The sequence below is a fragment of the Bradyrhizobium sp. A11 genome (assembly GCF_042077125.1).
Taxonomy (GTDB): Bacteria; Pseudomonadota; Alphaproteobacteria; order Rhizobiales; family Xanthobacteraceae; genus Bradyrhizobium; species Bradyrhizobium japonicum_B.
This window is the reverse complement of record NZ_CP149509.1, coordinates 4,596,505-4,654,175: the sequence shown is the minus strand read 5'-3', so window position 1 is coordinate 4,654,175 and position 57,671 is coordinate 4,596,505. Positions and strand designations below refer to the sequence as shown.

Below are 57,671 nucleotides of genomic sequence, written 5' to 3'. Positions count from 1 at the left end.
CGCCGCCCGGGTACGCGTACCTTTGGGAAACCACCTCGCCGTTGATGATCGTCACACCGCCGAGCACCCGAAACCAGGGAGCCAATTCACCGAACGTGTAGAGTTCGATGCCACGGTTGCGCTGTTCGCCGACGAGGCTTCGTGCAGGCAGCCGCCCCGCCACAGGAACCGACGATGCGTTCGGGGCCGTGATATCGAAGTAGGAAGTGGTGAATGTAATGCGACCCACATCGATCTTGGCGCCGGCTTCCAGTTGTTTGGTTTGAGCGGGCGGCAGAATTTCGCCGACGTTCGAGTATGTTGTCGCTCCAGAGACTATTTCCGGCAGCTTAAGGCCTTCGATGTAGTTCGCGTAGAGCGAAACATTCTCGACGGGCTTCACGATGATTGCGTAGCCGGGGCTCCATACCGAGCCTTCGATATGCGAGGCGGTCGGCGGCGTCAGAAAAGTCTGGCTGTCCGCACCGACCGATTGCCGCCGCGCGCCCACGATGAGCTGCAGGCGGTCGCCGAACATCGACATCGTGTCGGCAATGCCGACGCTTCTCATATTTGTCTGGGTTTTCAGATTCTGCACGATGGTGGTGAAGTTCGGCAGCGGGCTCGGAATGGGGTTGTACAGATTCGAATTGATGATACCGCCGGACCTGCCGAAGGACGTGTAGTCCCGGTCGAACGTCGAATAGTTCATCGTGAAGAGATGCTTGACAGGGCCGGAGTTGCCGGTCGCGCGAAAGCCGATGTCGCTCGCGTAGTTCTCGAAGATGTCATACCCCTTCAGAGCGGGATTTGACCAATTTCCAAGGCCACCAAGGTTGGTGATGCGCGGCGATACGTACTGAAAATCGACGTCGCTCCGGTGATAGCCGCCGGCAGCGTAAACGGTGAGCCAGTCGGTCATGTCGACCTCGACCCGTGCCATCGTGAACGAATCCTTCGTCTTCCAGCTCGCCCAGTCCGGCATGTAGTTGGTGCCGGGCCGAGGCGGAGGCGGCACGGGAATGGTGAACGGGAAGGGCGGGCTTGACGTAAACGTCAGGAAGCGCTGCGGCGGCGTGAGATTTTCGGCCTGGTAACCGAGATCAACGGAGACTCGTGCACGCTCGCCGCGATAGTCCATATTGAGGACCGCGTTTCCAAGCTCGTCGGTCTGACGGTCGATCGCGGTGTTTCCGCCTCGCCCGCCGCCGTTGAAGCGAATGCCGAACTCCTTGTGCTCGCCGTAGCGACGCGCCACGTCGATGAAAGCACCGAACTGTGATTTGGAAATGTACACGCCGGTAAGTTGGGTGATGTCGAAGTCGGGAGCTTGCTTCGTTACCAAGTTTACGCTGCCGCCGATTGCGCCCGCCGGCGGCATGCCACCGAGCATGACGCCGGGCCCTTTAAGAAGCTCGACGCGCTCGAGATAATTGGCCGACGTCGAATACGCAGGCGCCATGCCGTAGAGGCCGTTCATCGCATAGTCGCCGGCGTCGTAATAGAAGCCTCTTATGTAGAGGCCGTCGACGCCGTTGCCGGAAGGTGTCTTGCTGCGGACCGACGGATCGTTGGCAAGCACATCGGCAACGGTGCGCGCCTGCTGATCCTGCATCAGTTTGGCGGTATAGCTGACCTGGTTGAACGGCGTATTCATCACGCCGCGATTGCCGAGAAAGCCGAGCTGCGAGCCAGTGGCGACCTGACCGCCAGCATAAGGAGCCGGCGGAGCACCCAGTGCGCCGGTGGCCGGCGCGACATAAGGCACCGGCTCGACCTGACGAAGTGCAGCCGGAGGGATGCGGCGCTGTGGAGTCGTAGCTGCTCCTTGAGTCCGTTGAGCCTGGCGCGCGCGAGGAGCCGCAGGCTTCGGCGCCTCGACTTGGACCGGCGGAAGGACCGATTGCGCAAGAACCGTCGTTGCACATCCTATGGATTGGGCCGCGAGAGCGAGATGGCTTACGGCGCCCAACAAAGCCGCTCGACGCAAGAGTCCGCACCAATGTACACGCGACATCCCAAACACCCCCAAGCACCGCTGATCCCAGAGCCGATCTGGCCTTACCATGCTGGATATCGTCGGGCATCGGGACGGCGGTTAGAACCACTCAAAACAAACGACTCTGTCAAAGTCTGTTGCGTGATTGCGACTATCGAAGTTGGTCCGAGCGATCTCGCGCGGTAAGGACCCAGCGATGGAAGAACTTGGGAAAGGTCTTTCGCGAAATCTCGATCGTGCGAGTCCGTGACCGCTCACGCTTACGAGGAACGGTCTTCGCCAGCACATTGCTGTTCCAGGTCGAGGCCGGGTATAGCGATCAACAAGCGGAACAATTCTGTTGTGGTCGCAGAACCTGACATCCGCGAGTTATGAGTACACGCCGCGTCCCCGCGCAGCATGCGGACGGCGGATGGCAGCGTTCGCCCTAGCCGTGACCACTTCGACTGCGGGGCGTCATGACGCACAAGCGCTTGCCATCCGGTCGGCGCGGAGCATCGAACCGGACGACGACAAAGCCAGGTTCAGTGCGCTTGATCGTTCGAACCTGCGCTCGCGAGCTGCTTGATCCGCGGCGACAGCACGGAAAGCTGTACGGGCGAGGCCGGCATGCCGGCGACGATCATCGCAGGCGCCGCCGACTGCTCCTCCACGCCGGCGCCGCCGAGCACCCGAACCTGCGTCGGCGTGATCGGATACGACGTCACTTCGTAGGAGGGAAGCTCACCGGCCAACGCGGCCGAGCTCGCAATCACGGCGCCGGCGATGGCAATCATCGAGAGAAAACGCATTGGAAAAGCTCCGTTGAAGATGTCAATCGGAGGTTTGGTCGTGGCGATGCAGGAACAGGTTCGCTCGCGTGCGAACAATCGTGTGGCCGCGAGCGCATCTATTTGATTGCGTGATGCGACAGGATGAAACGGCGACGAAATCTACCGTGTCAATGCTTCCGGACGGTTTCGCGGCATCGAGCGACGCAGCTCGCAGCTAGCCGGTCTGCAGCTCCAGGTGCGGAGATCGGGTCGACCCTGCGGTCACGGGAAAGCGCAGGCTCATGGTCGTGCCGCGGCCGGGTGCGGAGGAGATGACCAGCTCGCCGCCATGGGCGGCCATGATCTCGCGGACGATCGACAGGCCGAGGCCTGCGCCGTCGCCGGCGTTGTTGCCGGTCTGAAACGGCTCGGTCAGCCCTTGCTCGACGCCGTGCGGCAGGCCCGCGCCGTCATCGTGAATCGAGATGCCATCGCGGCTGAGAGTGGCGGTGATGCGTCGCGCGCCACGGGCGTGGATGAGGGCATTGCCGACGAGATTGGCGAGCGCGCTGCGCACCGCCGCGTCCACGCCCTGCACCATGACCGGATCGTGCCCGGCCTGCTCCAGCGCGAGCTCGATGCCGGCGTCGAGCGCCGAGGGGCCGAAATCGGCCAGCACGTCCCGGGCTATTTCGCCGACATCGATCGGTCGCGCCTCGATCGCATGGTTTTGCAGCCGCGCCAGATCGAGCATGGCGGAGACCAGCGACGTCAGGCGGCGGATGTCGCGGATCAGCTCGGCTTTCAGGGCCGGCTCGGATACGTCCTCGACCTTGGCCCGCAGCAGCGTCAGCGGCGTGCGGAGCTGATGGGCGGCATTGCCGAGAAAGCGGCGCTGCATCCTGATATAGGCGTCGATCTCGCCGAAGGCGCGGTTCAGCGCCTCGACCAGCGGCTTCAGCTCGCGGGGCACCTCGTGCAGGGAGATCAGGCCCTGCGGTGCCGCAGGATCGATCGCGAGCGCGCGAAGCGCCACCCTTTCGATGCCGCGCGAGACGAAGCGTGCGGCCAGCGCCGCGCCGACGGCGACGGTCGCGGCAAAGGCCAGCGCCAGCAGCGAGATCGAAAAGATGCTGCGGATGAGAAAGTTTCTTGCCATCCGGCCGAAACGGACCTGAGGCTCGCCGATCATCATCGCGAGCTGCAACGAGCCTCTTTGCACGACGGCGAGGCAGAAGGTGCTCTTCTGGTCGAGCGTGTTGAAGACCGAGGAGCCAACGGGCCCGTGATAGGGAAACGCGAAGGGGAGGGCCGGCCGGCGTTCGCTGCCGTACTCGGCGATCATGTCGCCTGCGGACACGACGTACCAGAGATTCGGACTGTCCGCCTTCAGCTCCTGGAGGGCGGGGGTCGAGCGCACCGAGAGGCTCTGCCCGTCGATATCGGTGGCGTGGTCGAGGACCGCAGCCACGACCCGGCAAGCCCTGAACTCGCGCTCCTCCGTCGGATAGCGCCAGATGAACAGGCCTAGCATGATCAGGAAAATCGTCGTGGCGGCGACGCCGAGCGAGATGGCGAAAGTCCGGGCGATCGACGTCATCGCGGCGTCGCCAGGCGCAGGATGTAACCGATGCCGCGCATGCTTCGGATTTCGACATCGCCGCCGAGCTCGGCCAGCCTCTTCCTCAGGCGCGAGACCTGCGCTTCGAGCGTATTGGACTCGATCTCGTCGTCGAAGCCGTAGATCTCCTCGATCAGGGCAGTGCGGGTGACGACGCGGTCGCGGCGCATCAGCAGCGCGCAGAGGATCAGCGCTTCGCGCCGCCGCAGCAGGATCCTGGTGTCGGCGACGACGGCCTCGTTGCTGCCGAGATGCAGCTCGACATTGCCGAGCGACAGCACCGACGGCGCAAGCAGCCGGGGACGCCGCAGCACCGCCCGCACCCGCGCAAGCAACTCCTGCGGCTCGAACGGTTTGCCGAGATAGTCGTCGGCACCGCCGTTGAGGCCGTCGACGACGTCCTCCTTGGCGTCCTTGGACGTCAGCATGATGATCGCGGGACGCTCCGGCGACTGGCTCAGCGCCGTCACCACCTGGAGCGCGTCCCCGTCGGGCAGCATGCGGTCGACGATCGCGAGATCATATTTGAAGTTGTTCAGTGCCTGACGGGCATCGGTAATCGAGCCGACGATGTCGACGATTCCGTGCAATTGTCCGAGCAGGCGGCTGACATAGGCGCCGATCTGCGGTTCGTCTTCGATCACGAGGGAGCGCACGCGGGTTGTCCTTGAACTCTGCTGGGTGACACAACCCCGAGCGTGACTCTCCTGGCCGAAGTCTGGCGTTTCGGCTCGTCGCAGGGTTCCCATTAAGGCAGCCAGCTTGTCGAATAAAAGGCAGAGCGCAGGGAGCTGACACATCCCGTCGCTCAAAGTTCGGCCGCATGCGGGCGTCCCGGCAATGTTCGGGCAATGTTGGTTTGCGGCGCGCGACCCGCACACACAGGCTGCGGATTGGCCAGCGGGCTCCCGCCTTGCAATCTTGGGGCAATTTTGCCGGACCACATGCTGGGGCTCCGAACCACAACAGTCGACCAGGCCATAAGGCCGGTCCGGGGCCCCGTAATGACTTATCCTGACGAAGCCGCTCTCCGCCTCACGGTGACTGCGCGGCTGACGACCGCCGTGCTTGCCGCGCTCGGCACGACCCTGACGATCCCTCAATCCGCATCGGCGCAGACCGCGGCAAAGACCGCGTTCACGCTGCCGGCTCCTCCATTTGATCTGCCGATGCTGCCCTCGCCGACTGGAAACTGGACCGTCATGGTCGGCATCGGCGGACAGTACATGCCTGATTTCGTCGGATCGAAGAACGGCAAGTTCATGCCGATCCCGATCTTCTCGATTCGCCGCGCCGGATCGATCGATCAGTTTCGGGGGCCGCGCGACAGCGCCAGCATCGCGCTGCTCGACGTCGGCAATTTTCGCGCGGGACCTGCGTTCAAATACGTCGCCGCGCGTAAAGCCGACAAATATGCCGAGCTGACCGGCCTCGGCGACGTCAAGGCTGCCTATGAGCTTGGCGGCTTCGTCGAATATTACCCGGTCGACTGGCTACGCTTGCGCGGCGAATTGCGCCACGGCATCGGCGGCCACACCGGCGCGGTCGCCGACGTCTCCGCCGACGTCATCGTGCCGCTGATTCAAAGGCTGACGATCTCGGCCGGCCCGCGCTTCACCTGGAAGAGCAGCAAGGCGACCGCGCCTTACTTTGGCGTCGATGCGGCGCAGGCCCTGGCATCGGGATTGCCGATGTACGATGCGAAGAGCGGCGCGCACTCGGTCGGCTTCGGCAGCCAGATCTCCTATCGCATCAATCCGCAGTGGGAGGTTCACGCCTATGTCGAATACGAGAAGCTGCTCGGCGATGCCGCGGACAGCCCGCTGGTGAAGCTGCGTGGGTCGTCGAACCAGACGACGGTCGGGCTCGGCGCGTCCTATTCGTTCGATTTCAGGATTCGGTAGCCCGCCATGCGCCGCATCGCATTTCTATGGATCGGCCTCGCGGCCGCTTGCGTCGCGCTCGGCGCCGCCGCGGCATTCGAGACCCGCGCCAGCCGTATTCAGGCGATCAAGACGGTCGGCATCGTCTCCGCCATCGGCGAGGAGATGAGCCTGACGCAAGCCGGTCTGACCCGGCCGGACGCCACCGCGCAAAGCCTGTCGATCAGCGCCTGGACGCTGGACGAGTTGATCGTCCAGCAGGCAACCAGGCTGCTGGACGGACGCTTTCGCGTGCAGCCGGTGAGCTACAGGCGCGCCGCTTTCGCCGCGATCAGGGATTCGGCGGTGGCGCCGGTCAATCTCCTGCGCAGCGATCCGTTCAAGGAGCTGGTTCGCAGCGACGTCACCCCCCAAGGGTTGGACGCGTACATCGTCATCACCCGGGCGCGATCGAAACTTGGAAACGGCCGCAGCGTCGAGGGCGTCGGCCTTGCCCAATACCGGACGCTGCTTGCGGATTACGGCCTGATCCACGCGCTGTACGAAGTCCGCGTCATCGACGGCAAGTCGTTCAACGTGATCGAGAAGCGGGCGGCCGGGCCGCTCGACAATACCGGCACCGTGCAGCTGGCCGGGCCGAGCGGGCCGGTCGACGAGGCGCTGGGCGCTTCTGCGTCGAGCGAACGCTTGCGTGCGGCAGTCGTCGACCTCATTGCGCGCAGCCTGCCGGTCACCTTCGGTGACATGCACTTGATCGGGGGGCCGTGAGGGCGGCTCGTGGGCGTTCAGGTCACCGGCGCCGGATTGAACAGCGTGAGATCGTTGTGGATGCCCCAGCGGTCCGACCATGGCTGGGTGCGGCCGGAGGCGACGTCGAGGATCAGTCGGAACAGGTCCCAGCCGCACTCCTCGATGGTCTTCGCGCCGGTGGCAATGCTGCCGGCGTCGAAGTCGATCAGGTCCTTCCAGCGCCGCGCGAGCTCGCTGCGGGTGGCGACCTTGATCACGGGCGCAGCCGCAAGGCCGTAAGGCGTGCCGCGACCTGTGGTGAACACCTGCAAGGTCATGCCGGAGGCGAGCTGCAGCGTGCCGCAGATGAAGTCCGAAGCCGGCGTTGCCGCAAACAGCATGCCCTTCTGCGTCGCCTTCTCGCCGGGCGAGAGCACGCCGGTGATCGCGGATGATCCGGACTTCACGATCGAGCCGAGCGACTTCTCGACGATGTTGGCGAGGCCGCCCTTCTTGTTGCCGGGCGTGGTGTTGGCGCTGCGGTCGGCGCCGCCGCGGGCGAGATAGGAATCGTACCAGGCCATCTCGCGCACCAGCGCGCGGCCGACGTCCTCGTTGATGGCGCGCCGGGTGAGCAGCTGGATGGCGTCGCGCACTTCGGTGACTTCCGAGAACATCACGGTGGCGCCGGCGCGTACCAGCAGGTCGGCGGCGAAGCCGACGGCGGGATTCGCAGTGACGCCGGAGAAGGCGTCGCTGCCGCCGCATTGCAGCCCGATGACGAGATCGGAGGCCGGGCAGGTCTCGCGCTTGCGGGCGTTGAGCACCTTCAGCCGCGCCTCGGCCTGGGTCATGATGGCGTCGACGATCGCACCAAAGCCGTCAAAGGCTTCGTCCTGCATCCGCACGATGGCATCGCTGACGCCCTCTGGCACCAACCGCTCGGGCGCAAGCTTCTCGCAGCCGAGGCCGACGACGAGGATCTCGCCGCCGAAATTCGGGTTGAGCGCGAGGTTCTGCAAGGTGCGGATCGGCACCACCGCGTCGGGCGCATTGATGGCGACGCCGCAGCCATAGGCATGGGTGAGCGGCACGACGTCATCGACACCAGGATATTTCGGCAGCAGCTCGGCGCGGATGCGCTTGACTGCATATTCCATCGTGCCCTTGACGCATTGCACGGAGGAGGAGATGCCGAGGATGTTCTTGGTGCCGACCGAGCCGTCCGGATTGCGATAGCCTTCGAAGGTGAAGCCTTCGAGCGGCGGCAGCGGCGCGGGGACGGCGGTGGAGATCTCGAGCTTGTCGAGGTCTGGGGCCTCCGGCATGCGGATGCGCGCCTCGTCCACCCATTCGCCGGCGAGGATCGGCGACATCGCGTAGCCGATGATCTCGCCATAGCGGATGATCGGCTGGTCTTGCGCGATGTCGACCAGCGCTGTCTTGTGCCCCTGTGGCACGAAGGCGCGCAGCGTTAGTCCGCTGGCGAAGCGGGAGCCGGCGGGAAGCCCGAAATCATTGACCACGATCGCGACATTGTCGCGCTCGTTGAGCTTGATGTAGCGGGGCTGCTCTTTCGCTGCGACGTCCTGGTCCATGGGGGGACTCCGGGATTTGTAGAAACCGTAGGGTGGGCAAAGGCGCAACGCGCCGTGCCCACCATTCTTCACGTCATGCGCAGGTGGTGGGCACGCTACGCTTTGCCCACCCTACGATGTCTCAGCCCGGGAACGTGTAGGCCGTCTTCACCGTGGTGTAGAACTCGCGCGCATAGGAGCCCTGTTCGCGGGCGCCGTAGCTCGAGCCCTTCCGGCCGCCGAACGGCACGTGATAGTCGACGCCGGCGGTCGGCAGATTGACCATCACCATGCCGGCCTCGCTGTTGCGCTTGTAGTGCGAGGCGTATTTCAGGCTGGTGGTGCAGATGCCGGAGGCGAGGCCGAACTCGGTGTCGTTGGAGATCGCCAGCGCCTCGTCGTAGTTCTTGGCGCGGATGACGGCGGCGACGGGGCCGAAGATCTCCTCGCGCGCGATGCGCATGTTGTTGTTGGCTTCGGTGAACAGCGCCGGCTGCAGGTAATGGCCGGGGGTCTCGCGCTTGAGCAGCTCGCCGCCGAAGGCGAGCTTGGCGCCCTCGTCCTGGCCGATCTTGATGTAGCGCAGGTCCTGGTCGAGCTGGCTTTGGTCGACCACCGGGCCGATATGCACGCCGGCCTTGAGCGCGTCGTCGACCGACAGGCTGTTCAGGCGCTCGGCCATCGCCGCGACAAAGCGGTCATGGATGCCTTCGGTGACGATCAGGCGGGAGGAGGCGGTGCAGCGCTGGCCGGTCGAGAAATAGGAGCCGTTGACGGCGACCTCGACGGCGGTTTTGAGGTCGGCGTCGTCGAGCACGACCAGCGGATTCTTGCCGCCCATCTCGAGCTGGAATTTCTTCATCGGGGTCGAAAGCACGCAGGCCTGCGCGATCTTGCGTCCCGTCTGCACCGAGCCGGTGAAGGAGATCGCGGCGACGTCCGGATGCTCGAGCAGGGTCTGGCCGACCACCGAGCCGGAGCCGACCACGAGGTTGAAGACGCCGGCCGGAATGCCGGACTTGGCAATAATCTCGGAGAGCGCATGCGCGCAGCCCGGCACCAGCTCGGCCGGCTTGAACACCACGGTGTTGCCGTAGCAGAGCGCCGGGGCGATCTTCCAGGCGGGAATCGCGATCGGGAAGTTCCAGGGCGTGATCATGCCGACGACGCCGACCGGCTCGCGCGTGAGCTCGACGTCGAGGCCGGGACGCACGGAAGCGCCCTTTTCGCCGATCAGGCGCAGCGCTTCACCGGCGAAGAACGCGAAGATCTGGCCGGCACGGGCGACCTCGCCGATACCTTCCGGCAGTGTCTTGCCTTCCTCGCGCGCGAGCAGGCGGCCGAGCTCTTCCTTGCGGGCGAGGATTTCGAGAGAAATCTTGTTGAGCGCGTCGAAGCGCGCCTGCGGGGTCGATTGCGACCAGGCGGGGAAGGCGGCCTTGGCGGCGGCGATCGCCTTCTCGGTCTGCGCCTTGTCGGCCTTGGCGTATTCGCCGACGACGTCGTTGGTGTTGGAGGGGTTGATGTTCCGGGTGACGCCGGAGCCGTCGACCCATTCGCCGCCGATGAAGTTCTTCAGGATCGCAGTCATCGTTTCCTCCAGAGTTTCTTACCGTACAAGGCAGGGACGCTTGTCGTCGAAGGTCCCGCCGGGGATCAGGTCCTGCATGGCAATAGCGTCATCCCGGGTGCCAAGTCCATGCTGCTTGTAGAGCTCATGCGCGGCATCGATGGCGGCCCTGTCGATTTCGATACCCAGGCCCGGCCCGGTCCGGGACCGCAATCTTGCCGCCCCTGATCTGGAGCGGCGCTCGGAGGGCCCAAGACCGGATCACCTGCATTGATGTGACGGCCGGCGCACTGGAGAGACACCCCTCAGGGCCATCGCTCCTTGCTGTGGCCGGCCTATTCTGCCGCCTGTTGTGTCGATCGGATGGCGGGCAGGTTCTTCACCAGCGCGGTCAGCTCCGCGAGCTCCTGCTCGGTGAGATCGGTGAGCGGCGGGCGGACCGGGCCGGAATCGCGGCCGATCACCTTCATGCCGGCCTTGATGATCGAGACCGCATAGCCCTTCCTGTGGTTGCGGATCGCGATCAGCGGCAGGATGAAGTTCTTCAGGCCGGCCTGGATCGTAGCGTGGTCGCGCTTGCGCACGGCCGCGTAGAAATGGGTGGCGAATTCCGGCACGAAGTTGAATACGGCGGAGGAATAGGTCGTCACGCCCATGTCGAGATAGGGGAGCGCGAAGGTCTCGGCGGTCGGCAGGCCGCCGACATAGGTGAGGCGGTCGCCGAGTTTGGTGTAGACGCGGGTCATCAGCTCGATGTCGCCGATGCCGTCCTTGTAGCCGACGAGGTTCGGGCAGCGCTCGGCAAGGCGGGCCAGCGTGTCGGGCTGGAGGATCGCGTTGTCGCGGTTGTAGACGATGACGCCGATTTTCACGGCGGCGCACACCGCCTCGACATGGGCGGCCAGGCCGTCCTGTTCGGAGTGAGTGAGATAGGGCGGCAGCAGGAGCAGGCCGTCGGCGCCGGCCTTTTCGGCGCCGACGGCGATCTCGCGGGCGATCGCGGTGCCGTAGCCGGTGCCGGCAAGCACCGGCACGCGGCCCTTGGTCTCTTCGACGGCGACCTTCACGACTTCAGGAACCTCGGTCGGCGTCAGCGAGAAGAACTCGCCGGTGCCGCCGGCGGCGAACAGGCCGGCGACCTCGTAGCCGCACAGCCAGTCCATGTTGGCGCGGTAGGTCGCTTCGTCGAAGCAGTAATCCGCCTTGAACGGCGTGACGGGAAATGACAGGAGGCCGGATCCGATCTTCTGGGCCATCTCCTGCGGGGTCATCTTGCTCACGGGCACTGTTCCCTTCGTGCGTGTTGCGGAGAACGGGGCCTTGAAGGCCTACGCGTCCATGCGCCGTGGTTTAAGAGACCGGTCGATACGGGTCCAAGCCAAAGCCTATATCGACTGATGCGGATTGAGCATCAATCCTCCGCCACCTCCGCGGAGGACAGTTCGCCGGCGATCTTGACCAGCGCCGGGAGCAGCGGATTCTCGTCGTCGCGGCGCCAGACCATGAACAGCTCGACCGGCACGCGGCCCTTCAGCTTCAGCGGCCGCAGCCGCACGTCGGAGATCTTCAGGCCCGCAGCCGCGGCCGGCACGATGGCGAGGCCGAGGCCGGCGCGGACCATGGCCAGGATCGAGTGGATCTGGCTGAGATGCTGGACATAGCGCGGCAGCACGTCGGCGCGGGTGAATTGCGCCACCAGCAGATCGTGGAAGTAGCGGCTCTCATAGGGCGAATACATCACGAAGGGCTGATCGTCGAAATCCTTGATGGTGATGGTCTCGGCATTCGCCAGCGGATGCTTCTTCGGGATCGCGGCGAGCAGGGGCTCGGCGACGACGCGGCGGCTGGCAAGCTCGGGCCGCGCGATCGGAGGCCGCAGCAGGCCGGCGTCGATCTGGCCTGAGGTCAGCGCCTCGAACTGATCGCCCGACACCATCTCCTTCAGGGAGAAATCCACCTCGGGCAGCCTGGCGCGGCAGGCGGCGATGAGCTCGGGCAGGAAGCCATAGGCCGCGGCCGCGGTGAAGCCGATCTTCAACGAGCCGATCTTGCCGAGCGCGATGCGGCGGGCGACTTGCGAGGCGCTTTCCGCAAGCTTGAGGATGCGCCGCGCCTCGGGCAGGAAGCTGCGCCCGGCAGGGGTGAGGCGGACCGAGCGGCTGGTGCGCTCCAGCAGCGGCGCATCGATGATGTGCTCGAGCACCTGGATCTGCCTGGACAATGGCGGCTGCGTCATGTTCAGCCGCGCGGCGGCGCGGCCAAAATGCAATTCCTCCGCCACCGTGACGAAACAGCGGAGCTGGTTGAGGTCGAACATCGATACATGCCTTAGATGGATAAGGCGCTTCCCCGGCACTTCTAGCATCGATCACCTCCAATACAAAGACGGCGGCCGTGAAGCCGCCGTTGAGTTGCCTGGTCGAGCTCCCCATGGGAGCCCTCAGGAGGAACGTTCACGACTCGTAGAGGCGCCTGCCGCGGCGTGTCCAAGTTCAAGCGGGTATCGATCGATGCCGTTTTTGGATCGATGGAACGCAGACGAGGGGGAATGATGATGGTGGGTGTGGGAAGTGCATGCCACCAACTCGTCATCGCGAGCGCAGCGAAGCGATCCAGGAATGCGTCTGCGCAAACAGTCTGGATTGCTTCATCGCAAGGGCTCCTCGCAATGATGCGAGGAGACAGTTCGCCTTCGCTTCTATTGCTGCGCGCCTGGCAACAATTGCGGCAGCAGCCCCCGCGTCACGTTCGGCGGCACGGCGTCGAGCCCGAGCACGGCACTCGCGGCCGGCAGGGCGGCGTCCGCCATCGCGGCGTGGCCCTCGGCGCTCGGATGCACGGCGCCGCCATAGACGGCGGAGAGCACGCCCCAGGTCGCGTCGTGGATGTCGGTCGGCTGGCTCGCCGCCGGCAGCCCTTGCGGATAGGTCATCGCGGAAAAATAGCTGTCATTGGCGTCGCGGATCCAGCGCGCGCGGGGCCAATAGGCGCGATATTCCGAGGCGCCCCGGCCGCACAGCATCGGCTGGCTCGCTGCGCTCACGATATCGGGATTGAAGCTCTGGCCATTCTCGGCAAAGCACGTGCGGTCGAATTCCGGATCGTTGCCGGAATGGGCGCAGAAGCCGTGATCGGCGAACGCGGCCTGATGCGCATCGACGAAGGTCATGCGCTCGGCTTCGGGATCGCGGCACAGCGCGCCGCGGGTGCAGGTGGCGAGCCCCTTCAGCTGCGGCAGGAATTCGGTGTCGACGAAAGTCGAGACGCGGGCGAGCCGCTGGGGGTCGGCGTTGAAGGAGGGATGGATGTCGAAGCCGGCACGGCCGCCGCGGCAGGGCACGCCGCCGTCAACGAGCGCGGGATTGGCGTAGGAGACATAGACCACGCGCGAGAGGTCGCCGCCGACCAGCGGCTTCAGCGCCTCGCGCAGCTTGACGAAGTTTTGGGGCAGCTCGCGCGCCAGCGCATCGCGGGACTCGTCGACGCTTGCCATCACGCCGGAGCGGCGGAACAGCGCCCGCTCGGTCGCGGTGTCGACGATGACGTCGGCGACGAGGCCCGAGAAATAGACGTCATTGGCGCCGACCGACAGCAGCACGAGATCGAGCGTGCGGTCGGGCTGGCGCTTCTTCGCCGCGGTGAGCGCCTCGCGCAGCTCGGCGACCTGCGCGTTCACGCTGGTGTTGCAGACGCCGGTCTTGCCGGGCGGGCATTCGCGGGCGCGCTGCGAGCCGAGCAGGCCGTCGCCGATGCTGGCGCCGGTGCAGGCGAGCGGCAGGTAGGTCACCGCGATGTGGGTGTAGCGCACCGCGAGCGCCAGGGCCGTGCGCGTCTGGTAGCTGTACAGCGAGCGGTGGCACGGTGCGTTGAACCAGAGCGCGCTGTAGCGTTGCCAGTTGGCGAGCGTATCCGGGGCCTCGCAAGCGCGGCCGCCCTTGAAGCCGTGGCGGCTCGGCCGGTAGTACTGCCCGCCGGCGGTGCCGAGATAGGAGCGGAAGCAGAAACCTTCGTCGGACAGCGCCAGTGCCCTGTCCGGATTGCCCTCGCCCGAGGCGATGCTGTCCCCGAGGCCGGCGACGAAGATGTCGCGGACCTGGATCTCGGTCTGGACCCGCTGGGTCGGATCGGCGCCGGCGGAGACGTCGACGGTCGCGACCGTCTGCTTGCCGTAGCGGACACGCAGGTTGATCGGCTCGGCGCAGTCGAAGGTCGATTGCTGCGGGCCGTCACCGTCGTCGAACGACCAGGCGCAGGTGGCGCCGACCGGTACCGCGCCCACGAGACGCACGGTGACGGGATGGTCGATCGGGGTGAGGTAGTTTTCCTTGGTGTTGTCGCGGGTGCAGGGCTGGTTGACGCGGCCCTGAAGGTCGATGCAGAGGCGGTTGACCATGTTGCGCGCCCAGCCGCGGCCTTCGCTCTGGAGCTCCAGCGATTGTTCTGCGGCGAGGATGCTGCGGTTACGCGCATTCTCGACATGGAGCAGGAAGTCGCGCTCCTCGCGGAACAGCCGGAAGCGGTTACGCACCTCCCAACTGATCTGCAAGGGGCCGGCGTCCTGCGCGGCGGCGCGCTCGGCCGGCAAAACGGACAAAAGTCCGGCCAGCAGCAGGGTGCCGGCGCAGAGGGTACGAAGCAATACAGGGATCATGGCCCGCGTCTTCAACGGCAAAGTTGAGGCGGAAATAAGAGAGCATTGCGCTGCCGCCCGCAACCCTCCGGTCCGGGCAGGCTGCTTTCAGCGCTTGTTGGCCTGCCGCAGCAACCGCTCGCGCTGCATCGGCGTCACCTCTTTGGGCAGATTGGCCTGCGCACAGGCCTCCGCCAGCCGCCGCCGCTCCTGCCAGGGCTCGACCACGTTCATCCAGAGCTCGCGCGTGCCCATGATGGAGATGGCGAGGCCGAACGGGATCACGAAATAGAGGATACGAAATACCAGCAGCGTCGCCAGCAGCTCCTCGCGGCCGAACTGCGGCAGCGCCACCAGCATGGCGGCGTCGAACACGCCGATCGAGCCGGGCGCATGGCTGGCAAAGCCGATCAGGGTGGCCAGGATGAACACCACGGCCAGCGACATGAAGTCGATCGGCGGATTGGCTGGCATCAAGAGGTACATCGCCATGGCGCAGAAGCCGAGATCGACCACGCCGATGAGGATCTGCACCAGCGTCAGCGGCGCCGAGGGCAGCACGACCTTCCAGCCCTTCTGGCCGAGCTCGCGCCGCTTCTCGCCCATGACGAGCCAGGCGAGATAAGCCCCGATCGAGGCAAGGCCGCCGAGCGCGATCAGCCGGTTGATAGATGGAGGAAGCTGATCCATCGAGGAGGCCGCGTCCGGATGGACGGCCAAGCCGATCGAGAGCACGAAGATGTTACCGAGCCAGAAGGTCAGGCCCGACAGGAAGCAGATCTTGGCGACGTCGATCGCGTTCAGCCCGTAGTCCGAATAGATCCGGAAGCGGATCGCGCCGCCGGTGAAGACGGTGGCGCCGATGTTGTGGCCGATCGAATAGGACGTGAAGCTGGAGAGCGCCGCGATGCGATAGGGCACGTGCTTCTTGCCGATCGTTCGCAGTGCGAAATAATCATAGAAGGTCAGCGTGCAGAACGCGAAGAACACGCACACCGCCGCCAGCCCGATGCTGCCGCGGGGAATTTCGGTCAACGCGGTCAGGATGACCCCGGTATCGATGCCCTTGAGGGTCCGCACCAGCGTGGTGATCGCGAAGGCGATGATGAAGATGCTCGCGGCAACCCCAAGCCGTCGCCAGCCGATCCATCTCTTGAAGCCGCGTTTCAGCGCGGGCAGCAGTCCGTGCATTCATCCTCCCGGCGGGGGGCAAGACCGACCGGGCCAGGCATTGGCCAGTTCGGGTGCGATCATCACCAAAGGCAGGCAGCGATCGCTAGGCGTGATCCAGCTCATTTAAGGCAAAAACTGCAGCTTGTGCAGCCCTTGACAACAATAGGTTCTGCGCCGGACCGGCAACTTTGTCATACGCGGTTCACATCGGAAGGCGCGTTAAGCATATGAGTCGTGAAAGCCGGCCGGCGCGTGCGTTCATATCGGCCTATGATTTCAGATCCCGGCGCCGCCTGCATTGTTCCAACGCAATGCCATGCGAGTGTTTTTTGGAACGTCGATGTCGCGCGTTCGTTGGGTCTGAACAGCAACCGAAACATGGCGCAATGAGCGGCTTTTCGTGCAAGCCGCTGCCTGCGTGTTCCAGCAAACCGAAAAAGGACCGAACGATGGGACTGTTCACAAAAGACATCAAAACCATGAACGACCTGTTCGTGCATCAGCTTCAGGACATCTATTACGCCGAGCAGCAGCTGACCAAGGCGCTGCCGAAGATGGCCAGCAAGGCCACCGATCCGCAGCTGAAACAGGGCTTTTTGACGCACCTCGAAGAGACCAAGCAGCACGTGGCGCGGCTCGAGGAAGTGTTCAAGATGCATGGCGTCCCCGTCAAGGCGGTCGACTGTCCGGCGATCGACGGCATCATCGAGGAAGCCGATGAGACCGCCGGCGAAGTTGCCGACAAGGCCGTGCTCGACGCCGCGCTGATCAACGCGGCCCAGGCTGCCGAACATTACGAGATCGTGCGCTACGGCAGCCTGATCGCCTGGGCCAAGCAGCTCGGCCGCAACGATTGCGCCGCCGTGCTCGCCAAGACGCTCGAGGAGGAAAAGGCGACCGATCAGAAGCTGACCACGCTGGCCGAGAGCAAGGTGAACCTGCGCGCGGCGAGCTGAGCCGAGCCCACATTCGACGAACGCTGCGCGGCCTCCGCGCGGCGTTCTTTTTTGCGGCCCGTGTCGGCTTCAGCCGCGGCGCAGCGCGAAATGGGCGCCGCAGAACGCCATGACGGCGCCGAGGCAGAGCGCGGCGAGCCCGGCCAGCACGCCCGAGACGGTCGGGATCGGGCTCGGCGCGGAGGCTGCCTGACCCGCCCCCGCGAGCAGGAGCACGCCGACCGCGATCAGGAACTGGCGCATCCGCTGCGGGATCTGGCCGGACGCCGCGCTCTGCATCAGCGTCGCGGTGAAATAGCCGCCGGAAAAGCCGACCGTGGCGATCAGCCACCACGCGATCGCCGCGCCCGCGGGGATGAACTCGGCCGAGTCGGAGCGCCAGAGCCCGCCGAGGTCGAGCCCGTAGCGCGCGCCCAGCATGTGCACCGCGAGCGCCAGCAGCACGCCGGAGATCATTGCGGCGCCGAGAATCAGACGGCGCGGAAAAAAGGTCGTCTCAACCATGCCCCGCTTGTAGGATGTGCGAGGGCGACCGCGCAAGCGGATCGCGGGCGCGATGGCGCGGACGGGATCGATTGTCGGGATGCAGGGTTCGGAAGCCGAGGCCGCGTCAGTCACGAGCTATGCCTACAAGGCGTCGCTGATCGGCTCGGCGCATCGCTTCGCGCTGACGGAGCAGGGGCTGTCCTGGCACATCGGCGGCCGCTCGGGCCTGTGGCCGTATGACGAGATCAGCGCGATCCGGCTGTCGTTTCGCCCGGTCTCGATGCAGCAGCACCGCTTTCGCGCCGATATCACCCACGGCAGCGGCCGCCGCATCGCGATCCTGTCGACGAGCTGGCAGACCGCCGCGCTGATGGCGCCGCAAGACAACGGCTTTCGCGCCTTCATCGTCGAATTGCATGCGCGGATGGCGCAAGCCGGCAGCCGCGCGGTGCTGACGTCGGGGCTCGGCCGCATTGCCTATGCGATGGTGCTGGCGTTCCTGGCGATGCTCACGGTCGCGATGGCGGGCCTGTTGATCCGCGCGCTCGTGATCGGCGAGTTCGCCGGCGCGCTGTTCGTCCTCGGCTTTGCCGCGCTGTTCGCCTGGCAGGTCGGCGGCTTCGTGCGGCGCAACCAGCCGCGTAGCTATGGCTTCGATCAATTGCCCCGGTCCGTGCTGCCATAGACCGATTTCTACTCCGTCGAGTCCAAATCCTCTTCCTTGGTGCCGAGCAGCGACACGATCGTGCGCAGGCCGGAATCGAGCTGCTCCAAGCTGGGCGGGGCGAGGGCGAGGCGCACCGCGTTCGGCGCGTGGCCGTGGGCGATCGCGAATGTGGAGGATGGCGTCAGGGCGATGCCGCGCCGGGCCGCCGCGGCGACGAAGGTCTGCGAGCGCCAGTGCGGCGGCAGCGTCAGCCACAGATGATAGGAGCGCGGGTCGGCGGCGAGCTGGTAGCCGGCGAGCAACCGTGCCGCGGTCTGCTGACGGCGCGAGGCATCGATGCGTTTCAGCCGCGTGAGCTCGGCGACGGTGCCGTCGGCCATCAGCCGCTGCCCGGCCGCAAGCGCATGGCCGGAGGCGATCCAGCCGCCGGTGCGGACGGCGCTCATCACGCTCTCGCGCAAGCGCGGCGGCGCCACGAGGATGCCGAGCGCGAGGCCGGGCGCGACCTTCTTGGACAGGCTGTCGATCACGATGCAGCGGTCCGGCCCGAGCGCGGCCAGCGGCGTGTCGTCGGCGAGGAAGCCGTAGACCGCGTCCTCGATGATGGTGAGGTCGAGCTTTTCGGCGACACGCATGATGTCGGCGCGTCGCGTCGCGTTCATGGTGACGCCGAGCGGGTTCTGGATGATGGGCTGCAGATACAGTGCGGACAGATGCGCCTCGCGATGCGCCTTCTGGATCGCATCGGGCCGTGCGCCGAGCTCGTCCATCGGGATCGGGACCAGCGTGATGCCGAGCCGCGCTGCGATGCTCTTGACGTAAGGGTAGGTCAGCGCCTCGACGCCGCAGCGGCCGCCGGTGGGGACCAGCGCGGCGAGCGCGGCCGCGAGCGATTGCTTGCCGTTGGCGGTGAAGACGATCTGCTCGGCCTGCGGCGCGAAATCCTTGCGCGCGAGATAGGCGGCGGCGGCATTGCGGGCGCTCCTCGTGCCGGTGCTGGTCGAGACGCGCAGCGCCGATTCGAGCGCATCGACGCGCTCGAGGCCGGCGAGGCTCTTGGCGATCATCGCCCATTGCTGCGGCAGCAGCGGGTAATTGACCTCGAAATTGATCCGCGCTTCGGCCGGCTCGCTCGGCATCTCGACCTTGCGCCTGATGTCGCCGGAGATGAAGGTGCCGCGGCCGACCTCGCCGACCACGAGGCCGCGGCGAAGCAATTCCGTATAAACCCGGCTTGCAGTCGAGACCGCGATGCCGCGGTCATAGGCGAAATTGCGCTGCGGCGGCAGCCGGTCGCCGGGCCTTAACGTGCCGTTAGAGATATCCGAGGCAATGGCATCGGCAAGCTTCACGTACTCGAACTTGGACATTATTGCACCGAGAGCAATGTTTTCCTTGCTCCGAGCAGTGTACTGAAGCATTTAAGTTCCATCAAGGTCCGCGATTGAGCCGAGGAGAGCGAGAGCAATCCGACGGCAAATGAGGTGCAGGCGCTCACAAGCGTCCGCGCCAACGGCATTGGCTTCGCCGCGCGGAACACCAGGCCGGAGAAAGAAGAATGACCACGATCTCGCAAACTGCCGGGCGGAGCTTCCGCCCATCCTCCTCGAGCGGATTTTTTGCAACGCTCGCCCACGCCGCTTATGCGCTGTTCGACCGCCTGGAGCACCGCTCCGCCGTCAAGACGCTGAACGAGCTCGACGACCGCGCCCTGCGCGACATTGGAATCACGCGCAGCCAGATCGAGGACGCGGTCTACGGACAGGTCAGGACCGAGCTGACGCGGTATCTGTGAGACACGTTCGACGCTCGAGCCTTGCGTGTCCCGGACGCGCTGCAGCGCTCTTGCGCTGCTGCGCAGAGCCGGGACCCAGCGAGCCGCGTGCTCGCTGCAACATGGGCCCCGGCTCTGCAGCGCATCACCTCGTGCTGCGCAGCGTCCGGGGCACGAGAGCGTCGGTGAATGATTGACATGGGATCGCATCCTCGCGGCGCATGTTGCCCGAGCTTTGCCTGGTCGCCTCGCCCTCTGAATTGAAAGAGGGCGCAGGGAAGGCCGGGAGCCGGTGGCTCCCATGGACCGCCATGCCAAGGGCAGACTGCGTGTGCTGCTGCATAGCGGAGAACAGGGCAACCGGAGACATCCCGGCCTTCCCTGCGCAATGGTTGGAACGGCTTATGTCGTGCTCTCCCCGGGGAGCGTTGCACTATTGCCCCCGTCGTCTTGCGGACGATCGATGCGCGGGCCCGGTCGGGCCGCCGCATCACCGCAACACTTGGCGCACAGACCCCGGGCGCCAGGACCACACGATTTTGCCGTACGCCGATCGCACCGGTCGTGTGCGCGACGGCCTTGCTCACGGTTGCCCGCCCTGCAAGACCCTTCGCGCCGATGCCATCGGCGTCCACCGCCGCCCGGCCCGCGTTCGTGACGATCGCGATACGCCCCTCTTCCTTGGGCCGGGTTGCGCGACACATACGTCATTTCCGAAATTCGGTAAAGTGGAATATTTTCGGTAGCGCGGATTGACCGATGGGTTGGGTGTTTTGCCCGCCCGGTAACGCAAGGGATTGTGGTCTCGGTGCCGAATGGAGTGTTGCTCCTTCGGCGCCGCCGGAAAGCAAAAACGCCGCCCGCTTGAAATGAAGCGCAGGCGGCGGCTGATCAGCCCCGGGAGGGTGAGAGTAAAATCCCGATACCAGTTGGTCTCTACGGGGCGGAGGTCGGTTCAGCCCGTTTGGCGATGAAGCCCTAGAGCGGCGCCAATAGGCCTGGCGAGGTCAGCCACTTGTTGACCTCTCCGGCAACATCGATCTGCCGGGCTTTTCGCAAAAGCTCCGCGCGACGGATGCCGGCGGGCATCCCTTTGGCCTGCTGGCGAAGGTTGACCGCCTCTTGCGCCAGGCGATATTCGAATGTCGATGATGGTTCTGGGGATCGTCGAGCCAAGGTTCATGCTCCGCTGCGGGGTAAGCGGGAGCGCAACTCGCGTTCACACCACCGATAGATGCTACGGGCCGCTCGGCGGTGGCGAGACAATGCGACTTTATCTGCTGGATAGCGAGCGCTTTATTTCGTTTCCGCGCGGGAACTATCCGTGAAACTCAGCAGCCGCGGCAAATATTCTTCAGCTTCGCGGCGGTTCGGGCTTCTTCCGCAAGAAATGGATCCTTGTAGTCTGACGATGAGCCGATGCGGGCTTCGGCGGGCCTTGGCATCTTGGGCGGAAATGCCGCATCGTAACAGGAGAGGCGCGCGCTGGTGCTTTCGATCGCACGGCAGTTTGGCTCCGCCGCAAAGGCTGCGGTCGTGGATGTGGCCAGTGCCGCTGCCAGCAAGAGCGCTCTGGTCCATGTGCTCGTGATCCAAGTGCTCGTTCGAGCCGCCGTCATGCTGAGCACTCCGTATTCACTTGGTTCTGCTCGCCCAGGTCGGCCGCTCGCCGGTCCAGGCCGGCAGAGCATCCCATTCGGACCAGCGCATCCTGCGCTCCTCGTCGCCGACCCTCACGAAGACGAAGGGAGCATCGTCCCGACCTGTCTTCGAACCCGTGAAAACCGCGGGAACACCGTAGGCATCTCTGATGATTGCTGTGTTTGCCATTTCCGCCTCTTGTCTCGGCTCACGTGTCTGCTCGAGTCTCGGCTCAAGCGCCGCGTTGCGTTCTGACGCGGTTCAATCGAACGGACCTGCGCTATAGAACGGCCACGATTGCGATCAGCAGCACGAGGAAAATAGGCACCAGCAAAGGTGGCACGAGCCACTCACGTATGTCGAATTTGACCAAATCGGACATCTGACCGCCTTCTTTCGGGTGGAGGCGGGAGCGCGATGCTCTCAGTCACCGATAACAGCCAGGAAGCGCGCGGTGATGCCACCTTGTAGCACCCACCTTGCCAATTAGCGAGATCAATCTCGTCTGTCTTGCGCGCAATTGACCCGGACGAACGGTTCACACCACTTCATCGGTCCACACCTTGAAGCTGATGAGCTCGCCTGGTCCGAAAATATGCACAATCGGAACATCCGCCGCATCGCGGCCTTGGGCGATCAGGACACGGCCGATGCGCGGCGTGTTGTTGCGTGCATCGAAGGTGTACCAGCGACCTCCGAGATAGGCCTCGAACCAGCCTGCAAAGTCGCCGGGGGCGTGCGGCGGTGGAATGCCGATGTCGCCGAGATAGCCGGTGCAGTAGCGCGCTGGAATGTTCATGCAGCGGCAGAACGCGACGGCGAGATGCGCATAGTCGCGGCAGACGCCCTTCCGCTCGTTGAAGACCTCCCACGCCGTCATGGTCGCCCGCGCGTGCTCGTATCCGAACGCGATGTGATGGTGGACGAAATCGCAGATTGCCTGGACGCGCGGCCAGCCGGGCGTCGTTTTCTCGAACAGCTTCCAAGCGATGTCGGAAAGCCGATCTGTTTCGCAATATCTGCTGCCGAGCAGATAGAGCAGCGTGTCCGATGGAAGATCCTCGACCGCGTGCTGCGCAGCTGAGGGCACGATCGCATCGGGCAAGCCACTGTCGCGCACCGTTCCGTCGGCCGAAAGGCGCATGCGGCCGGGGGGCGCAACGATCCGGCTGCACCAGTTGCCGAAGCTGTCGCGGTAGGGCGTGATCGGAACGGAAGGGGAGGTGATGAGGTGATCCGGTATGACAACATCGGATGCCCGCGTGAAATGCGTTCCGACCATCGCGATCAATGGCGTAACTTGCGGGAAGTCGTAGACCATTTCGAAGCCGACCCGGATTTGCATGCTTAGGCCTTGGCTCCAACCGCGCTGACCGGAATTCGCCGCCGGATGAGTCGGGTCGGCTCGAGCTCAGGTCGGCATCGCTGCGACAGTCCGCTCTGCGGCGTCGCTGAAGAGGAGATGGCTATGCAGCCGGCCGAACGCAATGCCAACTGCCGCAAGGCCAAACCACGTCCCATCACCAAATTCTGCCGTGTCCGGCCAGTCCGGCAACGGAGGGCGCGTTGCTCGCCAGCATTCGCGGCACCCATCGTCTAGTGCACGGTCGCGGCAGCGGCTTCGTCGATGGCCGCCATCAAATCGGGCGTCGCAGATTGATGGACCATATGACCGACGCCGGCGATCCGGTGCAGTTTGCTCTGCTTGATCTCTTCGTGGAGCCTGACCGATTGCTTTTCGATGTCGATCAGACGGTCGTCCTCACCCCCGATGATGATCGTGGGCATCCTGAGCTCGCTATAGGTCTTCGCAGCGATAAAGGCCGCCGGGACCATCAAGGCCGCTTCTGCGGCGCTGGCACGCATCTGTGCCGGCCGCACAGCCATTGCCTTGGGAAAGTCGGCGAATTTCTCGGGGACTGCGCGCGGGCCGAATAGCTTGCGCAACATCACGGGCCACATCAGCCGCCCGAAGATCGGGGATATTGTGTAACTGATGACATCGCCGAGGCCGGGGATTGCAGGTGCCAAAGAGGCCGCGGCGTCGGTGCGGGCGGTCGGGAAATAATATCCCGACGCCAGCACCAATGCTTCGACCAGCGATGGATGCCTGATCGCCAACGCCACTGCGAGCGAGGCTCCCCATGAATGTCCAAGCACAATCGCGCGCTGAACGCCCAGACGGCCGAGTGCCTCCTTGAACAGATCTGCCTGCGTCTCAGGGGTCCAAACCGCATTGCGGGGCCGCAAGCTATGTCCGAATCCCGGGCGGTCGAAGACGATGACCCGGTAGTTTGCAGCTGCCAGATCGATCAAGCCGCTCGATTCGAAGTCCTGGATCATGCTGCCGTTGCCGTGAAAGAGAACCAGCGGGCGGCCGTTGCCTCGCTCCACATAGTGCAGACGTACGCCATTGACCTCGATGAACCGTCCCTGCGGCGGATTATCGCGTTGTGCCTTCCTGGCAAGCTGCCGATTGATGAGGGCGGCCCCCGCCATCACCGTCACGGCCCCGGTCACGGCGGCAAGCGCGGGATATCGCCTCACGGCGCCGAGGCAGCTGGAGACGAGCGAAGGGAAACGAGTTTGCAGCAAGGCCATTGGCAGCACCTCATAAGGGTCTGCACGATGCCTCAGAGCAAAAATGAGAAATGTTGCAGGTAGTTCAAACGAGGGCGTCGCGCGTTTGGTTCCTGTACGAAGCCCGAATCTGATCGGTATCCTTGGCCCACGCCTTCACTTTTCACGCATCACCGATCGGACCTCATGGGTCCGCTCCGCCGATATTGTTCTGACATTGCTCCGAGCCAGAGACCGAATGCCGCTGTTCCAGCCCGGATGAGCGCAGCGATATCCGGGATTCTCACCGTGAGCGGCCCCGGATGTCGCTGCGCTCACCCGGGCTACGCGACTTGCGTGTCCCGGACGCGCTGCAACGCTCTTGCGTTGCTACGTCCGGGGCACGAACCAGCCCCCTAGTGCCGCACCACCAGCACCGAGCATTTGGCGTAGCGCACGACGTGGCCGGCGTTGGAGCCGAGGAAATAGGTGCGCATCGCCGGCCGGTGCGAGGTCATCACGATCAAATCGGCCTTCATCTGCGCGGCTTCCTCCAGGATCTCGTGGTAGATGCCGCCCTGGCGCACCACGCTAGAGATCCGGCTTGGTTCGATGCCGGATTCGCGTGCGACGATGGCGAGCGCCTCTTCCGAGGTCTGGCGCTGCTGCTCGTCGAAATCGGCCGGCACGTATTCGGCCAGCATCACCGGCGTCATCGGCAGCACGTTGAGCAGCCGCACCGTGCCGCTCCAGGTCTGCGACAGCGTTGCCGCGGTCGCGATCGCCGGCTTGGCCAGATCGGTGTCGGCGAGGTCGATGGGCACGAGGATGGACTTGAACATCTGCGCCTCCTGATTTGCGGTCAGCAGTCTGCCGGTACGTCGCGATCATCCCGATCGAAGCAGCTTGGGGCTGGTGAACAGCACCAGTTTGCCGCGGCGGTAGGCCACGTCGGCCCAATCCTTGACGTCAAAGTCGAAGATCGCAAGTCCCGAAGTGGGCAGATTGTCGGCGAGCGCGTTGGCGCCATCAGGATCGCCGCCGCCCAGCAGCATGAGGGCGGCCTCGTGCATGCCGGGATTATGGGCGACCAGCAGCAATTGCTTCGGGTCGGCCGGGGCCGTTGCCGTGCGAATGGAATCCAGGATCTGCGCGGGATCGGCGCCATAGAGTTCCGGCAGGATCTCGACCTGCGGCGCCGGGACGCGGTCCTTCATCGCCTCCCAGGCGATGTCCCAGGTCTGCCGGGCCCGGACGGCGTGCGACACCAGCACGGTATCGGGGAAGGGCGGATGGTCGGCGAGCCAGTCGCCGATCTGCGCCGCATCCCTGCGGCCGCGCTCGTCGAGCCGGCGGTCCTGGTCACGGCCGCTCGGCGCGTCGGTCTCGGTCTTGGCGTGACGCAGCAACATCAAACGGCGCATGGCATTCTCGAATCGCTCCCCGTCCAGAATAATCTACAGGCGCCGGTTGAGGACAAGGTGACAGGCGCCCGATCGGTCCTTTAAAGCGCGATGAGATTAGGGCAAATCCCCATCGCGCTTTAATTTTTTGTTTCGAGCATGATCTTTTCGGAAAACCGCTGCACACTTTTCCGGATCATGCTCTAAGAAAACTGCATGAGCGAGACTTACACAAGCGTGTCCCAGGACGAAGCCGGCTGTCGCGACCGCACGCGGCTGTCGTTCGACCTCGACGCCGACATCTGCGTCATCGGTGCGGGACTGGCCGGGCTCACCATCGCGCTGGAGGCGGCCCGGCTCGGGGCCAGTGTCGCGGTGCTCGAGGGCCGCCACATCGGCTGGAACGCGTCCGGCAACCAGCTCGGCACGGTGATGCCGGGCTTTGCGCTGCCGCTCACCGACCTGATCGAGCGCATCGGCTTCGAGGACGCGCGCGAATTGTGGACGCTGTCGAAGGAGGGCGCCGAGTTGGTCCGGGCCAACGCCACGGAGGAGAACATGCCGGGGATCGCCCTGAGCGAGGGCGCGCTGGAGGTCTCGAACGTCGATGTCGGCGACCGGCTGATCAGCCGGTTGCAGATGCTGCACGAGGATTTCGACACCGAGGTCGAGGGGTGGCAGGTCGATCGCGTCCGCGAGGCGCTGAAGACCGATCGCTATTTCCACGGCGTGTATTATCCCAGGGCGTTCCAGGTCGACGGCCGCAAATATGTGCACGGCCTCGCGGCGCTGGCGCGGCGGGCGGGCGCCCGCATCTTCGAGGACACGCCGGTCGTCAGCATCGATCATTCCGGCATCCGCAAGCGCATCGTCACGCCCTCGGCGCGGCTGCGCGCCACCCACATCGTGCTCGCGGGCAACATCCATCTCGGCGCGCCCTTGAAGCGCCTGTCGGAGACGCTGCTGCCGGTCTGGCGCTATGCCGGAATCACCGCGCCGCTCGGCGAACGCGTGCATGAGATCATCGCCTTCAAGGGATCGGTGATGGACAGCGACGGTGTCGATCATTTCCGCATCGTGGATGGCGACCGGCTGATGTGGGAGAGCCCGGAGACCACCTGGGCCGCGCGTCCGCAGCGCTTTGCGGGCGCCGTCAGGCGGCGGATCCGCACGATCTTCCCGGCGCTCGGCAATGTCGAGGTCACGGACATGTTCGGCGGCGCCATTGGCCAGACCGTGCACGGCATGCCGCAGATCGGCCAGTTGCGCAAAGGCCTGTGGGTGGCGAGCGGCTTCGGCCGCCAGGGCATGAACACCTCGGCCATGGCCGGGCAGATGATCGCGCGCAGCATTCTGGCGGGCGACGAGCGCTGGAAGCTGTTCTCGCCGTTCGAGCTGGTCTGGGCGGGCGGCGCCACCGGGCGGGTCGCAGGCCAATTGGTCGGGATCTGGAGCAGGGCGAGTTCCGCCGCCGCGGGCTCTCTGGCCCGTTACCGCGAGCGCGCGCGGGTCAAGGACAGGGAGCGCGAGGCACGCCTCGCCCAGGCCAACCGGGCCGCCGGCACCGGTCCGCGCCGCCCGCCCCCCGGCGTTCGGCCGCGACCGTCACCGCCGCCGCGACCGGCGGCCGAAGCCGTGGAACCGGCCTCGCATGACGACGTGGCCTCCCGATAAGTTGAGTGAAATTCCGCCCGAACGTGTAACTTCGGCCGTTCAAGCCCGTATCTCAGGGCGTGGAGCTCCCGCACGGAGAATGAAATGTTCGACCGCCGCATCCTGTTGACGACTGCCGCCGGCCTGTTCGGCCTTGGGGCCTTTCGCTGGCTGAGGGGAACGCCTGCCGAGGCCGGCGAGAAGACCGCCAAGAAATTCGAGATCATGAAGACGGAGGCTGAATGGCGCGCCCAGCTCACGCCGCAGCAATATGAGATCCTGCGCAATCACGGCACCGAGCGGCCGGGCTCCAGCCCGCTGCTGAAGGAGAAGCGCAAGGGCATCTTCGCTTGCGCCGGCTGCGACCTGCCGTTGTTTGCGTCGGAGACCAAGTTCGAGAGCGGCACCGGCTGGCCGAGCTTCTATGCGCCGATCGAGGGCAATGTCGGCAAGACCGAAGACCGCGCCTACGGCATGGTTCGCACCGAGGTGCATTGCCGGCGCTGCGGCGGCCATCTCGGCCACGTCTTCGACGACGGTCCGAAGCCGACCGGATTGCGCTATTGCATCGACGGTTTCGGGCTGGTGTTCCATCCCGCGGCGGCGTCGGCGACGTAGGCATGAGGCCGTCATTCCGGAGCGATGCGTCAGCATCGAATCCGGAATCTCGAGATTCTCCGGTGCGCAATTGCGCACCGGAGTTCGGTCCTGCGGACCGCCCCGGAATGACCGAAGGCCCCGGCAATTGTTGCCGGTCCCGGCAATTGTGCCCCGGTCGCCAGGCCGGGGCTTTTTCATTAAGCCATTGATTTCATGAGAATACCCGCATTGGCATAGCCCTTGCGACCGTCTCCCCCGACTGCGGCCATGGTCGACCGGCCGCCGAGATCGGATTTGGAGACAAAGTTATGGGTATCTTCGATGCAATGAACACCTCGGTGGGTGGCCTGCAGGCGCAGTCCTTCGCGCTGCAGAACATTTCCGGCAACATCGCGAACTCGTCCACCACCGGTTACAAGGGCATCGGCACCAGCTTCGTCGACCTCATCCCCGACTCGTCGGTCCCGAGCAAGCAGGTCGCAGGCGGCGTGCAAGCCAATGCGAAGGCCACCATCACCACGCAGGGCACGATCTCGTCCTCCACCGTCGCCACCAACATGGCGATCACCGGCGACGGCTTCTTCTCGATCCAGAAGGCGAGCGGCGTGGTCGACAACGTGCCGGTGTTCACCGGCGTCACCTATTACACCAGGCGCGGCGACTTCCAGCTCAATGCCAACGGCAATCTGGTCAATGGCGCCGGCTACTACCTGATGGGCGTCACGGTCGACCCGAAGACGGGCAACCCGACCGGCAGCGTGGCGAACGTGCTGCAATTCCAGAACAACTTCATTCCGGCGCAGGCGACCACCTCGATCCAGTACGCGGCGAACCTGCCGACCCAGCCGAACACGGTGGCGAAAACCACGGCCTCGACCGGCACATTGCTCGCGGCCGGCGGCCTGAACCCGTCCGATTTCGCCGCCAACCCGCTGCCGGTCGGCACGCCGCCGGCGCCCTATGCCAACGCGACGGTCTCCGGCGCGGCCGCAACCGGCAACATCCGCTCGGCCTATTCGTCGACGACGGCCACGGGCACCGTTGCGCTTCAGAACAATTCCTCGGCGGTCGCTTCGACAACGACCTCGCTCGACAATACCGCCGGCACGCATCTGGCCTCCAGCATTCTGACCGCGTTGAGCGGCCAGACGCTGACCATCAATGGCAACACCATCACGTTCAACGGCGGCACCACGGTCTCGACCGTCGGCAGCAACACCACGATCGGCCTCGGTGCGGGCACCACGGCGACGGTGGCCGACATCCTGAATGCGATCCAGACGGCCGGCGGCGCCGGCGTCACCGCCTCGCTCTCGGTCAGCGGCAATATCCAGATCGCGACCGGCACCGGCACCGACGTTGCGATCGGCAGCGGCACGGCCGCAACCGCCCTCGGCATCAGCAGCGTGACCCGCGGCGGCAACGTGCTGTCCTCGCCCGCGATCTCCGGCGCGACCGTGCTGAGCGGCTCGGCGACCGCCGGCGGCGCCCAGGTGCTCACATCCGGCTTCTCCGCAGGCGACACCATCACCGTCAACGGCCAGACGCTGACCTTCATGGCCTCGGGTGCTGCGGGGCCGAACCAGATCAACGTTGGCGACAACGTCACGACCCTGCTCGGCAAGATCGATGCGCTCTCCGGCGCCTCGGGGTCGTCGGTCAGCAGCGGCGGCGTGATCACGCTCAACACCGGCACCGTCTCGAACCTGACGGTCTCCAGCTCCAACAGCGCCGCCTTCTCGGCGCTCGGCTTCACCTCGACGATCACCCGGAATCGTGAGGGTGGCGGCACGGCTGGCACCGGCGGCGTGATCGGCAACGACATCGCCACCTTCACCAAGGAATCGATCAGCGGCGGCGCGGTGACCGCCTACAACGCCGCCGGCACCCCGGTGAACCTGCAACTGCGCTGGGCCAAGACCGACAGTGCCTCGCTGGGCGCGGGTCATTCGGACAGCTGGAACCTGTTCTACCAGACCGACCCGAACGCGACCGGAACGGCGGTCGGCTGGGTCAACACCGGCCAGACCTTCACCTTTGCCGCCGACGGCTCGCTGACCTCGCCGAGCGGCTCGGGCATCACCATCAACAACGTCACCGTCAGCGGCCAGTCGCTCGGCTCGGTCGCCTTCAACATCTCCTCGGGCGGGCTGACGCAATATGCCAGCACCAGCGGCGCGGTGACCATCAACACCATCACGCAGAACGGCTATGCCGCCGGCCAGCTGCGCTCGGTCGCCGTCAACAACAACGGCGTCGTGGTCGGCACCTTCTCGAACGGCCAGAACCTCAACCTCGCCCAGGTGCAGCTCTCGCACTTCAACGGCACCAATTACCTGAAGGCGATGGACGGCGGCGCCTATGCCGCGACCGAGCAGTCGGGCGACGCCATCGACGGCGCCTCGGGCACCATCAGCGGCTCGTCGCTGGAGGGATCCAACACCGACATCGCCGACGAATTCACCAAGCTGATCGTGACGCAGCAGGCCTATTCGGCCAACACCAAGGTGATCACGACCGCGAACTCGATGGTGCAGGATCTCCTGAACGTGTTGCGCTGATCGGCGCGTGAGGCAACCAAAGGCGGGCCAGTGATATGGGTTTGAGTTCAGCCCTCGCCAGTGCGATGAGCGGCCTGCGTGCCAACCAGGCCGCGCTCTCGATCGTCTCCTCGAACGTCGCGAATGCGCAGACGCCGGGTTACGTCGTCCAGACCCCGAACCAGATCGAGGTCACCACCGGCGAGTTCGGCTCGACGGCGATGACCACCGGCGTCAGCCGCCTGCTCGACACCTACGTGCAGAACCAGCTGCGGACCGAGACCGGCGGCAGCGGCTACGCCGACCAGATGGCCAACATCCTGAAGCAGCTTCAGAATGTCTACGGCACGCCCGGCAATTCCGGCACGCTCGAAAGCGCGCTGAACAAGTTCACCACGGCGCTTCAGGCGCTGTCGACCAGCTCGGGTGCCTCGTCGGCGCAGACCGTCGCGCTCGGGGCGGCGCAGGCGCTCGCGACGCAGCTCAACGTCACCACCAAGGGCATCCAGTCGCTTCGCTCCAACGTCGAGCAGGATCTCGGCAACTCGGCGCAGGCCGCCAATGCGGCCATGAAGCAGATCGCCGACATCAACACCAGGCTCCAGGGCCTGGGGGCCAACGATCCTTCGGCCGCAACGCTGATGGACCAGCGCGACCAGGCCATCAACACGCTGTCGAAATATGTCGACGTCCGCGTCACCACCGACAACTCGAACCAGGCCAACATCTACACGACGACCGGCATTCAGCTGGTCGGCGCCGGGCTCGCCTCGGAATTCTCCTTTGCCTCCGCCGGCACGCTGTCGGCGACGTCACAATACAACATCGACCCCGCCAAGTCCGGCGTTGGCGCCTTCAACATCAAGCTGCCGAACGGCTCGCAGGTCGATGTCGTCGCCAACAACGTGGTGTCGTCCGGCCAGATCGCGGCCGACCTGAAGCTGCGTGACGACATTCTGGTGCAGGCGCAGAACCAGATCGACCAGCTCGCCGCCACGATGTCGAGCGCGCTGTCCGACAAGACCACGGCGGGCAGCACCGTCTCCGGCCCGCCGGCCGGCTTCGATCTCGAGCTCGCCGGCGCGCTGCCGGGGAACACGGTCAACATCACCTATACGGACACCGCGACCAACACGCAGCGCCAGGTCACGCTGGTCAACGTGACCGACCCGGCGGCGCTGCCGCTCCAGAACGCGACCAACGCCAACCCGATGCGGATCGGCGTCAACTTCGCCGGCGGCATGGGCGCGATCGCCTCTGCGCTCAATACCGCGCTGTCGGGCTCGCACCTGTCGTTCTCCGCCGCCCCGTCGCCGGCGACCGCCACGACGCTGCGCGTGACCGACGACAATACCGGGCTCGCCAAGGTCGGTTCGGCTTCGACCACCAAGACAATGTCGTCGCTGACCTCGGGCAATCCGCAGCTGCCGCTGTTCACCGACGGCGGGCAGGCGCTCTACACCGGCGCGATCACGGCATCGGGCTCGCAGATGACCGGTCTTGCCGGGCGCATCGCCGTCAACACGCAACTGGTGACCGATCCCACCCGGATGTCGGTCTACAATACCTCGCCGGTGACGCCCGCGGGCGACACCACGCGTTCGGACTATCTCTACTCGCAGCTCACCAATGCGGTGTTCTCCTATTCGCCGCAGAGCGGCCTCGGCTCGGCGAGCCAGCCGTTCACCGGCAGCGTCTCGAACTTTCTCCAGCAATTCCTGAGCGTGCAGGCCAACGCCGCGACCCAGGCCACCCAGCTTCAGCAGGGCCAGAGCGTCGTGGTCTCGACGCTCCAGGCCAAGTTCGACTCGACCTCCAAGGTCAACCTGGACTCGGAGATGTCGAACCTGATCCAGCTTCAGAATGCATATGCCGCCAACGCCCATGTCATGTCGGTGGTGCAGAGCATGATGAACACGTTGATCCAGGCTCAATTGTAACCAGTAACAGGGCTCTGAAAGATGTCGATCAGCAGCATCAACTACTCATCGTCGGTTCTCGGCGCGCAGATCCGCAACATCAATCAGCAGCTCACCGACCTGTCGACGCAGCTCTCGACCGGCAAGCTGTCGCAGAACTATGCCGGCATGGGCACCAACGAGGGCTTCGCGATCGCCGGGCGCGCGCAGCTCTCAAACATCGCCGCCTACACCGACACCATCACCAACGTCAATGTCAGCATCAACCTCGCCAATACCGCGTTGCAGTCGCTGACCAAGATCCGCAGCACGGTGCAGACCGGCTCTGCCAACACCGCGCAGGATCTCAACGTCAACGGCCAGACCATCGCGCAGAACACCGCCGCGGCCCAGTTCGGCTCGATGGTCGGCGTCCTCAACACGCAGACCGGCAACCGCTATCTGTTCTCGGGAACCGCCGTCAACACGCAGTCGGTTACGGATGCCGGCGACATCATCAACGGCACCACGACGCAGGCGGGCTTCAAGACGGTGATGGCGGAGCGCCAGGCCGCCGACCTCGGGGCCAACGGCATGGGCCGTCTGGTGCAGACGCAGCCGACGCCGAGCTCGATTCAGGTGTCGGAAGACGTCGCGGGCTCGCCGTTCGGCCTCAAGCTCAAGGCGGTCTCCTCGACGCTGACGGGCGCGACCGTCACCGGCCCGAGCGGCTCGCCGGTGTCGTTCTCGGTCGATCTCAACGGCAACAACCCGAACAACGGCGACAAGCTCAGCATCCAGTTCACGCTGCCGGACGGCACGACCGAGCAGATCGACCTGACCGCATCCTCGGCGACGCCGACGCCGCTCGGCAGCTTCGCGATCGATGCGAGCACCCCCGTCAACCCGACCAATACCGCGACAAATCTCAATGCCGCGCTGAATACCGCGATCACGAAGCTCGCCAACACCTCGCTGGTCGCGGCATCCGCGATCGTCGCCGGCGACAATTTCTTCAATACCGCCAGCTCTGCGATCGGCACGCCGGTCAACAACCAGGCGGCGATTCCGGCGCCCGTCACCGGCGCTACGGCGCTATCAGGGGCGACCCCCTCGGATTCGATCTCGCCGGGCTTCGTCGCCGGCGACACCATCACCGTCAACGGCACCACGCTGACCTTCGTGGCCTCGGGCGCGACCGGCAACCAGCTCAACGTCACCGACAGCATCCAGACCCTGCTCGGCAAGATCGACACCATCACGGGGACGTCGAAGCCCTCGACGGTCCATGGCGGCTCGATCACGATCAACACCGACGATGCGGCGAGCCTCAACATCACCAGCTCCAACACCGGCGCGCTGGGCTCGCTCGGATTCGGCGCGACGCCCGTGACCGCCACGCAGCCGCCGCTGCGGGTCGGCTCCTCGCCGGCGAGCTCGGCGACGACGCTGGTCAACGGTACGGCCAACACCGTGAAATGGTATCTGGGCAATGACGGGCCCGGCTCGGCGCGCTCCACCGCGATGGCGCGGGTCGACGATTCCATCTCGGTGCAGTATGGCGCCCAGGCCAACGAGGACGCGATCCGCCGCCAATTGCAGGCGATCGCGGTGTTCGGGACGTTCTCGACCTCGCCGACCGGGCAGTATTCGGGCGGGCAGGTCTCCGCACTGAGCCTGCGGGTGACGCAGGCGCTGACGCAGCAGCCGGGTCAGCAGCGCATCGAGGACATCCAGACCGACATCGCGATGGCCCAGAACACGATGAAGGACGCCTCCACGCGCCAGACCCAGGCCAAGGCGCAGCTCCAGACCATCATCGACCAGGCGGAATCGGCCTCGCCCGATCAGGTCGCTAGCGAGATCCTGGCGCTGCAGAACGCGCTGCAGGCGTCCTACCAGGTGACCTCGAACCTCGCGCAGCTCTCGCTGGTCAAGTTCCTGTAAGGGCCCGCGTTAAGGCGCCGTTAACCATGCCTCTTTACCTCTTGGTGAGGATTGGAGCGGGGCGGAGCTGCCGATGTCGGACAGGATGCAATTGGTGGTGGCAACGCCATGCTTCGGCGGGCAGGTGTCGAGCATCTATGCGAGCTCGATCTTCGCGCTGCAGCGCGCCGTTCACGGCATGTCCAATCTCGAGCTCAAGGTCCTGCTGCGGGACGGCGACGCGCTGATCACCCGCGCGCGGGCCAATCTGGTCGCGATGTTCCTGGACGATCCCAACGCGACGCATTTCCTGTTCATCGACGCCGATATCGGCTTCAAGCCGGAGCAGGTGTTCCGCCTGATCGAATGCGGCGCGGACGTCGTTGCCGGCTGCTATCCGATCAAGCGGGTCAATTGGGACAAGGCCGCGCGGGCGATCCAGTCGGGCCGGACCGACGTGCCGGCGGCTTCGCTGGACTACGTGCTCGAGATCGAGGATCCCAACCGCATCGTCGTCGTCAACGGCTTCACCCGCGTGCGCTATGCCGGCACCGGCTTCCTGATGATTCGGCGCCACGCGCTGGAGGCGATGTGCCGGCACCCGGACTATGCCGGCCTGCAGTTCTTCCGCGAGCATTCGCACGACACGCTGGTCGCGAGTCAGAACCGCTTCGCGCTGTTCGAATGCATGATCGATCCGGCGACCGGCACTTATCTTTCCGAGGACTTCGCCTTCTGCAAGCGCTGGACCGATATTGGGGGCGATATCTGGGCCGACATCCAGAGCTCGCTCGATCACGTCGGGCCGTCGGTGTTTCATGGCGACATCGCCTCGCAGTTCGCACCGGCGCCCGCAACGGCGGCGGTCGATGCGGCCTGAGACTTTCGGGATGAGCACCGGCGCATCCCGCCTGTCAGGAGCGGAACGCGCATCCGACGGCGGTTCGCGGTACCGCCTGCGCGATCTCTTCACGCCCCTCGATACGCTGCTCGTCTCCGGAGGAGATCCGCGGCTGGCGCTCGACGCCGCGGACCGCCTCAACGTGTACGGCTGCGCGGCCGCGCCGGAGCCGGAGATCTGGAATTTCGCCTCCTCGACGGCGTCGACGATTTCGCAGGCTGCCTATGACCGTGTCGCGCTGGCGCGCGAAGAGCTGGTGCACAAATGCCTGTTCGACGAAGTCGAGGTCGCCTTCGACTCCCGTTGCGAGGACATGCGGACCGAGTTGCGCGGCCACCTCCAGCTTCCACCGCGCGTCGAAATCGTGTTCTCGCCCTCCGGCACGGACTCCCAGCTTCACGCCTTGTTCCTGGCGCGCGCGGCGCTCGGGGCGCCGCCGGTGACGATCGTGGTCGGCGCCGACCAGACCGGAAGCGGGACGATCCATACCGCGCGCGGGCACCATTTCAGCTCCATCACGGCAAGCGGGGTTGCGGCTCGCAAGGACGGCGCGGTGGCGGGACTCGCCGGCGCCAGTGTTGCGTTGCCGCTGCTCGAGGCCGGCCCCGCGCCTGCCATGCGCGGTGATGCCGATGCCGCGGTGCTGCGTGCGGTCGAAGCCAATATCGCGCAAGGCGCGCCCGTGCTGCTCCAGATCATGGATGCATCGAAGCTCGGCTGGCGCGCACCAAGCGCGGCCTGCCTCGATGAGATCGCGCGACGCTGGCCGCGCAAGGTCCAGATCGTCGTCGATGCCTGTCAGGCGCGGCTCGGGCGCCGCCGGCTGCGCTCCTATCTCGACCGCGGCTACATGGTGCTGATCACGGGCTCGAAATTCTACGGTGGGCCTGCCTTCAGCGGTGCGCTGCTGGTGCCCGAGAGCCTGTCGCGGACGCTCGACCGGGCCGAGGGGATCGCGCCCGGCATTTTCGACTATGCCGGTCGTTGCGATTGGCCGATGGCCTGGACGAAGCTGCGTTCGCGCTTCGAGCGCCGTCCGAATTTCGGTCAATGGCTGCGCTGGGAGGCGGCGCTCGCCGAGATCGGCGGCTATTACGCCGTGCCCGCCGCATTCCGCGCCAAGGTGTTCGCCGATCTCGCCGCCGGCATCGACAGCATGATCGCGCTGTCGCCGTCGCTTCGCTCGGTCGCAACCGCGACCGGCACGGCCGACGCGGATGACGGGGAATTTGCACAAACTACGATCTTTCCGTTCATGCTGCTGCGTGGCGGCAAGCCGGTTTCGATCGCCGAGACCAACGCCATCCATCAGGCTTTGGCGCGTGACATGAGCCAGGCGATCGGCGGCACCGCGGCGGACCGACAGGTCGCTGCGCAGCGCTGCCTGATCGGCCAGCCGGTCCGTCTGGAGCGGCAGGACGCGGCCCCGCAAGTCGTGCTGCGCCTTTGCGTCGGCGCCCGAATAGTGACCGAGGCATGGTCGCCGGATCCGGCAGAGGCGCAACGCAACGTGCAACAGGTCCTCGACCGCATCGCCCATGTGCTGGTAAAGATCGAGCTGCTGCTCGACCGTGGCGCAGTCGCCGCCGCGCCGGTAAACTCCGCGTTCGAGGTGTGAGATGCAGCATCCGCTTTCCGCGCCGATCGGCATGATTGCGGCGAACTATGCCGATCGCATCGGCTTTGCGCAGCTGACGCGCCAGGCCTTCGAAGGTGTCGACCTGCATCCGCTGCGCGACCAATTGCTGGCGCGGATCGCGGCGGGGACGGCGCTGGCGGGCGAAGGGCTGGATCTGTCGTTGATCACCCAGCTTCTCGGCGACAAGGATCAGGGGCTTGCGATCCAGTCGGAGGTGCTGGCCTTCCATCAATTGTTTCGCACGCCGAGCGCCGCTCCGAAGCCCGGCCTGCGCGTGCTCGCGCTGGCAGCCGACATCGATATGGGCGGCAACACGCCGATCGATTTTCTGCTCGAAGGGTCCGACATCGAGCTGTTGACGCTCTACGTGGTCAAGGGCGTCGGCCTGCCGGAGAATTTGCCTGAGCACGACGTCGCCATCGTGGTCGCCTCCGATTCCGAGGAATGCCGCGAGGCGCTCGCCCTGATCGGGAAGGCCGCGCCGCATTGGCCGCGGCCGCTGCTCAATCGTCCCGATCGCATCGGCAATCTCGATCGCGACAAGCTGCATCGGCTGTTGGTCGGCGTGCCGGGTCTGGACATTCCCGCGACCATCCACGCGACGCGGGCGCAATTGTCGGAGCTTTCGAGCGGGCGGATCGCCTGCCGGGACATCGCGGGTGAACTGCGCTTTCCGATGATCGCGCGGCCGCGCGGCTCGCATGCCGGCGTCGGACTCGCGAAGATCGACGATGCGGCGGCGCTCGCATCTTATCTTGCCGAGCGTAGCGAGCAGGATTTCTTCGTCGCGCGTTTCGTCGACTACGTGAATCCAGACGGGCTCTATCGCAAATACCGTCTCGCGATGGTCGACGGTAAACCTTACGCCTGCCACATGGCGATCGCCGACCGTTGGGATATCTGGTACCTCAACGCCAACATGGCCTTCAGCGAGGAGAAGCGTGCGGAGGAGGCGATCTTCATGCGCGACTTCGACCACGCCTTCGCGGCGCGCCATAGAAGCGCGCTCGACGAGATGAGCAGGCGGGTCGGCCTCGATTATTTCATCGTCGATTGCGCGGAGAACCAGGACAACGAGCTTCTGGTCTTCGAAGCCGACAACACCGCCGTCGTGCACAACATGGATTCGCCCGCCGTGTTTCCTTACAAGCCGCCGCAGATGCGCAAGATCTTTGCGGCGTTCGCGGCGATGCTGTCGCGGCATGCAAGAGCGGGCGAGGGGAGTGCAACATGAACGAGATCGTCCGCAACGCGCAGAGCTCCGTGGCGCACACCTCGCTCGATCCGCAGGACTGGAGCGCGTTTCGTGCGCTCGCCCATCGCATGCTGGACGAGACGATCGACGGCATCGCCAACATCCGGACGCGTCCGGTCTGGCAGCCGATCCCTGACGACGTCCGCGCGGCCTTCAAGGCCGACGTGCCGCGCGAGGCGAGCGACCTCGCCGAGGTCTACCGCGAATTCGCCGATCACGTCGCGCCCTATGCGACCGGCAACGTCCATCCCGGCTTCATGGGCTGGGTGCATGGTGGCGGCACCGCGGTGGGCATGCTCGCGGATATGCTCGCGGCAGGCCTCAACGCCAATCTCGGTGGCCGGGACCATATGCCGATCGAGGTCGAGCGCCAGATCGTCGATTGGATGCGCCGCCTGTTCGCCTTTCCGGATAGCGCGAGCGGTATCTTCGTCACGGGTACCTCAATGGCCAATCTGATGGCGGTGCTGGTGGCGCGCACCGCTGCGCTCGGCGCGCTGGCGCGGCAACACGGCATCGGCAATGACGGTGCGCTGCTCACCGCTTACACTTCGCAGGCCGCGCATGGCTGCGTCTCAAGGGCGATGGACATTGCCGGGCTCGGCACCGATGCGCTGCGCAAGGTCGGCGTCGATGCCGATCATCGCATCGACATTGCCGCGCTGCGCGCGCAGATCGCCGTTGATCGCGAGGTCGGCTTCAAGCCGTTCCTGGTCGTCGCCTCCGCCGGCACGGTGGACATTGGCGCGATCGACGATCTCAAGGCCGTCGCGGAGCTGTGCCGCGAGGAGGGAATCTGGTTTCACGTCGACGGTGCTTTCGGTGCGCTTGCGATCTTCTCGCCCGAGCTTGCGTCGTTGCTCGCCGGCATCGAGCTCGCCGATTCCATTGCGCTCGACTTCCACAAATGGGGACAGGTGCCGTACGATGCCGGCTTCCTGCTGGTGCGCGACGGCGAGCAGCATCGGCAGGCCTTTGCACAGCCCGCGGCCTATCTGCGCCGCGAGGCGAGGGGGCTTGCGGCGGGGGCGGTCTGGCCCTGCGATCTCGGCCCCGATCTGTCGCGCGGCTTCCGTGCGCTGAAGACGTGGTTCACACTGAAGACGTTCGGCATCGACCGGCTGGGTGCGACGATCGCGCGAAGCTGTGCGCTGGCGAAGTATCTCGAGGCGCGCGTGCTGGCCGAGCCGCGGCTGGAATTGCTGGCTCCGGTCAATCTCAACATCGTCTGTTTCCGCTACCGTGCCGACGATGCGGTCAACCGCGAGATCGTCGCCGATATCCAGGAGTCGGGAGTGGCGGCGCCGTCGAGCACGACGCTGGACGGCAGGTTTGCGATCCGTGCCGCGATCGTCAATCACCGCACCGAGGAGGCCGACATCGATGTGCTGGTCGCGGCGGTGCTGCAGTTCGGCGCACGGCGGTGCGGCGACGGCGTGATCGAGGTCGAGGCGCCGCCGCTCGCGGCGCAATAGCCTGCGCATGGTTGAAACGACAACGGCCCCGGAGATGATCCGGGGCCGTTATCGTTTGCAGAGCTGGATCGTTCGCGAGGCTTCGCCACGCGGACGTTGATGGTCAGGCGGCGGAGCTCACGTCGTCCTTGGCCGCTTCAGCCCTGGCCGCTTCAGGCTTGGGATGGGCGGCCTCGAACTGGCCCCGCAGCTTTTCTTCATAGGCGATCAGCTTGCGGGCATCCTTCAGCGCCCGGTAGAGGTCGCCGTTCAGGATGTTGTTGTTGATGGCCTCGATGATCGGCCAGGCGCTCGGGACCGCGGTGACGATGTCGCGCACCAGGTTGAAATAGGTGCCGTGCTGGGTCTGCGGATCCGGCGAGATGTACATGAGCTGCACCGCCAGGTAGACGAGCTTGGCAGGCGTGTCGGCGGTCTCCGGCGTGAGGATGTCGCGCTCGCGCAGGATCGGCACGTTGTCGCCGTCGATCAGGAGACGGGCGCGCTGGTCCGTATTGGTAATCACGCAGTTGCCGACGATGATGCGTTCGTGCGGTCTGAGCTCGACCTTGAGGGCCATTGCCTGTTCTCCATCAACGCTTTCGTAACCGAGCGTTCGTTGCGGCCTGCCAAGACGTGATTCTCGCTCGCAACTAGTTAACGAGCTGTAAATTCCCGCCATTCGTGCCAAAAAACTCAATGATTTCAACGGTACGTCCGTGTGCCGGCGTAACGCTGCGCGCGGCATCCCGGACCGAATCACGCGCGACCGGGCAAAAGCACGGGTTTCATTTCATGTTTCGTTAGAGGTCTCGGCGGCACCGTCCGCCGTCGCTGGGTCAATCGCGATCCAAGCAGACGTGTAACAGTAGCGTCGTTTACCAGAAAGGTAACAGAGTCATGTCCGGTATCGTCCTCTCCGCATCGGTTCGTCAGAACCTGCTCTCCCTCCAGTCCACCGCTGACCTCCTCGCCACCACGCAGAACCGTCTGTCGACCGGCAAGAGCGTCAACTCGGCCCTCGACAATCCCACCAACTTCTTCACCGCCCAGTCGCTCGACAACCGCGCCAGCGACATCAACAACCTGCTCGACGGCATCGCCAACGGCGTGCAGGTGCTGCAGGCCGCCAATACCGGCATCACCTCGCTGCAGAAGCTGATCGACAGCGCCAAGTCGATCGCCAACCAGGCGCTGCAGACCACGGTCGGCTACTCCACCAAGTCGAACGTCTCCGCCACGATCTCCGGTGCGACGGCGGCCGACCTGCGCGGCACGACCTCCTATGCGAGCGCGACCGCGAGCAGCAACGTCGTGTTTAGCGGCGCGGCCGGCGGCACCACCGCGGCGACCGGCACCACGACGCTCGGCGCCACCATCGGCACCTTCTCCAGCACGGGCGCAACGGCCGGCGACGGCACCACGGCGCTCGGCGGCACCATGACCCTGATCGCCACCAACGGCACGACGGCGACCGGCCTTGCCGGCAACGCCCAGCCTGCCGACGGCGACACGCTGACCGTGAACGGCAAGACCATCACGTTCCGCAGCGGCTCGGCTCCGGGCTCGACCGGCGTTCCGACCGGCTCGGGCGTCAGCGGCAACATCGTCACCGACGGCAACGGCAACTCGACGGTCTATCTCGGCACCGCCGGTACCCCGGCTGCGACCGTCAACGATCTGTTGTCCGCGATCGATCTGGCCAGCGGCGTCAAGACGGTCTCGATCACCTCGGGTGCGGCGACGATCGCCACGAGCAACGGCCAGACCGCTTCGAGCGTTGCTGCGGGCGCCGTCACGCTGAAGAGCTCGACGGGCGCGGATCTGAGCGTCACCGGCAAGGCCGACCTGCTCAAGGCGCTTGCCCTGACCACGTCGGTGGGCGGCGGCAACGCCACCGTCAACGTCAACCGCACCACCAGCTCGGCTTCGCTGGGTGCGACGATCACGGACGGTTCGACGCTGAACGTCAACGGCCACGTCATCACCTTCAAGAACGCGCCGATCCCGGGCTCGACCGGTGCGCCGAGCGTTCCGACGGGGTATGGTGCGAGCGGTAACGTCCTCACCGACGGCGCCGGCAACTCGACGGTCTACCTGCAGGGCGGCACGGTCAACGACGTCCTGAAGGCGATCGACCTCGCCACCGGCGTGCAGACCGCGACGATCGGCGCCAACGGCACCGCGACGCTTGCGACCGCCACCGGCCAGACCAACTCGTCGATCAACGCCTCCGGCCAGCTCAAGATCTCGACCGGCGTCAATGCCGACCTGTCGGTCACCGGCACGGGCAACGCGCTGAACGCGCTTGGCCTCGCCGGCAACACCGGGACTGCGACCGCCTTCACCGCGGCTCGCACCTCCGGCATCGGCGGCATGGCCGGCAAGACCTTGACCTTCACCTCCTTCAACGGCGGCACGGCGGTTGACGTCACCTTCGGCGACGGCACCAACGGCACGGTCAAGACGCTCGATCAGCTCAACACCAAGCTGCAGGCCAACAACCTGTCCGCGACGATCGACGCCAACGGCTTGCTGACGATCTCGACCACCAACGACTACGCGTCCTCGACCATCGGTTCGAGCGCCGCGGGTGGTTCGATCGGCGGCACGCTGACCTCGGCGCTGACCTTCTCGACGGCTTCCAGCCCCGTCCAGGATACGGTTGCCCAGACCTCGCGTGCGAACCTGGTCAACCAGTTCAACAACATCCTGAACCAGATCGACACCACGGCGCAGGACTCCTCGTTCAACGGCGTCAACCTGCTGAACGGCGACCAGCTCAAGCTGGTGTTCGACGAGACCGGCAAGTCGAACCTCAGCATCACCGGCGTGACCTACAACTCCAAGGGTCTGGGCCTCGCCTCGCTGACCAGCGGTGTCGACTTCATCGACAACGCTGCCACCAACAAGGTGCTGACCAACCTCAACGCGGCGTCGAGCACGCTGCGCTCGCAGGCCTCGAGCCTCGGCTCGAACCTCTCGGTGGTGCAGGTCCGTCAGGACTTCAACAAGAGCCTGATCAACGTGCTGCAGACCGGCTCGGCCAACCTGACGCTGGCTGACACCAACGTCGAGGCGGCCAACAGCCAGGCGCTGTCGACCCGTCAGTCGATCGCTGTCTCGGCGCTGTCGCTGGCCAACCAGTCGCAGCAGAGCGTGCTGCAGCTGCTCCGCTAAGTCACGGACAACATCGCAAGTAAGATCCGGCGGCGGGGCTTCGGCCCCGCCGCTTTCTTTTGGGCGGCATCAAGATGCCGTTCGGCGAAAGGGAATGCTGCATCTGGATGCCGCCAATTGCTCACTCTGAGTTATGGTTGACAAGTCGCAAACGGCTGGCGACGGTAGCAAAAAGCATCATCCTATCATGATGATATCGACGAGCGCGTTGCTGCTCCGAATCCGGATATGGTGAATCTTCGCAAGGACTGGCGCGACGCGCTTCATGCTTTGTTAGCCCACAACGTTCACCGTCCCGGCCATCGATTAATCCTAATCGAAGTTTGTTGCGTTGCGTACCAGAAGGGTAACACTCAATGTCCGGTATCGTTCTCTCTTCCTCGGTTCGTCAGAACCTGCTCTCTCTCCAGTCCACCGCTGACCTTCTCGCCACCACCCAAAGCCGTCTGTCGACCGGCAAGAGCGTCAACTCGGCCCTGGACAATCCCACCAACTTCTTCACCGCCCAGTCGCTCGACAACCGCGCCAGCGACATCAACAACCTGCTCGACGGTATCGCCAACGGCGTGCAGGTGCTGCAGGCCGCCAACACCGGCATCACCTCGCTGCAGAAGCTGATCGACAGCGCCAAGTCGATCGCCAACCAGGCGCTGCAGACCACGGTCGGCTACTCCACCAAGTCGAACGTCTCGACCACGATCTCCGGTGCGACCGCGGCGGATCTGCGCGGCACCACGTCGTTCGCCAGCGCCACCGCTTCCAGCAACGTGCTGTATAGCGGCGCTGCCGGCGGCACCACCTCGGCGACCGGCACGACCACGCTCGGCGCCACCATCGGCACCTTCTCCAGCACGGGCGCAACGGCCGGCGACGGCACCACGGCGCTCGGCGGCACCATGACCCTGATCGCCACCAACGGCACGACGGCGACCGGCCTTGCCGGCAACGCCCAGCCTGCCGACGGCGACACGCTGACCGTGAACGGCAAGACCATCACGTTCCGCAGCGGTTCGGCTCCGGGCTCGACCGGCGTTCCGACCGGCTCGGGCGTCAGCGGCAACATCGTCACCGACGGCAACGGCAACTCGACGGTCTATCTCGGCACCGCCGGTACCCCGGCTGCGACCGTCAACGATCTGTTGTCCGCGATCGATCTGGCCAGCGGCGTCAAGACGGTCTCGATCACCTCGGGTGCGGCGACGATCGCCACGAGCAACGGCCAGACCGCTTCGAGCGTTGCTGCGGGCGCCGTCACGCTGAAGAGTTCGACGGGCGCGGATCTGAGCGTCACCGGCAAGGCCGACCTGCTCAAGGCGCTTGCCCTGACCACGTCGGTGGGCGGCGGCAACGCCACCGTCAACGTCAACCGCACCACCAGCTCGGCTTCGCTGGGTGCGACGATCACGGACGGTTCGACGCTGAACGTCAACGGCCACGTCATCACCTTCAAGAACGCGCCGATCCCGGGCTCGACCGGTGCGCCGAGCGTTCCGACGGGGTATGGTGCGAGCGGTAACGTCCTCACCGACGGTGCCGGCAACTCGACGGTCTACCTGCAGGGCGGCACGGTCAACGACGTCCTGAAGGCGATCGACCTTGCCACCGGCGTGCAGACCGCGACGATCGCTGCCAACGGCACCGCGACGCTTGCGACCGCCACCGGCCAGACCAACTCGACGATCAACGCCTCGGGCCAGCTCAAGATCTCGACCGGTGTCAATGCCGACCTGTCGGTCACCGGCACGGGCAACGCGCTGAACGTCCTCGGCCTCGCCGGCAACACCGGGACCGCGACCGCCTTCACGGCGGCCCGTACCTCCGGCGTCGGCGGCCTCACCGGCAAGACCTTGACCTTCTCCTCCTTCAACGGCGGCACGGCGGTCAACGTCACCTTCGGCGACGGCACCAACGGCACGGTCAAGACGCTCGATCAGCTCAACACCAAGCTGCAGGCCAACAACCTGACGGCGACGATCGACGCCAACGGCCTGCTGACGGTCTCGACCACCAACGACTACGCGTCGTCGACCATCGGATCGACTGCCGCTGGCGGTGCGATCGGCGGCACGCTCACGACTGCTCTGACCTTCTCGACGGCTTCCAGCCCCGTCCAGGATACGGTTGCCCAAACCTCGCGTGCCAACCTGGTCAATCAGTTCAACAACATCCTCCAGCAGATCGACTCGACTGCCCAGGACTCCTCGTTCAACGGCGTCAACCTCTTGAACGGCGACCAGCTCAAGCTGGTGTTCGACGAGACTGCAAAGTCGAGCCTCAGCATCACCGGCGTGACCTACAACTCCAAGGGTCTGGGCCTCGCCTCGCTGACCAGCGGTGTCGACTTCATCGACAACGCTGCCACCAACAAGGTGCTGACCAACCTGAACGCCGCGTCGAGCACGCTGCGCTCGCAGGCCTCGAGCCTCGGCTCGAACCTGACCATCGTGCAGGTTCGTCAGGACTTCAACAAGAACCTGATCAACGTGCTGCAGACCGGCTCGTCCAACCTGACGCTGGCTGACACCAACGTCGAGGCGGCCAACAGCCAGGCGCTATCGACCCGTCAGTCGATCGCGGTCTCGGCGCTGTCGCTGGCCAACCAGTCGCAGCAGAGCGTGCTCCAGCTGCTCCGCTAATAGCGGACGACATCGCAAGTAAGATCCGGCGGCGGGGCTTCGGCCCCGCCGCTTTTCTTTGGTTACGGCTCGAGATTTGGAGAAGGCAGGCGCGCTTGAAAAAGTAACCAGCGGTTATGGTTAATGGAGCGTAAGCGCGAAGAAATACTAATGATTTCAGGCTGATTGCCGATTGCCGCCGGCGCCTTGTTCGCGCTTATGGTGAACCGGCGCTTATTCAGGCGATGCTCGTTTCACCCTTTGTTAGCCATGTCACGGCACGCTGGCCCCGTCACTCGATCCAGAAGCGATCGAACGAAGACGCGTAAGCCAGAAGGGTAAGAGTCATGTCCGGTATTGTTCTCTCTGCGTCGGTTCGCCAGAACCTGCTCTCTCTCCAGTCCACCGCCGATCTTCTCGCCACCACACAGAACCGTCTGTCGACCGGCAAGAGCGTCAACTCGGCCCTGGACAATCCCACCAACTTCTTCACGGCCCAGTCGCTCGACAATCGCGCCAGCGACATCAACAACCTGCTCGACGGCATTGCCAACGGCGTACAGGTGCTGCAGGCCGCCAATACCGGCCTGACCTCGCTGCAGAAGCTGATCGATAGCGCCAAGTCGATCGCCAACCAGGCGCTGCAGACCACGGTCGGCTATTCCACCAAGTCGAACGTTTCGACCACGATCTCCGGTGCGACCGCGGCGGATTTGCGAGGCACCACGTCGTTCGCCAGCGCCACCGCGTCCAGCAACGTTCTCTATAATGGCACCGCCGGCGGCACCACCGCGGCGAACGGCACGACCACGCTCGGCGCCACCATCGGCTCCTTTGCGAGCACGGGCGCGACGGCTGGTGACGGCACCACGGCGCTGGCCGGGACCTTCACGCTGATCGCCACCAACGGCACGACCGCGACCGGCCTTGCCGGCAACGCGCAGCCCGCTGACGGCGATACGTTGACCGTGAACGGCAAGACCATCACGTTCCGCAGTGGCTCGGCTCCGGGCTCGACCGGCGTTCCCGCCGGCTCAGGCGTCAGCGGCAACATCGTCACCGACGGCAACGGCAACTCGACGGTCTATCTCGGCACCGCCGGTACCCCGGCTGCGACCGTCAACGATCTGCTGTCCGCGATCGATCTGGCCAGCGGCGTCAAGACGGTCTCGATCACCTCGGGTGCAGCGACGATCGCCACGAGCAACGGCCAGACCGCTTCGAGCGTTGCTGCGGGCGCCGTCACGCTGAAGAGCTCGACGGGTGCGGATCTGAGCGTCACCGGCAAGGCCGACCTGCTCAAGGCGCTCGCCCTGACGACATCAACAGGTGCAGGCAATGCCACCGTCAACGTCAACCGCACCACGAGCTCGGCTTCGCTGGGTGCGACCGTCACCGACGGCTCGACGCTGAACGTCAACGGCCACATCATCACCTTCAAGAACGCGCCGATCCCGGGTTCGACCGGCGCGCCGAGCATTCCGACCGGCTATGGCGTCAGCGGCAACGTCCTCACCGACGGCAACGGCAACTCGACGGTCTATCTGCAGGCCGGTACGGTCAACGACGTGCTGAAGGCGATCGACCTTGCCACCGGCGTGCAGACCGCGACGATCGGCGCCAACGGCACCGCGACGCTGGCCACGGCGACCGGCCAGTCGAACTCGACCATCAACACCTCCGGCCAGCTCAAGATCTCGACCGGCGTGAACGCCGATCTGTCGATCACCGGCACCGGCAATGCGCTGAACGTGTTCGGTCTCGCCGGTAACACCGGCAATGCCACCGCCTTCACCGCGGCGCGCACCTCCGGCATCGGCGGCATTGCCGGCAAGACCTTGACCTTCACCTCCTTCAACGGCGGCACGGCGGTCAACGTCACCTTCGGCGACGGCACCAACGGTACGGTCAAGACGCTCGATCAGCTCAACACCAAGCTTCAGGCTAACAACCTGGCCGCGACGATCGACGCCAACGGCCTGCTGACCATCACCGCATCCAACGACTATGCGTCCTCGACGCTCGGCTCGGCGGCTGCCGGCGGTGCGATCGGCGGCACGCTCACCTCGGCCTTGACCTTCTCGACGGCCTCCACCCCCGTCCAGGATGGCGTTGCCCAGACCGCGCGTGCCAATCTGGTGTCTCAGTTCAACAACATCCTCAACCAGATCGACACCACCGCGCAGGACTCCTCGTTCAACGGTGTCAACCTGCTCAACGGCGATCAGCTCAAGCTGGTGTTCGACGAGACCGCCAAGTCGAGCCTGAACATCACGGGCGTGACCTATAATTCCAAGGGTCTCGGCCTCGCGTCGCTGACGGTCGGCGTCGACTTCATCGACAACGCCGCCGCCAACCGGGTGCTGACCAACCTGAACGCCGCCTCGAGCACGCTGCGCTCGCAGGCCTCGAGCCTCGGCTCGAACCTCTCGGTGGTGCAGATCCGTCAGGACTTCAACAAGAACCTGATCAACGTGCTGCAGACCGGCTCGTCCAACCTGACCTTGGCCGACACCAACGTCGAGGCGGCCAACAGCCAGGCGCTGTCGACCCGGCAGTCGATCGCGGTCTCGGCGCTGTCGCTGGCCAACACGTCGCAACAGAGCGTGCTCCAGCTGCTCCGCTAACAAGCGACTGAAATCACTCACTAAAACCGAGCGGCGGGGCCAGTTGCCCCGCCGCTCTTTTTTGCGTGCCAAGCCGGGCAGGGCGTTGACCGCGCATTAACCCTATCCCTTAAACCGGCGTTAACCATACTTTAAAGGACACCTCTTAAAACTGGACGAAAGCCCGCTTTGCAGACCCGAGCGGCCGATTCGTATCCGGTTCAAGAGGAAGACTCGCCAATGTCCAACATCGTTCTCTCGGCGTCAGTTCGCCAGAACCTGTTGTCGCTGCAGTCGACGGCCGACTTGCTGGCCACGACGCAGGAGCGGCTGGCGACCGGCAAGAAGGTCAACACGGCGCTCGACAATCCCACCAACTTCTTCACGGCGCAGGGGCTGGACAACCGGGCGAGCGACATCAGCAACCTCCTCGACGGCATCAACAACGGTGTCCAGGTGCTGCAGGCGGCCAATACCGGCATCACCTCGCTGCAGAAGCTGATCGACAGCGCGAAGTCGATCGCCAACCAGGCGCTGCAGACCACGGTCGGTTACTCCACCAAGTCGAACGTCTCCACCACCATTCCCGGCGCGACGCCGGCCGACCTGCGCGGCACGACCTCCTATGCGAGCGCGACCGCCAAGAGCAACGTGCTCTATACCGGCGCCGCCGGTGGCGTGACCCCGGTGACGGGAACCGCCGCGCTCGGCGCCTCGCTGGGCTCGAGCGCCGGCACCTTCACCGGCACGGCAGCGCTTGCCGCCGACGGCACGACCGCGCTGTCCGGCACTGCGACGCTGCTCGGCACCACGGCTTCCACCACGTTCGGCACGCCTCCCGCGGACGGCGACACCATCACGGTGAACGGCAAGACCATCACCTTCCGCACCGGCGTCGCGCCGGCCACGCAGCCGACCGGCTGGGGTCTCGACGCCAGCGGCCATATCGCCACCGACGGCAACGGCAATTCGATCGTCTATGAGGGAACGGCGGCTGCGCCGGGGGCGACGATCAACGACGTCCTCACCGCGATCGACCTCGCCAGCGGCGTCAAGACCGCAACCATCAGCGCGAGCGCGGCGACCATCGCCGTCAGCGGCGCGGCCGGTCCCGTCGGCACACTTCAGGTGGCGTCGTCCATCACGGCGGGCGCTGTGACCTTGAAGAGCTCGACCGGTGCTGATCTGAGCGTGACAGGCAAGGCCGATTTCCTCAAGGCGCTCGGTCTGACCTCCGCGACCGGCGCGGGCAACGCGAACGTGACCGCGAACCGCTCGACCACGGCGGGTTCGCTCGGCACGCTCGTTCAGGACGGCTCGACGCTGAACATCGACGGCCACACCATCACCTTCAAGAACGCGCAGACGCCGCAATCGGCGGCGAGCGTCGCCAACGGCTTTGGCGTCAGCGGCAACGTCGTGACCGACGGCAACGGCAACTCGACGGTCTACATCCAGAGTGCGACGCTGACCGACCTGCTCAACGCGGTCGACCTTGCGACCGGCGTCAAGACCGCGAGTATCTTCAACGGCGCGGCGACGCTCTCGACCACGTCGGGGCAGATCCCGTCGTCGGTGAACTCCAGCGGCCAGCTGGCGATCTCCACCGGCGTCAACGCCGATCTCTCGATCACCGGCACCGGCAACGCCCTCAGCGCCTTCGGCCTCAGCGGCAACACGGGAACGGCGACCGCCTTCACCGCGGCGCGCACCTCCGGCGTCGGCGGCATCAGCGGCAAGACGCTGACGTTCACCTCCTTCAACGGCGGCACGCCCGTGAACGTCACCTTCGGCGACGGCACCAACGGCACCGTCAAGACTCTGGACCAGCTCAACGCGCAGCTGCAGGCCAATCATCTGACGGCGACGATCGACGCCAACGGCGTGCTCACGGTGACCACCGTCAACGAGTACGCTTCCTCGACCCTCGGCTCGACGCTCGCCGGCGGCGCAGTCGGCGGCACGATCACCGGCGTCCTGGCCTTCACGACGGCGCAGCCGCCGATCCAGGACCCCGTGGCGCAGACCGCGCGCTCCAACCTGGTCAACCAGTTCAACAACATCCTGGCCCAGATCGACACCACCTCGCAGGACTCCTCGTTCAACGGCGTCAACCTGCTCAACGGCGACACGCTGAAGCTTGTCTTCAACGAGACCGGCAGCTCGACGCTCAGCATCAACGGCGTGGTGTTCAATGCCGCCGGCCTAGGTCTCAGCAATCTCGTCAACGGCGTCGACTTCATCGACAACGGCGCCACCAACAGGGTGCTGGCCAGCCTGAACGCCGCCTCGAGCACGCTGCGCTCGGAAGGCTCGACACTCGGCTCGAACCTGTCGATCGTGCAGGTGCGTCAGGACTTCTCCAAGAACCTGATCAACGTGCTGCAGACCGGCTCGGCCAACCTGACGCTGGCCGACACCAACGAGGAGGCGGCCAACAGCCAGGCGCTGTCGACCCGCCAGTCGATCGCGGTCTCCGCGCTGTCGCTGGCCAACCAGTCGCAGCAGAGCGTGCTGCAGCTGCTCCGCTAGTTCGACGGCGCACGCTCGTCACTCGAGATTTCGCGGCGGAGCTAACGCTCCGCCGTTCTTTTGAGGGAGATCGCTAAGGCAAGATTAGCTGAGATCGGCGCGCATCACGGCAAGCGAATTTACATCGTGCGTGCGTGGATCTAGCGTTGCGCTGAGAAGACCTCCGTGCCCCGTAATTGTCCGGAGTGCTTCCAAAGCACACACGTAAGCAAATCTTAAGCGGTGCTGCCTAGGGTTGGGAAAGAAATCCTTAAGCGCGTACAACGCGCTAGGTAACCTCCAGGGTGTGATTGATGTCGAATTCCGCTGCCTCGGCCTATGCGCGTGTTGCAACGACCACCGCATCTCCTCGGGACATCGAGGCGCAGACCCTGCTCAAGGCCGCGAACAAGCTCCAGGACGCCGTGAACAACGCCGATCCGCTCAGCGAGCAGACCATGCAGGCCCTGATGTTCAACCGCAAGCTCTGGACCATCTTCCTGAGCGAGGCGATGCGCGACAACAATCCGCAGCCGATCGACGTCCGGCAGAAGATCGCCAACATCAGTGTGTTCGTGCTGAGCCAGACCGCCGCGCTCCAGATGAGCCCGCAATTCGATCATTTCCGTCCGCTGATCGAGATCAACCGCAATATCGCTGCGGGTCTGTCTGGGCGGCCGTGACCACAACTCGTGATGGTCGACATCACGAGCATTCTTGCGTCCTCATCCAGATCGAACGTCTTGTCGCCTGTCTCTGGCTCGTCGCGCCATGCCGCGGCGACACATCGCCATCAGGGCAGGTGACGAACAAGATCCACAGTTCTGCTTCGGCAATACGAATGTCGCGCTGACCGGTGCCGGTCAGACGCGAAGCAGAACATCGTCACCGATCCCGCGATCTCGTCACGCGATGGTCAGGCGCTGACGTCCGTGCTGAGCGGACGCGCAGGCTCGGACTTCATGTCCAGCGCATGGAAGTAGGCCCGCCGGCGCAGCATCGCTTCGTCGGGGAACTGGTTGACCACCGCGTCGGTCTTGTCGTTGACGACCTGGAAGACGAAGGACGCGGCCGCCTGGTCGAACACGACCTGGCGCGAGATGTTCTCGTGGTTCGGCAGATCGTTGCGCACGGGGGCGCGCGTATCCGCCGCGGCGACCGTCTGGCTCACCGGGAGATCGGTTTGCACAGCCTCGTTCGCCGCCACGCTGGACGTCGTTACGATCTGCACGGGGGCCGGGATCCCCACCGGCCTGATGCTGAAATCTGTACTCATGGCAGCCTCCTGGTTGCCTTGATTGAGTCAAATCCCAACCCCTCTAATAACGCAACCATGGAACGTCAGGACTGAAGACCCGGTAAGGAAACGTGCCTAACCGCGCGACGAAATCGCCGCGCGGTTTTTCGTAAAATTGTCGGTTGTTTTCGTGCCGCTCAGAGCGAGCGGCTGACCGCGAGCGGCGAGATGTGGCGCGGGCCCGGAGCTGCGCGCCGGCCCGCGGCCGTATAGGTGTTCGGCACGTTGCGCTTCTGGATCTCGGCATTGACGCCGCGCACGACGCTCTCGGAAACGGCGTGCGCGGTCGCGAGCACGGTGAGATTGACCTGGAGCATGGCTCGGAACGCGTCGTGATGGCGGTGCAGCGTCGAGAGCAGCTCCGGGGCGGATTTCGCGAGCTGCGCCTGGTTCGCCTTCAACTGGCTGACGGCGCCGACATAGTTTCGCGAGAGCTCCTGCTTCTTGCTCTCGAGCGTCATCGCCTCGCGAACGTTGCCGGCGCGAACGAGCTCGGTCTCGCGCTCGATCAGCCCGAGCAGGGCGCTCATCGCATCCATCAGGGCTTCGGCGAGCTTGCGCGCCTCGGCGTTGCCCGGCGCAATGTTCGGGCGTTGGGCCTGCATCGGCTGACGTGAGGCGTTGAAGTGGTTCATCTCGTTTGACCTTATGCCGTGCGGATGGTTTTCGCCTGCTGCATGATGAGGGTGCGGTAGACTTCGCTGGCGACACCGACGCCGCCGGCCTTGGCGAAGTTCTTGGAATATTGCTCGGTCAGCATCGAGCGCCACACGCCGGTGCCGGGCGTGTCGCCGAACGGGCCTTCGCCCTTCAGGCCCGAGGTCATCTGCGCGAACATGCTGTTGAGGAACATCGCCTCGAAATCGGTGGCGGTCTTCTGGGCTCTGGCCTGCTCCTTCGGCGAGACCTTTTGCAGGGCGCTGGCGAGGTCGAAATCGGGCCGCCCGTTGCGGCTCTCGACCGAGAAGGCCGAGGAGGTGGCGAGGCGGGGCGTGTTGATCGTGCTGGTCTGCATCACATCACCTCGATGTCGGCTTCGATCGCGCCGGCGGCCTTGATCGCCTGCAGGATGCTGATCATGTCGCGCGGGCCGATGCCGAGCCCGTTGAGGCCGTCGACGAGTTGCTGGAGCGAGACGCCGTCCTTGACGACGGCCAGCTTCTTGCCGTCCTCGGTGACGGTGACAGCGCTGCGCGGTGCGACCACGGTGCGGCCGCGCGAGAGCGGGTTGGGCTGGCTCACCTGCGGGCTCTCGGAGATGGTGACGGTGAGGTTGCCCTGCGCCACCGCGACGGTGGCGACGCGAACGTCGCGGCCCATCACGATGATGCCGCTGCGCTCGTCGATGATGATCTTGGCGGCCAGATCGGGATCGACCTGCAGCTGCTCGATCTCGGTGAGGAATGCGACGACGTTGCCCTTGAACTCTGGCGGGATCGAGAGCTGCACCGTCGAAGGGTCGATCGGCTCGGCGGTCTTGACGCCCAGATAGTCGTTGACGGCGGCCGCGATGCGCTTGGCGGTGGTGAAGTCGGCGTTGCGCAGCGCCAAGCGCACGTTCGGCAGGCGATTGAGCGCGAACTCGATCTCGCGCTCGATGATGGCGCCGTTGGCGATGCGTCCCACGGTCGGAACGCCGCGCACGATCTTGGCCGCCTCGCCCTCGGCCTGGAAGCCGGAGATCGCGAGCGAGCCCTGCGCCACCGCGTAGACATTACCGTCGGCACCTAGCAGGGGGGTGACGAGCAGGGTGCCGCCTTGCAGGTTCTTGGCGTCGCCGAGCGCGGAGACCGTGACGTCCATGCGCGTGCCCTGGGTGGCGAAGGCCGGCAGATTGCCTGTCACCATCACGGCGGCGACGTTGCCGGTGCGGATGGTGGCGCCGCGAATGTTGACGCCCATGCGCTCGAGCATCGCCTGCAGCGATTGCTTGGTGAAGGGGATGTTGTTGAGCGTGTCGCCGGTGCCGTTGAGGCCGACGACGAGGCCATAGCCGATCAGCTGGTTCTGCCGCACGCCTTCGATGTTGGCGAGATCCTTGATGCGCGAGGTCGCAGCCGCCGGCGCGACCGACAGCGCCAGCGCCGCCAGCGCCGCGCAGGCCACCCCGACGATCCTTACCCAACGAACGCCTGGCATCCTCTGCTCCCCAAGGCTCCCAAACGGCCTCTCAAATCGGAAAGACCTGCACGACACTCCCATGACGAGCTGGTCCGGCGCTGTCCTTGCGAGGGCTGTGCCAACCCGGGCAGCAAGGTTAGGTGGCTGAATAGGTTGAATAAATCTGTTTCGACCGGTGTCAGCCGGCGTTGTCCCTGAGGAGCGAAACTGCCGCCCGTCGGCAGATTTTGCCGGGCTGTTTACGCGCCGTTAACCATAAGACGGCGAAGGTGACGGCATCGATCACCCGGATTCCCTCCGATGCGCATCTACGGACCGAATGGCACCACGCTTGGAACGCCGGCGAGCCAGGCCAGGCGGACCGGCTCCGGCACCTTCGTGCTGCCCGACACCTCGTCGGCGCAGGAGACCCGGAGCGCGGCCGCACCGAAGTCCGCCACCAACATCGATGGGCTGCTGGCCCTGCAAGGCGTTGAGGAGGATCCGGTCGAGCGTCGCAAGCGCTCGGTCGCTCGCGGCAGGACTGCGCTCGACGTGCTCGACGACCTCAAGATGGGCCTCTTGTCCGGCAATCTCGACGCCTCGACCGTGATGCGGCTGCGGGATGCCGCAGCGAACCTGAAATCGTCCTCGGGCGATGCCGGTCTCGATGCGGTGCTGGCCGAGATCGAGCTGCGCGTCGAGGTCGAACTGGCGAAGGCCGGGCAGGCGTAACACTCATCCCATCAACTACGCCGCTTCCTCCTTCTGCCGCGAGTCGTAGCGGCGCTGGGCGGCGAGAACGTCCTTCAGATTTTGCTCGGCCCAATCGCGCAGCGGATCGACCGCGCCGGCGAGCGTCAGCCCGAGCTGCGTGATCGAATACTCGACCGTCACGGGCACGGTCGCGATGGCATGGCGCCTGAGCAGGCCGTCGCGTTCGAGCGATTTGAGGACCTGGCTCAGCATCTTCTGCGAAATGCCTTCGATCGTGCGGCGCAACTGATTGAAGCGCATCGGCTGCTCGCGCAGCAGCAGGAGGATCAGCACCGCCCATTTGTCGCCGACCCGGTCGAGGATTTGGCGAGTAGGGCAGTTCGCTGCGTAGACGTCGGGTTTCATCGTCGGTCCTCGGAATCCATGTTCGTCAAATAACAGTGGGGGTTACCCTCGTGTAAGCAGGTAAGCACAAAGTGCTCTCTTAACACCAGCATTCTTTGCGATATCTAGTCTCCATTAGTTACTAACGTAGCAAAAGGAGCCTTCCATGAAAATCGCAGTCGCCGGCGCCTCGGGCCGGGCCGGGTCGGAGATCACCAAGGAACTGTCCCGCCGCGGCCACGCGGTCACCGCCATCGCCCGGAACCCGGAGAAGATCGCGGCCCTGCCGAATGTCACGCCCACCAAGGGGGACGTGCTCGATCAGGCCGGCCTCGCCAAGCTGTGGGCTGGCCACGACGTTGCCGTGAGCTCCGTGCACTTTCTGGCCAGCGACGCGCGCAAGCTGATCGGCGCGGCGAAGGACGCCAGGGTTGGCCGCTACCTCGTGGTCGGCGGCGCCGGCAGCCTCGAGGTTGCGCCGGGCGTGAAGCTGGTCACGACTCCCAATTTTCCGGCCCAGTACAAGGCGGAAGCCGAGGCAGGCGGGGCCTTCCTCGACCTGTTGCGGCAGGAGAAGGAGCTGAACTGGACCTTCATTTCGCCGTCCGCGCTGTTCGTCGAGGGGGAGCGCACGGGCAAGTTCCGGCTCGGGACCGATCAGCTTCTCGCAGATGCGAACGGCAAGAGCTGGATCACCTTTGCCGACTACGCCATCGCGCTCGCCGACGAGATCGAGCGCCCGGCCCATCCGAGGCAGCGCTTCACAGTCGGTTACTAGGCTTTTGGCCGCCCCCGAGCCCTCCCAGGATAAACCTTCCTGTGCAAGGACTTGGGGGCGCCGGCCAGACTCTCAGGGAAATATTGTCTGTCACAGGAGGCCACTATATAAGGCCCGGTTCAACGGACCCTGTTTCCGTTGCGAGTCGTTGCTTAGACAGATAGGCCGCCCTTGGAAAAGTTGAAAAACTACCGACCGACCGAAAAAGAGCCTTTCATGAACGACCGGCAGAAGGAGTACTTCCGTTTGAAGCTCCTTGCCTGGAAGGATGAGATCCTCAAAGAGTCCAAGCTGACCCTGCAAGCTTTGCAGGAGGAGAACGTCAACCACCCCGATCTCGCCGATCGGGCATCGTCCGAAACCGACCGTGCCATCGAGCTCCGTGCCCGCGACCGCCAGCGCAAGTTGATCGCCAAGATCGACGCCGCGCTCCAGCGCATCGAGGACAACACCTACGGCTATTGTGAGGAAACCGGCGAGCCGATCTCGTTGAAGCGGCTCGAGGCCCGGCCCATCGCGACGCTGTCGGTGGAAGCGCAGGAGCGCCACGAGAAACGCGAGAAGGTCTATCGCGACGAATAGAGGCGGAGCCGCAGAGATGCGGCTCTTTTATTTCGTGGCGGACGGTGCGCGGTTTCGCGCCGCGTCCGGCGTTGTTGCCTGCCGCTTGAATGTCGCCTGCCCGGCGCGTAGATTCGCGCCGCCATGATGATTTGCACTCTCGACATCGCATCGGTCTTCTTCCTGGGTTGAGCGCAGGCGCCTCCGCCGCGGAGGCATCGCGTCCCGCAAGTGCGACTTGCGGATTCCCCACCGATCGCCCCAGCCGGTTCCGCAGCGAGCGGACGATGCGGGCTGGGCGAAATATCGAGAGATCATCATGACGGCCAATCCCCGCGCGCTCGACGACGCGCAGATCGACCAATTCATTCGCGACGGCTTCATTCGGATCGACAACGCCTTTCCGCCCGGCCTGGCCGAGGCGGCGCGTGCCATCATGTGGCGCGATCTGCCATGCAGCGAGCACGACCCCGCAAGCTGGACCCGGCCCGTGGTGCGGCTGCCCTACTATCGCGACCCACCGTTCCGGGATGCCATCAACACCGCAGTGCTGCATGCCGCGTTCGATCAGATCGTCGGACAGGGACGATGGCGGCCGCGAGGCGATATCGGCACCTTTCCGGTGCGCTTTCCCCATCCGGACGATCCGGGCGACGATGGCTGGCACGTCGATCTCAGCTTTCCCGGCGAGGGCCGCAATCCGGACGAGGCGCAGGATTTCTCGGCCTGGCGCGTCAACGTCACCTCGCGGGGCCGGGCGCTGCTGCTGCTGTTCCTGTTCTCCGATGTCGGTGACGACGATGCGCCGACGCGGATCCGGGTCGGTTCGCATCTGCCGATGGCGCGTTATCTGGCGCCCGCCGGCGATGCGGGGCGGGCCCACATGAAGCTGGAGCGGATGGGGGCCGATTGCCCGGTTGCGGTTGCGACCGGGGCGGCGGGGACGGTCTATCTCTGTCATCCCTTCCTGGTTCATGCCGCGCAGAAGAACCGGGGAACGCGACCGCGCTTCCTGGCGCAGCCGCCGCTGCATCTCGCCGAGCCCTACCGGCTGGAGCGGAAGGGGGGCGATTACTCGCCGGTCGAGGTCGCCATCCGCATCGCACTTGGACGCAATTGACGGAGACGGTGCCGTTGCACTCGGCGTTGTGGCGCGTTCCTGCGCCACAACGCGGTTGTCGTGGGGAGATCGCGAAAAATGAATCGCGATCAATGGGCTAGAGTCGAATCCTCTGTGCTCACGTGAATTCGCATGAGAAAAAGCCTTCACGTCAGGTGCGGGACGTTTTGCGAGTCGCATCAAGGAAATCGACCGGCATCTTGAGACGGCGGCGCAGCGGCTTCACGCATCGCTGCAATCAGGGTCTCTGCCGCGCGTAGGCGGGCGCGTGGCTCCATAAAGACCTGACCAACTCAATATTTCCTTAAGCGGGGCGAGCGTCCCGTCATCGACCGGACGAGCGCCGACCTGCGCTTGTCATGCCCGGGCGGGAATGCTGAAGTGCCGCCCTTGAATGCGTAGCGTGGGAGGCGGCGCCGATGGACAGGATTCTCGAAGCCGCCAAGGCGATCGCGCTGGCGCGCCGCAATCATGCGCCGCTCGCAGCGCTGGCGCGTCCGCCCATGGATGAGGCCGAGGGCTATCAGGTCCAGCGCG

At 65.2% G+C, this 57,671-nt stretch carries 49 protein-coding genes and 1 pseudogene (2 of these 50 only partly in view); 24 read left to right on the top strand and 26 right to left on the bottom strand.

Annotation, left to right across the window (positions count from 1 at the left end):
- The 4 genes from WI560_RS21930 to WI560_RS21915 all read right to left on the bottom strand — a co-directional run.
- On the bottom strand, positions 1-1,747 hold the 5' portion of the coding sequence (locus WI560_RS21930; RefSeq protein WP_375304818.1) for a TonB-dependent receptor. It extends 356 nt beyond the left edge of the window; the window shows 1,747 of its 2,103 coding nt (coding positions 1-1,747); the start codon lies at positions 1,745-1,747; the stop codon falls past the left edge of the window.
- Between the two features lie 755 nt (positions 1,748-2,502).
- Positions 2,503-2,769 (bottom strand): hypothetical protein, encoded by a 267-nt coding sequence (locus WI560_RS21925; RefSeq protein WP_375304817.1) that lies wholly within the window; start codon positions 2,767-2,769, stop codon positions 2,503-2,505.
- A gap of 196 nt (positions 2,770-2,965) precedes the next feature.
- On the bottom strand, positions 2,966-4,330 hold the full coding sequence (locus WI560_RS21920) for a sensor histidine kinase (protein ID WP_375304816.1): 1,365 nt from the start codon (positions 4,328-4,330) through the stop codon (positions 2,966-2,968).
- Positions 4,327-5,007 (bottom strand): response regulator transcription factor, encoded by a 681-nt coding sequence (locus tag WI560_RS21915; RefSeq protein WP_375304815.1) that lies wholly within the window; start codon positions 5,005-5,007, stop codon positions 4,327-4,329. Before WI560_RS21915 ends, WI560_RS21920 begins: the two co-directional genes overlap by 4 nt.
- Positions 5,008-5,355: 348 nt before the next feature.
- On the opposite strand from WI560_RS21915, the gene WI560_RS21910 reads away from it, so the two are divergent.
- Positions 5,356-6,255 carry a MipA/OmpV family protein gene (locus WI560_RS21910; protein ID WP_375304814.1) on the top strand — a complete coding sequence of 300 codons (900 nt, stop codon included), beginning with the start codon at positions 5,356-5,358 and terminating at the stop codon, positions 6,253-6,255.
- Between the two features lie 6 nt (positions 6,256-6,261).
- A complete protein-coding gene (locus WI560_RS21905; RefSeq protein WP_375304813.1) occupies positions 6,262-7,002 on the top strand; it encodes a hypothetical protein in 741 nt (246 codons plus the stop codon).
- A gap of 17 nt (positions 7,003-7,019) precedes the next feature.
- Here the strand turns inward: WI560_RS21905 and garD are convergent, their stop codons facing one another.
- The 7 genes and pseudogenes from garD to WI560_RS21870 form a co-directional block, all read right to left on the bottom strand.
- Positions 7,020-8,561 (bottom strand): galactarate dehydratase, encoded by a 1,542-nt coding sequence (gene garD / locus WI560_RS21900; RefSeq protein WP_375304812.1) that lies wholly within the window; start codon positions 8,559-8,561, stop codon positions 7,020-7,022.
- Between the two features lie 121 nt (positions 8,562-8,682).
- The gene (locus WI560_RS21895; protein ID WP_028137511.1) at positions 8,683-10,131 is read right to left on the bottom strand and encodes an aldehyde dehydrogenase family protein; all 1,449 of its coding nucleotides are present in this window, start codon (positions 10,129-10,131) and stop codon (positions 8,683-8,685) included.
- Positions 10,132-10,149: 18 nt separating this feature from the next.
- Positions 10,150-10,354 (bottom strand): annotated as a pseudogene (gene gudD / locus WI560_RS21890) (glucarate dehydratase); the annotation flags it as partial.
- Between the two features lie 91 nt (positions 10,355-10,445).
- Positions 10,446-11,390, bottom strand: coding sequence for a 5-dehydro-4-deoxyglucarate dehydratase (gene kdgD / locus WI560_RS21885; protein WP_375304811.1), 945 nt, complete (start codon positions 11,388-11,390; stop codon positions 10,446-10,448).
- 131 nt (positions 11,391-11,521) lie between these two features.
- Entirely contained in the window at positions 11,522-12,427 is a 906-nt protein-coding gene (locus WI560_RS21880) for a LysR substrate-binding domain-containing protein (protein WP_375304810.1), read from the bottom strand.
- A gap of 381 nt (positions 12,428-12,808) precedes the next feature.
- Complete coding sequence (locus WI560_RS21875) at positions 12,809-14,761, bottom strand: hypothetical protein (RefSeq protein WP_375304809.1); 1,953 nt, start codon at positions 14,759-14,761, stop codon at positions 12,809-12,811.
- Positions 14,762-14,848: 87 nt separating this feature from the next.
- Complete coding sequence (locus tag WI560_RS21870) at positions 14,849-15,931, bottom strand: YbhN family protein (protein WP_028137506.1); 1,083 nt, start codon at positions 15,929-15,931, stop codon at positions 14,849-14,851.
- 431 nt (positions 15,932-16,362) lie between these two features.
- Between WI560_RS21870 and WI560_RS21865 the strand changes: the two genes are divergently transcribed.
- Entirely contained in the window at positions 16,363-16,869 is a 507-nt protein-coding gene (locus WI560_RS21865; protein WP_257196275.1) for a ferritin-like domain-containing protein, read from the top strand.
- Positions 16,870-16,938: 69 nt separating this feature from the next.
- On the opposite strand, the gene WI560_RS21860 is transcribed toward WI560_RS21865, so the two are convergent.
- Positions 16,939-17,373 (bottom strand): hypothetical protein, encoded by a 435-nt coding sequence (locus WI560_RS21860; protein ID WP_028137504.1) that lies wholly within the window; start codon positions 17,371-17,373, stop codon positions 16,939-16,941.
- 79 nt (positions 17,374-17,452) lie between these two features.
- On the opposite strand from WI560_RS21860, the gene WI560_RS21855 reads away from it, so the two are divergent.
- Positions 17,453-18,040 carry a hypothetical protein gene (locus WI560_RS21855; RefSeq protein WP_375304808.1) on the top strand — a complete coding sequence of 196 codons (588 nt, stop codon included), beginning with the start codon at positions 17,453-17,455 and terminating at the stop codon, positions 18,038-18,040.
- A gap of 8 nt (positions 18,041-18,048) precedes the next feature.
- Here the strand turns inward: WI560_RS21855 and WI560_RS21850 are convergent, their stop codons facing one another.
- Complete coding sequence (locus tag WI560_RS21850) at positions 18,049-19,392, bottom strand: PLP-dependent aminotransferase family protein (RefSeq protein ID WP_375304807.1); 1,344 nt, start codon at positions 19,390-19,392, stop codon at positions 18,049-18,051.
- A gap of 188 nt (positions 19,393-19,580) precedes the next feature.
- Between WI560_RS21850 and WI560_RS21845 the strand changes: the two genes are divergently transcribed.
- Complete coding sequence (locus WI560_RS21845; protein WP_375304806.1) at positions 19,581-19,817, top strand: DUF1127 domain-containing protein; 237 nt, start codon at positions 19,581-19,583, stop codon at positions 19,815-19,817.
- Positions 19,818-20,774: 957 nt separating this feature from the next.
- Here the strand turns inward: WI560_RS21845 and WI560_RS21840 are convergent.
- From WI560_RS21840 to WI560_RS21810, 7 genes are all read right to left on the bottom strand, one after another.
- Positions 20,775-20,972 carry a hypothetical protein gene (locus WI560_RS21840; RefSeq protein ID WP_375304805.1) on the bottom strand — a complete coding sequence of 66 codons (198 nt, stop codon included), beginning with the start codon at positions 20,970-20,972 and terminating at the stop codon, positions 20,775-20,777.
- Between the two features lie 155 nt (positions 20,973-21,127).
- Positions 21,128-21,361 carry a hypothetical protein gene (locus WI560_RS21835; RefSeq protein WP_375304804.1) on the bottom strand — a complete coding sequence of 78 codons (234 nt, stop codon included), beginning with the start codon at positions 21,359-21,361 and terminating at the stop codon, positions 21,128-21,130.
- Between the two features lie 70 nt (positions 21,362-21,431).
- The gene (locus WI560_RS21830; RefSeq protein ID WP_375304803.1) at positions 21,432-21,626 is read right to left on the bottom strand and encodes a hypothetical protein; all 195 of its coding nucleotides are present in this window, start codon (positions 21,624-21,626) and stop codon (positions 21,432-21,434) included.
- 349 nt (positions 21,627-21,975) lie between these two features.
- A complete protein-coding gene (locus WI560_RS21825) occupies positions 21,976-22,782 on the bottom strand; it encodes a transglutaminase family protein (RefSeq protein ID WP_375304802.1) in 807 nt (268 codons plus the stop codon).
- Positions 22,783-23,033: 251 nt separating this feature from the next.
- Positions 23,034-24,038 carry an alpha/beta fold hydrolase gene (locus WI560_RS21820; protein ID WP_375304801.1) on the bottom strand — a complete coding sequence of 335 codons (1,005 nt, stop codon included), beginning with the start codon at positions 24,036-24,038 and terminating at the stop codon, positions 23,034-23,036.
- 374 nt (positions 24,039-24,412) lie between these two features.
- A complete protein-coding gene (locus tag WI560_RS21815; RefSeq protein WP_035707892.1) occupies positions 24,413-24,838 on the bottom strand; it encodes a universal stress protein in 426 nt (141 codons plus the stop codon).
- A gap of 45 nt (positions 24,839-24,883) precedes the next feature.
- Positions 24,884-25,420: a histidine phosphatase family protein gene (locus tag WI560_RS21810; protein WP_375304800.1), complete on the bottom strand. Its 537-nt coding sequence runs from the start codon at positions 25,418-25,420 to the stop codon at positions 24,884-24,886.
- A gap of 195 nt (positions 25,421-25,615) precedes the next feature.
- Here WI560_RS21810 and WI560_RS21805 point away from each other — a divergent pair, with 195 nt between their 5' ends.
- The 9 genes from WI560_RS21805 to WI560_RS21765 all read left to right on the top strand — a co-directional run bounded on the left by WI560_RS21805 (position 25,616) and on the right by WI560_RS21765 (position 39,286).
- Positions 25,616-27,073, top strand: a complete 1,458-nt coding sequence (locus WI560_RS21805; protein ID WP_375304799.1) for an NAD(P)/FAD-dependent oxidoreductase — start codon at positions 25,616-25,618, stop codon at positions 27,071-27,073.
- Positions 27,074-27,157: 84 nt separating this feature from the next.
- Positions 27,158-27,670 carry a peptide-methionine (R)-S-oxide reductase MsrB gene (gene msrB, locus WI560_RS21800; protein ID WP_257196268.1) on the top strand — a complete coding sequence of 171 codons (513 nt, stop codon included), beginning with the start codon at positions 27,158-27,160 and terminating at the stop codon, positions 27,668-27,670.
- A 290-nt stretch (positions 27,671-27,960) separates the two neighbouring features.
- On the top strand, positions 27,961-30,213 hold the full coding sequence (locus WI560_RS21795) for a flagellar hook-basal body complex protein (RefSeq protein WP_257175531.1): 2,253 nt from the start codon (positions 27,961-27,963) through the stop codon (positions 30,211-30,213).
- Positions 30,214-30,248: 35 nt separating this feature from the next.
- The gene (gene flgK, locus WI560_RS21790; protein ID WP_375304798.1) at positions 30,249-32,132 is read left to right on the top strand and encodes a flagellar hook-associated protein FlgK; all 1,884 of its coding nucleotides are present in this window, start codon (positions 30,249-30,251) and stop codon (positions 32,130-32,132) included.
- A gap of 21 nt (positions 32,133-32,153) precedes the next feature.
- Positions 32,154-34,037 carry a flagellar protein gene (locus WI560_RS21785; RefSeq protein WP_375304797.1) on the top strand — a complete coding sequence of 628 codons (1,884 nt, stop codon included), beginning with the start codon at positions 32,154-32,156 and terminating at the stop codon, positions 34,035-34,037.
- Between the two features lie 73 nt (positions 34,038-34,110).
- Positions 34,111-34,896, top strand: coding sequence for a hypothetical protein (locus tag WI560_RS21780; RefSeq protein WP_375304796.1), 786 nt, complete (start codon positions 34,111-34,113; stop codon positions 34,894-34,896).
- The gene (locus tag WI560_RS21775) at positions 34,886-36,535 is read left to right on the top strand and encodes a hypothetical protein (RefSeq protein ID WP_375304795.1); all 1,650 of its coding nucleotides are present in this window, start codon (positions 34,886-34,888) and stop codon (positions 36,533-36,535) included. Before WI560_RS21780 ends, WI560_RS21775 begins: the two co-directional genes overlap by 11 nt.
- A gap of 1 nt (position 36,536) precedes the next feature.
- A complete protein-coding gene (locus WI560_RS21770) occupies positions 36,537-37,790 on the top strand; it encodes a RimK family alpha-L-glutamate ligase (protein ID WP_375304794.1) in 1,254 nt (417 codons plus the stop codon).
- Complete coding sequence (locus WI560_RS21765) at positions 37,787-39,286, top strand: pyridoxal phosphate-dependent decarboxylase family protein (RefSeq protein WP_375304793.1); 1,500 nt, start codon at positions 37,787-37,789, stop codon at positions 39,284-39,286. Before WI560_RS21770 ends, WI560_RS21765 begins: the two co-directional genes overlap by 4 nt.
- Before the next feature lie 103 nt (positions 39,287-39,389).
- Here the strand turns inward: WI560_RS21765 and flbT are convergent, their stop codons facing one another.
- Entirely contained in the window at positions 39,390-39,845 is a 456-nt protein-coding gene (gene flbT / locus WI560_RS21760; protein WP_375304792.1) for a flagellar biosynthesis repressor FlbT, read from the bottom strand.
- 320 nt (positions 39,846-40,165) lie between these two features.
- Between flbT and WI560_RS21755 the strand changes: the two genes are divergently transcribed.
- From WI560_RS21755 to flaF, 5 genes are all read left to right on the top strand, one after another.
- Entirely contained in the window at positions 40,166-42,445 is a 2,280-nt protein-coding gene (locus WI560_RS21755; protein WP_375304791.1) for a DUF1522 domain-containing protein, read from the top strand.
- Positions 42,446-42,801: 356 nt separating this feature from the next.
- Positions 42,802-45,081, top strand: coding sequence for a DUF1522 domain-containing protein (locus WI560_RS21750; RefSeq protein ID WP_375304790.1), 2,280 nt, complete (start codon positions 42,802-42,804; stop codon positions 45,079-45,081).
- Between the two features lie 326 nt (positions 45,082-45,407).
- Positions 45,408-47,687: a DUF1522 domain-containing protein gene (locus WI560_RS21745; protein WP_375304789.1), complete on the top strand. Its 2,280-nt coding sequence runs from the start codon at positions 45,408-45,410 to the stop codon at positions 47,685-47,687.
- A 219-nt stretch (positions 47,688-47,906) separates the two neighbouring features.
- Positions 47,907-50,198, top strand: coding sequence for a DUF1522 domain-containing protein (locus WI560_RS21740; RefSeq protein WP_257196256.1), 2,292 nt, complete (start codon positions 47,907-47,909; stop codon positions 50,196-50,198).
- Positions 50,199-50,491: 293 nt separating this feature from the next.
- Entirely contained in the window at positions 50,492-50,860 is a 369-nt protein-coding gene (gene flaF, locus WI560_RS21735) for a flagellar biosynthesis regulator FlaF (RefSeq protein WP_008554779.1), read from the top strand.
- 233 nt (positions 50,861-51,093) lie between these two features.
- On the opposite strand, the gene WI560_RS21730 is transcribed toward flaF, so the two are convergent.
- The 4 genes from WI560_RS21730 to WI560_RS21715 form a co-directional block, all read right to left on the bottom strand.
- Complete coding sequence (locus WI560_RS21730; RefSeq protein WP_375304788.1) at positions 51,094-51,453, bottom strand: hypothetical protein; 360 nt, start codon at positions 51,451-51,453, stop codon at positions 51,094-51,096.
- A gap of 158 nt (positions 51,454-51,611) precedes the next feature.
- Complete coding sequence (locus tag WI560_RS21725; RefSeq protein WP_375304787.1) at positions 51,612-52,109, bottom strand: hypothetical protein; 498 nt, start codon at positions 52,107-52,109, stop codon at positions 51,612-51,614.
- A gap of 11 nt (positions 52,110-52,120) precedes the next feature.
- Positions 52,121-52,489 carry a flagellar assembly peptidoglycan hydrolase FlgJ gene (gene flgJ, locus WI560_RS21720; RefSeq protein WP_375159580.1) on the bottom strand — a complete coding sequence of 123 codons (369 nt, stop codon included), beginning with the start codon at positions 52,487-52,489 and terminating at the stop codon, positions 52,121-52,123.
- Complete coding sequence (locus WI560_RS21715; RefSeq protein WP_375304786.1) at positions 52,489-53,613, bottom strand: flagellar basal body P-ring protein FlgI; 1,125 nt, start codon at positions 53,611-53,613, stop codon at positions 52,489-52,491. The genes flgJ and WI560_RS21715 overlap by 1 nt, the downstream gene beginning before the upstream one ends.
- Before the next feature lie 282 nt (positions 53,614-53,895).
- Between WI560_RS21715 and WI560_RS21710 the strand changes: the two genes are divergently transcribed.
- Complete coding sequence (locus WI560_RS21710) at positions 53,896-54,309, top strand: flagellar assembly protein FliX (RefSeq protein ID WP_375304785.1); 414 nt, start codon at positions 53,896-53,898, stop codon at positions 54,307-54,309.
- A 15-nt stretch (positions 54,310-54,324) separates the two neighbouring features.
- Here WI560_RS21710 and WI560_RS21705 read toward each other — a convergent pair whose 3' ends face one another.
- Entirely contained in the window at positions 54,325-54,696 is a 372-nt protein-coding gene (locus WI560_RS21705) for a winged helix-turn-helix transcriptional regulator (protein WP_375304784.1), read from the bottom strand.
- Positions 54,697-54,841: 145 nt separating this feature from the next.
- Here WI560_RS21705 and WI560_RS21700 point away from each other — a divergent pair, with 145 nt between their 5' ends.
- From WI560_RS21700 to WI560_RS21685, 4 genes are all read left to right on the top strand, one after another.
- On the top strand, positions 54,842-55,453 hold the full coding sequence (locus WI560_RS21700; protein ID WP_375304783.1) for an NAD(P)-dependent oxidoreductase: 612 nt from the start codon (positions 54,842-54,844) through the stop codon (positions 55,451-55,453).
- A 216-nt stretch (positions 55,454-55,669) separates the two neighbouring features.
- Complete coding sequence (gene dksA / locus WI560_RS21695; protein WP_085966600.1) at positions 55,670-56,035, top strand: RNA polymerase-binding protein DksA; 366 nt, start codon at positions 55,670-55,672, stop codon at positions 56,033-56,035.
- Positions 56,036-56,333: 298 nt separating this feature from the next.
- Positions 56,334-57,134, top strand: a complete 801-nt coding sequence (locus WI560_RS21690; RefSeq protein ID WP_375304782.1) for a phytanoyl-CoA dioxygenase family protein — start codon at positions 56,334-56,336, stop codon at positions 57,132-57,134.
- A gap of 419 nt (positions 57,135-57,553) precedes the next feature.
- Positions 57,554-57,671, top strand: partial view of a 2-keto-4-pentenoate hydratase gene (locus WI560_RS21685; RefSeq protein ID WP_375304781.1) — the beginning only. Its footprint extends 662 nt past the window's final position; only the first 118 of its 780 coding nucleotides appear in the window; its start codon is at positions 57,554-57,556; the stop codon falls past the right edge of the window.

Coding starts and splice junctions, on each gene's coding strand:
- WI560_RS21925 (WP_375304817.1), bottom strand. CDS start 2,769: ATGCGTTTTCTCTCGATGATTGCCATCGCCGGCGCCGTGATTGCGAGC.
- WI560_RS21920 (WP_375304816.1), bottom strand. CDS start 4,330: ATGACGTCGATCGCCCGGACTTTCGCCATCTCGCTCGGCGTCGCCGCC.
- WI560_RS21910 (WP_375304814.1), top strand. CDS start 5,356: ATGACTTATCCTGACGAAGCCGCTCTCCGCCTCACGGTGACTGCGCGG.
- WI560_RS21905 (WP_375304813.1), top strand. CDS start 6,262: ATGCGCCGCATCGCATTTCTATGGATCGGCCTCGCGGCCGCTTGCGTC.
- garD (WP_375304812.1), bottom strand. CDS start 8,561: ATGGACCAGGACGTCGCAGCGAAAGAGCAGCCCCGCTACATCAAGCTC.
- WI560_RS21895 (WP_028137511.1), bottom strand. CDS start 10,131: ATGACTGCGATCCTGAAGAACTTCATCGGCGGCGAATGGGTCGACGGC.
- WI560_RS21880 (WP_375304810.1), bottom strand. CDS start 12,427: ATGTTCGACCTCAACCAGCTCCGCTGTTTCGTCACGGTGGCGGAGGAA.
- WI560_RS21875 (WP_375304809.1), bottom strand. CDS start 14,761: ATGATCCCTGTATTGCTTCGTACCCTCTGCGCCGGCACCCTGCTGCTG.
- WI560_RS21870 (WP_028137506.1), bottom strand. CDS start 15,931: ATGCACGGACTGCTGCCCGCGCTGAAACGCGGCTTCAAGAGATGGATC.
- WI560_RS21865 (WP_257196275.1), top strand. CDS start 16,363: ATGGGACTGTTCACAAAAGACATCAAAACCATGAACGACCTGTTCGTG.
- WI560_RS21860 (WP_028137504.1), bottom strand. CDS start 17,373: ATGGTTGAGACGACCTTTTTTCCGCGCCGTCTGATTCTCGGCGCCGCA.
- WI560_RS21855 (WP_375304808.1), top strand. CDS start 17,453: ATGCAGGGTTCGGAAGCCGAGGCCGCGTCAGTCACGAGCTATGCCTAC.
- WI560_RS21850 (WP_375304807.1), bottom strand. CDS start 19,392: ATGTCCAAGTTCGAGTACGTGAAGCTTGCCGATGCCATTGCCTCGGAT.
- WI560_RS21845 (WP_375304806.1), top strand. CDS start 19,581: ATGACCACGATCTCGCAAACTGCCGGGCGGAGCTTCCGCCCATCCTCC.
- WI560_RS21830 (WP_375304803.1), bottom strand. CDS start 21,626: ATGGCAAACACAGCAATCATCAGAGATGCCTACGGTGTTCCCGCGGTT.
- WI560_RS21825 (WP_375304802.1), bottom strand. CDS start 22,782: ATGCAAATCCGGGTCGGCTTCGAAATGGTCTACGACTTCCCGCAAGTT.
- WI560_RS21820 (WP_375304801.1), bottom strand. CDS start 24,038: ATGGCCTTGCTGCAAACTCGTTTCCCTTCGCTCGTCTCCAGCTGCCTC.
- WI560_RS21815 (WP_035707892.1), bottom strand. CDS start 24,838: ATGTTCAAGTCCATCCTCGTGCCCATCGACCTCGCCGACACCGATCTG.
- WI560_RS21810 (WP_375304800.1), bottom strand. CDS start 25,420: ATGCGCCGTTTGATGTTGCTGCGTCACGCCAAGACCGAGACCGACGCG.
- WI560_RS21805 (WP_375304799.1), top strand. CDS start 25,616: ATGAGCGAGACTTACACAAGCGTGTCCCAGGACGAAGCCGGCTGTCGC.
- msrB (WP_257196268.1), top strand. CDS start 27,158: ATGTTCGACCGCCGCATCCTGTTGACGACTGCCGCCGGCCTGTTCGGC.
- WI560_RS21795 (WP_257175531.1), top strand. CDS start 27,961: ATGGGTATCTTCGATGCAATGAACACCTCGGTGGGTGGCCTGCAGGCG.
- flgK (WP_375304798.1), top strand. CDS start 30,249: ATGGGTTTGAGTTCAGCCCTCGCCAGTGCGATGAGCGGCCTGCGTGCC.
- WI560_RS21785 (WP_375304797.1), top strand. CDS start 32,154: ATGTCGATCAGCAGCATCAACTACTCATCGTCGGTTCTCGGCGCGCAG.
- WI560_RS21780 (WP_375304796.1), top strand. CDS start 34,111: ATGTCGGACAGGATGCAATTGGTGGTGGCAACGCCATGCTTCGGCGGG.
- WI560_RS21775 (WP_375304795.1), top strand. CDS start 34,886: ATGCGGCCTGAGACTTTCGGGATGAGCACCGGCGCATCCCGCCTGTCA.
- WI560_RS21770 (WP_375304794.1), top strand. CDS start 36,537: ATGCAGCATCCGCTTTCCGCGCCGATCGGCATGATTGCGGCGAACTAT.
- WI560_RS21765 (WP_375304793.1), top strand. CDS start 37,787: ATGAACGAGATCGTCCGCAACGCGCAGAGCTCCGTGGCGCACACCTCG.
- flbT (WP_375304792.1), bottom strand. CDS start 39,845: ATGGCCCTCAAGGTCGAGCTCAGACCGCACGAACGCATCATCGTCGGC.
- WI560_RS21755 (WP_375304791.1), top strand. CDS start 40,166: ATGTCCGGTATCGTCCTCTCCGCATCGGTTCGTCAGAACCTGCTCTCC.
- WI560_RS21750 (WP_375304790.1), top strand. CDS start 42,802: ATGTCCGGTATCGTTCTCTCTTCCTCGGTTCGTCAGAACCTGCTCTCT.
- WI560_RS21745 (WP_375304789.1), top strand. CDS start 45,408: ATGTCCGGTATTGTTCTCTCTGCGTCGGTTCGCCAGAACCTGCTCTCT.
- WI560_RS21740 (WP_257196256.1), top strand. CDS start 47,907: ATGTCCAACATCGTTCTCTCGGCGTCAGTTCGCCAGAACCTGTTGTCG.
- flaF (WP_008554779.1), top strand. CDS start 50,492: ATGTCGAATTCCGCTGCCTCGGCCTATGCGCGTGTTGCAACGACCACC.
- WI560_RS21730 (WP_375304788.1), bottom strand. CDS start 51,453: ATGAGTACAGATTTCAGCATCAGGCCGGTGGGGATCCCGGCCCCCGTG.
- WI560_RS21725 (WP_375304787.1), bottom strand. CDS start 52,109: ATGAACCACTTCAACGCCTCACGTCAGCCGATGCAGGCCCAACGCCCG.
- flgJ (WP_375159580.1), bottom strand. CDS start 52,489: ATGCAGACCAGCACGATCAACACGCCCCGCCTCGCCACCTCCTCGGCC.
- WI560_RS21715 (WP_375304786.1), bottom strand. CDS start 53,613: ATGCCAGGCGTTCGTTGGGTAAGGATCGTCGGGGTGGCCTGCGCGGCG.
- WI560_RS21710 (WP_375304785.1), top strand. CDS start 53,896: ATGCGCATCTACGGACCGAATGGCACCACGCTTGGAACGCCGGCGAGC.
- WI560_RS21705 (WP_375304784.1), bottom strand. CDS start 54,696: ATGAAACCCGACGTCTACGCAGCGAACTGCCCTACTCGCCAAATCCTC.
- WI560_RS21700 (WP_375304783.1), top strand. CDS start 54,842: ATGAAAATCGCAGTCGCCGGCGCCTCGGGCCGGGCCGGGTCGGAGATC.
- dksA (WP_085966600.1), top strand. CDS start 55,670: ATGAACGACCGGCAGAAGGAGTACTTCCGTTTGAAGCTCCTTGCCTGG.
- WI560_RS21690 (WP_375304782.1), top strand. CDS start 56,334: ATGACGGCCAATCCCCGCGCGCTCGACGACGCGCAGATCGACCAATTC.